General features: G+C 45.5%; 59 protein-coding genes and 2 tRNA genes (2 of these 61 cut by a window edge). 8 read left to right on the top strand and 53 right to left on the bottom strand.

What is annotated here, in order from left to right; translation table 11 throughout:
- From cysG to B2337_RS07545, 22 genes are all read right to left on the bottom strand, one after another.
- Positions 1-585, bottom strand: partial view of a siroheme synthase CysG gene (gene cysG / locus B2337_RS07650; RefSeq protein WP_292360004.1) — the 5' end (the start) only. The gene continues 813 nt to the left of window position 1, outside the view; 585 of the gene's 1,398 nt are visible here — the first part of the coding sequence; it begins with the start codon at positions 583-585; its stop codon lies off the left edge, out of view.
- Position 586: 1 nt separating this feature from the next.
- Positions 587-1,363 (bottom strand): DUF1223 domain-containing protein, encoded by a 777-nt coding sequence (locus B2337_RS07645; RefSeq protein ID WP_292413114.1) that lies wholly within the window; start codon positions 1,361-1,363, stop codon positions 587-589.
- A 26-nt stretch (positions 1,364-1,389) separates the two neighbouring features.
- Positions 1,390-2,472 carry a tRNA pseudouridine(13) synthase TruD gene (gene truD, locus B2337_RS07640; RefSeq protein WP_292360008.1) on the bottom strand — a complete coding sequence of 361 codons (1,083 nt, stop codon included), beginning with the start codon at positions 2,470-2,472 and terminating at the stop codon, positions 1,390-1,392.
- Positions 2,469-2,951 carry a 2-C-methyl-D-erythritol 2,4-cyclodiphosphate synthase gene (ispF, locus tag B2337_RS07635; RefSeq protein ID WP_292413111.1) on the bottom strand — a complete coding sequence of 161 codons (483 nt, stop codon included), beginning with the start codon at positions 2,949-2,951 and terminating at the stop codon, positions 2,469-2,471. The genes truD and ispF overlap by 4 nt, the downstream gene beginning before the upstream one ends.
- Positions 2,948-3,661 carry a 2-C-methyl-D-erythritol 4-phosphate cytidylyltransferase gene (gene ispD / locus B2337_RS07630; protein ID WP_349677071.1) on the bottom strand — a complete coding sequence of 238 codons (714 nt, stop codon included), beginning with the start codon at positions 3,659-3,661 and terminating at the stop codon, positions 2,948-2,950. The genes ispF and ispD overlap by 4 nt, the downstream gene beginning before the upstream one ends.
- On the bottom strand, positions 3,648-3,935 hold the full coding sequence (ftsB, locus tag B2337_RS07625) for a cell division protein FtsB (protein WP_292360011.1): 288 nt from the start codon (positions 3,933-3,935) through the stop codon (positions 3,648-3,650). Before ftsB ends, ispD begins: the two co-directional genes overlap by 14 nt.
- Positions 3,936-3,945: 10 nt before the next feature.
- Complete coding sequence (eno, locus tag B2337_RS07620) at positions 3,946-5,226, bottom strand: phosphopyruvate hydratase (RefSeq protein WP_292360013.1); 1,281 nt, start codon at positions 5,224-5,226, stop codon at positions 3,946-3,948.
- Positions 5,227-5,291: 65 nt separating this feature from the next.
- Positions 5,292-6,128, bottom strand: coding sequence for a 3-deoxy-8-phosphooctulonate synthase (gene kdsA, locus B2337_RS07615; protein WP_292360014.1), 837 nt, complete (start codon positions 6,126-6,128; stop codon positions 5,292-5,294).
- The gene (locus B2337_RS07610; protein WP_292360016.1) at positions 6,128-7,765 is read right to left on the bottom strand and encodes a CTP synthase; all 1,638 of its coding nucleotides are present in this window, start codon (positions 7,763-7,765) and stop codon (positions 6,128-6,130) included. The genes kdsA and B2337_RS07610 overlap by 1 nt, the downstream gene beginning before the upstream one ends.
- An 87-nt stretch (positions 7,766-7,852) precedes the next feature.
- Positions 7,853-9,196, bottom strand: a complete 1,344-nt coding sequence (tilS, locus tag B2337_RS07605) for a tRNA lysidine(34) synthetase TilS (RefSeq protein WP_292413109.1) — start codon at positions 9,194-9,196, stop codon at positions 7,853-7,855.
- A 34-nt stretch (positions 9,197-9,230) separates the two neighbouring features.
- Entirely contained in the window at positions 9,231-10,187 is a 957-nt protein-coding gene (locus B2337_RS07600; RefSeq protein WP_292360019.1) for an acetyl-CoA carboxylase carboxyltransferase subunit alpha, read from the bottom strand.
- Between the two features lie 114 nt (positions 10,188-10,301).
- Positions 10,302-11,405, bottom strand: coding sequence for a PilT/PilU family type 4a pilus ATPase (locus B2337_RS07595; protein ID WP_292360021.1), 1,104 nt, complete (start codon positions 11,403-11,405; stop codon positions 10,302-10,304).
- A 78-nt stretch (positions 11,406-11,483) separates the two neighbouring features.
- Entirely contained in the window at positions 11,484-14,969 is a 3,486-nt protein-coding gene (gene dnaE, locus B2337_RS07590; protein ID WP_292413107.1) for a DNA polymerase III subunit alpha, read from the bottom strand.
- A 75-nt stretch (positions 14,970-15,044) separates the two neighbouring features.
- Positions 15,045-16,094: a beta-N-acetylhexosaminidase gene (gene nagZ, locus B2337_RS07585; RefSeq protein ID WP_292413106.1), complete on the bottom strand. Its 1,050-nt coding sequence runs from the start codon at positions 16,092-16,094 to the stop codon at positions 15,045-15,047.
- Between the two features lie 9 nt (positions 16,095-16,103).
- Positions 16,104-16,589, bottom strand: coding sequence for a L,D-transpeptidase (locus B2337_RS07580; RefSeq protein WP_292360027.1), 486 nt, complete (start codon positions 16,587-16,589; stop codon positions 16,104-16,106).
- Between the two features lie 41 nt (positions 16,590-16,630).
- Positions 16,631-17,644, bottom strand: coding sequence for a vWA domain-containing protein (locus tag B2337_RS07575; protein ID WP_292413105.1), 1,014 nt, complete (start codon positions 17,642-17,644; stop codon positions 16,631-16,633).
- Positions 17,645-17,725: 81 nt separating this feature from the next.
- A complete protein-coding gene (locus B2337_RS07570) occupies positions 17,726-18,664 on the bottom strand; it encodes a VWA domain-containing protein (RefSeq protein ID WP_292413104.1) in 939 nt (312 codons plus the stop codon).
- Positions 18,661-19,200, bottom strand: a complete 540-nt coding sequence (locus B2337_RS07565; RefSeq protein WP_292360033.1) for an MxaK protein — start codon at positions 19,198-19,200, stop codon at positions 18,661-18,663. Before B2337_RS07565 ends, B2337_RS07570 begins: the two co-directional genes overlap by 4 nt.
- On the bottom strand, positions 19,193-20,209 hold the full coding sequence (locus B2337_RS07560) for a vWA domain-containing protein (RefSeq protein WP_292360035.1): 1,017 nt from the start codon (positions 20,207-20,209) through the stop codon (positions 19,193-19,195). The genes B2337_RS07565 and B2337_RS07560 overlap by 8 nt, the downstream gene beginning before the upstream one ends.
- A complete protein-coding gene (locus B2337_RS07555) occupies positions 20,206-20,994 on the bottom strand; it encodes a hypothetical protein (RefSeq protein WP_292413103.1) in 789 nt (262 codons plus the stop codon). Before B2337_RS07555 ends, B2337_RS07560 begins: the two co-directional genes overlap by 4 nt.
- Positions 20,995-21,053: 59 nt before the next feature.
- Positions 21,054-21,938, bottom strand: a complete 885-nt coding sequence (locus B2337_RS07550; RefSeq protein ID WP_292413101.1) for an MxaS protein — start codon at positions 21,936-21,938, stop codon at positions 21,054-21,056.
- A 12-nt stretch (positions 21,939-21,950) separates the two neighbouring features.
- The gene (locus B2337_RS07545; RefSeq protein ID WP_292360039.1) at positions 21,951-22,970 is read right to left on the bottom strand and encodes an AAA family ATPase; all 1,020 of its coding nucleotides are present in this window, start codon (positions 22,968-22,970) and stop codon (positions 21,951-21,953) included.
- Between the two features lie 452 nt (positions 22,971-23,422).
- Between B2337_RS07545 and B2337_RS07540 the strand changes: the two genes are divergently transcribed.
- Together B2337_RS07540 and B2337_RS07535 are read left to right on the top strand one after the other, a co-directional pair.
- Positions 23,423-24,802 carry a sensor histidine kinase gene (locus tag B2337_RS07540; RefSeq protein WP_292360041.1) on the top strand — a complete coding sequence of 460 codons (1,380 nt, stop codon included), beginning with the start codon at positions 23,423-23,425 and terminating at the stop codon, positions 24,800-24,802.
- Positions 24,795-25,463, top strand: coding sequence for a response regulator (locus B2337_RS07535; protein WP_292360043.1), 669 nt, complete (start codon positions 24,795-24,797; stop codon positions 25,461-25,463). Before B2337_RS07540 ends, B2337_RS07535 begins: the two co-directional genes overlap by 8 nt.
- A 14-nt stretch (positions 25,464-25,477) precedes the next feature.
- Here the strand turns inward: B2337_RS07535 and ahpF are convergent, their stop codons facing one another.
- The 10 genes from ahpF to queA all read right to left on the bottom strand — a co-directional run bounded on the left by ahpF (position 25,478) and on the right by queA (position 34,044).
- Positions 25,478-27,049 carry an alkyl hydroperoxide reductase subunit F gene (ahpF, locus tag B2337_RS07530; RefSeq protein ID WP_292413100.1) on the bottom strand — a complete coding sequence of 524 codons (1,572 nt, stop codon included), beginning with the start codon at positions 27,047-27,049 and terminating at the stop codon, positions 25,478-25,480.
- Between the two features lie 108 nt (positions 27,050-27,157).
- Positions 27,158-27,724 (bottom strand): alkyl hydroperoxide reductase subunit C, encoded by a 567-nt coding sequence (gene ahpC, locus B2337_RS07525; protein WP_292360047.1) that lies wholly within the window; start codon positions 27,722-27,724, stop codon positions 27,158-27,160.
- A gap of 176 nt (positions 27,725-27,900) precedes the next feature.
- Positions 27,901-27,972 carry a pyrroloquinoline quinone precursor peptide PqqA gene (pqqA, locus tag B2337_RS07520; RefSeq protein ID WP_081443609.1) on the bottom strand — a complete coding sequence of 24 codons (72 nt, stop codon included), beginning with the start codon at positions 27,970-27,972 and terminating at the stop codon, positions 27,901-27,903.
- Positions 27,973-28,085: 113 nt separating this feature from the next.
- The gene (gene bioA, locus B2337_RS07515; protein WP_292413098.1) at positions 28,086-29,390 is read right to left on the bottom strand and encodes an adenosylmethionine--8-amino-7-oxononanoate transaminase; all 1,305 of its coding nucleotides are present in this window, start codon (positions 29,388-29,390) and stop codon (positions 28,086-28,088) included.
- 93 nt (positions 29,391-29,483) lie between these two features.
- Positions 29,484-29,816: a HesB/IscA family protein gene (locus B2337_RS07510; protein WP_292413096.1), complete on the bottom strand. Its 333-nt coding sequence runs from the start codon at positions 29,814-29,816 to the stop codon at positions 29,484-29,486.
- Between the two features lie 4 nt (positions 29,817-29,820).
- On the bottom strand, positions 29,821-30,963 hold the full coding sequence (locus tag B2337_RS07505; RefSeq protein WP_292413095.1) for a cysteine desulfurase family protein: 1,143 nt from the start codon (positions 30,961-30,963) through the stop codon (positions 29,821-29,823).
- Between the two features lie 18 nt (positions 30,964-30,981).
- Positions 30,982-31,440 carry an Rrf2 family transcriptional regulator gene (locus B2337_RS07500; protein ID WP_292360053.1) on the bottom strand — a complete coding sequence of 153 codons (459 nt, stop codon included), beginning with the start codon at positions 31,438-31,440 and terminating at the stop codon, positions 30,982-30,984.
- A gap of 50 nt (positions 31,441-31,490) precedes the next feature.
- On the bottom strand, positions 31,491-32,285 hold the full coding sequence (gene cysE / locus B2337_RS07495; RefSeq protein WP_292360055.1) for a serine O-acetyltransferase: 795 nt from the start codon (positions 32,283-32,285) through the stop codon (positions 31,491-31,493).
- Positions 32,282-33,016 (bottom strand): RNA methyltransferase, encoded by a 735-nt coding sequence (locus tag B2337_RS07490; RefSeq protein WP_292413094.1) that lies wholly within the window; start codon positions 33,014-33,016, stop codon positions 32,282-32,284. Before B2337_RS07490 ends, cysE begins: the two co-directional genes overlap by 4 nt.
- The gene (gene queA, locus B2337_RS07485; RefSeq protein ID WP_292413093.1) at positions 33,013-34,044 is read right to left on the bottom strand and encodes a tRNA preQ1(34) S-adenosylmethionine ribosyltransferase-isomerase QueA; all 1,032 of its coding nucleotides are present in this window, start codon (positions 34,042-34,044) and stop codon (positions 33,013-33,015) included. Before queA ends, B2337_RS07490 begins: the two co-directional genes overlap by 4 nt.
- 128 nt (positions 34,045-34,172) lie before the next feature.
- On the opposite strand from queA, the gene B2337_RS07480 reads away from it, so the two are divergent.
- Positions 34,173-34,257: transfer RNA gene (locus tag B2337_RS07480), tRNA-Leu, on the top strand.
- Positions 34,258-34,369: 112 nt separating this feature from the next.
- On the opposite strand, the gene ahr is transcribed toward B2337_RS07480, so the two are convergent.
- Positions 34,370-35,368 (bottom strand): NADPH-dependent aldehyde reductase Ahr, encoded by a 999-nt coding sequence (ahr, locus tag B2337_RS07475; protein WP_292413091.1) that lies wholly within the window; start codon positions 35,366-35,368, stop codon positions 34,370-34,372.
- Between the two features lie 327 nt (positions 35,369-35,695).
- On the opposite strand from ahr, the gene B2337_RS07470 reads away from it, so the two are divergent.
- Entirely contained in the window at positions 35,696-36,037 is a 342-nt protein-coding gene (locus B2337_RS07470; protein ID WP_292413090.1) for a hypothetical protein, read from the top strand.
- A gap of 395 nt (positions 36,038-36,432) precedes the next feature.
- Here B2337_RS07470 and bfr read toward each other — a convergent pair whose 3' ends face one another.
- Positions 36,433-36,912: a bacterioferritin gene (gene bfr / locus B2337_RS07465; RefSeq protein WP_292413089.1), complete on the bottom strand. Its 480-nt coding sequence runs from the start codon at positions 36,910-36,912 to the stop codon at positions 36,433-36,435.
- Positions 36,913-37,181: 269 nt separating this feature from the next.
- A complete protein-coding gene (locus B2337_RS07460; RefSeq protein ID WP_292360065.1) occupies positions 37,182-37,400 on the bottom strand; it encodes a (2Fe-2S)-binding protein in 219 nt (72 codons plus the stop codon).
- 160 nt (positions 37,401-37,560) lie between these two features.
- Between B2337_RS07460 and B2337_RS07455 the strand changes: the two genes are divergently transcribed.
- On the top strand, positions 37,561-38,259 hold the full coding sequence (locus tag B2337_RS07455) for a response regulator transcription factor (protein WP_292413088.1): 699 nt from the start codon (positions 37,561-37,563) through the stop codon (positions 38,257-38,259).
- 64 nt (positions 38,260-38,323) lie between these two features.
- Here B2337_RS07455 and B2337_RS07450 read toward each other — a convergent pair whose 3' ends face one another.
- From B2337_RS07450 to B2337_RS07415, 8 genes are read right to left on the bottom strand one after another with little or no spacing between them, the layout of a single operon-like run.
- Positions 38,324-39,625 carry a sensor histidine kinase gene (locus B2337_RS07450; protein WP_292413086.1) on the bottom strand — a complete coding sequence of 434 codons (1,302 nt, stop codon included), beginning with the start codon at positions 39,623-39,625 and terminating at the stop codon, positions 38,324-38,326.
- A 4-nt stretch (positions 39,626-39,629) separates the two neighbouring features.
- Positions 39,630-40,664: an SAM-dependent methyltransferase gene (locus tag B2337_RS07445; RefSeq protein ID WP_292360071.1), complete on the bottom strand. Its 1,035-nt coding sequence runs from the start codon at positions 40,662-40,664 to the stop codon at positions 39,630-39,632.
- Positions 40,661-41,425, bottom strand: coding sequence for a DUF1295 domain-containing protein (locus tag B2337_RS07440; RefSeq protein ID WP_292360073.1), 765 nt, complete (start codon positions 41,423-41,425; stop codon positions 40,661-40,663). The genes B2337_RS07445 and B2337_RS07440 overlap by 4 nt, the downstream gene beginning before the upstream one ends.
- Complete coding sequence (locus tag B2337_RS07435; protein WP_292360075.1) at positions 41,412-41,954, bottom strand: DUF2878 domain-containing protein; 543 nt, start codon at positions 41,952-41,954, stop codon at positions 41,412-41,414. Before B2337_RS07435 ends, B2337_RS07440 begins: the two co-directional genes overlap by 14 nt.
- Positions 41,947-43,209 (bottom strand): SAM-dependent methyltransferase, encoded by a 1,263-nt coding sequence (locus B2337_RS07430; protein WP_292413084.1) that lies wholly within the window; start codon positions 43,207-43,209, stop codon positions 41,947-41,949. The genes B2337_RS07435 and B2337_RS07430 overlap by 8 nt, the downstream gene beginning before the upstream one ends.
- Positions 43,206-43,994 carry a DUF1365 domain-containing protein gene (locus B2337_RS07425; RefSeq protein WP_292413083.1) on the bottom strand — a complete coding sequence of 263 codons (789 nt, stop codon included), beginning with the start codon at positions 43,992-43,994 and terminating at the stop codon, positions 43,206-43,208. Before B2337_RS07425 ends, B2337_RS07430 begins: the two co-directional genes overlap by 4 nt.
- A complete protein-coding gene (locus tag B2337_RS07420) occupies positions 43,984-45,246 on the bottom strand; it encodes an NAD(P)/FAD-dependent oxidoreductase (RefSeq protein ID WP_292413082.1) in 1,263 nt (420 codons plus the stop codon). Before B2337_RS07420 ends, B2337_RS07425 begins: the two co-directional genes overlap by 11 nt.
- Positions 45,243-46,175, bottom strand: a complete 933-nt coding sequence (locus B2337_RS07415; RefSeq protein WP_292413081.1) for an acyl-CoA desaturase — start codon at positions 46,173-46,175, stop codon at positions 45,243-45,245. Before B2337_RS07415 ends, B2337_RS07420 begins: the two co-directional genes overlap by 4 nt.
- Before the next feature lie 143 nt (positions 46,176-46,318).
- Between B2337_RS07415 and B2337_RS07410 the strand changes: the two genes are divergently transcribed.
- Positions 46,319-46,891 carry a nuclear transport factor 2 family protein gene (locus B2337_RS07410; RefSeq protein WP_292360085.1) on the top strand — a complete coding sequence of 191 codons (573 nt, stop codon included), beginning with the start codon at positions 46,319-46,321 and terminating at the stop codon, positions 46,889-46,891.
- The gene (locus tag B2337_RS07405; RefSeq protein ID WP_292360087.1) at positions 46,888-47,424 is read left to right on the top strand and encodes a chalcone isomerase family protein; all 537 of its coding nucleotides are present in this window, start codon (positions 46,888-46,890) and stop codon (positions 47,422-47,424) included. Before B2337_RS07410 ends, B2337_RS07405 begins: the two co-directional genes overlap by 4 nt.
- Before the next feature lie 218 nt (positions 47,425-47,642).
- On the opposite strand, the gene B2337_RS07400 is transcribed toward B2337_RS07405, so the two are convergent.
- The 4 genes from B2337_RS07400 to ectA all read right to left on the bottom strand — a co-directional run bounded on the left by B2337_RS07400 (position 47,643) and on the right by ectA (position 51,565).
- Positions 47,643-49,085 carry an aspartate kinase gene (locus tag B2337_RS07400; RefSeq protein ID WP_292413080.1) on the bottom strand — a complete coding sequence of 481 codons (1,443 nt, stop codon included), beginning with the start codon at positions 49,083-49,085 and terminating at the stop codon, positions 47,643-47,645.
- A gap of 58 nt (positions 49,086-49,143) precedes the next feature.
- Positions 49,144-49,548, bottom strand: coding sequence for an ectoine synthase (locus B2337_RS07395; RefSeq protein ID WP_292360090.1), 405 nt, complete (start codon positions 49,546-49,548; stop codon positions 49,144-49,146).
- Positions 49,549-49,632: 84 nt separating this feature from the next.
- Positions 49,633-50,994, bottom strand: a complete 1,362-nt coding sequence (gene ectB / locus B2337_RS07390) for a diaminobutyrate--2-oxoglutarate transaminase (protein ID WP_292360092.1) — start codon at positions 50,992-50,994, stop codon at positions 49,633-49,635.
- A 55-nt stretch (positions 50,995-51,049) separates the two neighbouring features.
- Positions 51,050-51,565, bottom strand: coding sequence for a diaminobutyrate acetyltransferase (ectA, locus tag B2337_RS07385; protein ID WP_292413078.1), 516 nt, complete (start codon positions 51,563-51,565; stop codon positions 51,050-51,052).
- 281 nt (positions 51,566-51,846) lie between these two features.
- On the opposite strand from ectA, the gene B2337_RS07380 reads away from it, so the two are divergent.
- Positions 51,847-52,437 (top strand): MarR family winged helix-turn-helix transcriptional regulator, encoded by a 591-nt coding sequence (locus tag B2337_RS07380; RefSeq protein ID WP_292360096.1) that lies wholly within the window; start codon positions 51,847-51,849, stop codon positions 52,435-52,437.
- Here B2337_RS07380 and B2337_RS07375 read toward each other — a convergent pair.
- The 6 genes from B2337_RS07375 to pheT form a co-directional block, all read right to left on the bottom strand.
- Positions 52,434-54,548 carry a two-component system response regulator gene (locus B2337_RS07375; protein ID WP_292413077.1) on the bottom strand — a complete coding sequence of 705 codons (2,115 nt, stop codon included), beginning with the start codon at positions 54,546-54,548 and terminating at the stop codon, positions 52,434-52,436. The two genes, B2337_RS07380 and B2337_RS07375, sit on opposite strands and share 4 nt — an antisense overlap.
- Positions 54,549-54,704: 156 nt before the next feature.
- A complete protein-coding gene (locus B2337_RS07370) occupies positions 54,705-55,751 on the bottom strand; it encodes an NADP(H)-dependent aldo-keto reductase (RefSeq protein WP_292413075.1) in 1,047 nt (348 codons plus the stop codon).
- Positions 55,752-55,889: 138 nt separating this feature from the next.
- Positions 55,890-55,966, bottom strand: a tRNA-Pro gene (locus B2337_RS07365).
- Positions 55,967-55,997: 31 nt separating this feature from the next.
- Positions 55,998-56,360: a MerR family transcriptional regulator gene (locus B2337_RS07360; protein ID WP_292360102.1), complete on the bottom strand. Its 363-nt coding sequence runs from the start codon at positions 56,358-56,360 to the stop codon at positions 55,998-56,000.
- Positions 56,344-56,640, bottom strand: coding sequence for an integration host factor subunit alpha (gene ihfA, locus B2337_RS07355; RefSeq protein ID WP_014706670.1), 297 nt, complete (start codon positions 56,638-56,640; stop codon positions 56,344-56,346). Before ihfA ends, B2337_RS07360 begins: the two co-directional genes overlap by 17 nt.
- Positions 56,641-56,672: 32 nt before the next feature.
- A protein-coding gene (gene pheT, locus B2337_RS07350; protein ID WP_292413073.1) for a phenylalanine--tRNA ligase subunit beta crosses the window boundary here: on the bottom strand, positions 56,673-57,671 show its 3' end. It continues 1,377 nt past the right edge of the window; 999 of the gene's 2,376 nt are visible here — the last part of the coding sequence; its start codon lies off the right edge, out of view; the stop codon is at positions 56,673-56,675.

Raw genomic sequence — 57,671 nt, 5'->3', positions numbered from 1 at the left:
TACGTGATCGGCGACCGGCCCCTGTAAAACGGCCTCCCAGAAACGACGACGCTGCTTTAACTGAGTAAACTTCGCTTTGACCCTTTCGCGATACTCGCCAACCAGCAGGCCCAGCTTGCTGTAAGCAGGTGGGATAAGTGTTTCCAGCCTGGCGCGAAGTTGTCTGGCCAGAATAGGTGATTGGCCACCACTGGAGATGGCGACTACGATGGGTGAACGATCCAAAACTGACGGCAGAATAAAATCACACATCTCAGGTTGATCGGCCACATTGGCCAGAATTTTTTTTGCCTTGGCCGCCTGATACACTTCAAGATTCACACTCTCGTCATCTGTTGCGGCAATAACAAGTGTCTGATCATCAAGGTAATTTGGCGAAAATTTGTCATTAATCCAGTTTATCTTGCCCCGATAGTCTGCATCTTCCAATAACTGACGCGACATCTCGGCAATTTCAGGGGCAATAATGGTGACCATTGACTGAGCTTTTAATAATAAGCCGGCTTTGCGGGCGGCAATTTCGCCACCACCAACTACCAGACACTGACGATTTTTTAAATCAATAAATATAGGTAAATAGTCCATCTTACTTCTGTTGTGTTAAAGGTAATTCAACGGCTTGCAAGATATAACCGTCGGATAAATTTTGAATAAGTGCCACGAGTTTCAGTTTATCCTGCTGCCAGTCTGGAATAAGTTTCAGCTGATGTTCGATAAATGTTTCACCGGAAGGATCCAGATCAAACGGACCAAGCCATTCCCTAACCAGATTTTGATGGTTGAATGTTCGCCCGGCATTATCTCCGCCCTGCACATCACTGAGCACATCATCTTCAGTGATCGCGATATATAATTTACTGTGTTGACGATTTTCTTCACCAGTTACCTGACTACGACTATCAATCATGAGTGCATCATCTATCAGATAGGCTCTCAGGCGAATCTGCGCCTGAGCATCAAACTCATTGAGAAAGCTAACCGCCTCATTGAAATTCTCTCGCCAGTTTGGCAAAGACTCACCGCTTAAAACAAACTCTGGCGTATAAATGGTCTGATATCGATTCAGTAAAGCCAGTTGTTTCTGTCGTTCGGAAAATTCCGGCTTGGCAAAAACATCTACCCAACCTTTTTTGTCATTCAGGTAATCAATATGAAAGCCTAAAACAATATAATTAAGCTCAGTTTGCTGCTGATATAACCAGCGTTCCGCGGGAGGACAGAGACCACAACCTTCCGAGGTAAATAATTCCAATACTGCGGTATGTTTAGCGTTACTCGAAGCCTGCCAGCGATCTACTGCCTGAGCACTTAATGGCAGAAAGACCAGAGCCAGCCAAAAAAGCCTATGCATGGAGAGATTCATATCAGCCTCCTTCAGTTCACTGAATCCTATTCACTAAGACTCGGTAATACTGTGGAAATTTTCTGCGACATATCCTGAATTTCAGCCAGTTCACGCAGAACAGCCGTAGCATAACTGCCCGGTCCCAACTCAAACTCTAACAGCAAACTGGTTTCATTGATAAATTGCCATTTCAATTGTTGCGGAAATAGTCGCAGTGCCCGACGTTCCTGATTTAATCCCAGCTTTTCCAATTGTCGCTGCCAATCCTGCCAATCTGTCAAAACGGTTTGTTCGAGCATAAGAGTCTCTGCCTTGCTGATGGCTTCGCCTTTTCCCCACAAAGGACCGGTCGGATGAATGTCCATGTCTTTGATCCGCTGTTGAAGCACAGCATCTTTGATTTCTGCGACAAAATAACTGGCCCGTGTGCCGGCCAGCAACATCACATCGCCTGCAAGCATTTCATCCCAGTTGCCTTGTCGGATTCGTTCAGCCAGCACCAGATTAAACAACCAGGAACGTGCCGCTGAAATAATAATACTGCGTTGATTACGTTTTTTCGGCTCTGTTCCCTCGATGAACCATTGCTCAGCTTTTTTCAGATTGTTGCCAAAATGGCCAAAGCGTTGTTCAGCAAAATAATTTGGTACGCCCTGCTCAGCGATTGTTTGCAGATTTTGTTCCCAGACAGTCTGTTCGCCCGTAATGTTGGTTAACCGCAGTCGAAAACGATTTCCGGCAAGTGCACCTCGCTTGAGTTTTTTGCTATGGCGAACCGCTTTAAGAATTTTGATTTGCTCATTTTCAAATGCTAACCAGTCAGGTTCCGGCAATCCCTGTAAATTGACACTGAACCATTGAGAGGTCACGGCATGACGGTCTTTGAGTCCGGCGTAACCAACAGCAACCGGCGAGACACCTGCGAAACGGGCAATTTCCTGTGCCAGCCAATCGGTATTGGTATCGGTTTTCTGGACATACAACCAGACATGCGATCCTTCACCTTCGGGTGAAAACGGCAAATGCTCTTCTACTTCAAAATAAATGGCTTTTTCGCGCAATTTTCCCGTGCAACCAGCTGCACTGGCTGATTGCCGCGGCAAGGATAAATAATCAAAATGTTTCAAACCGATTCAGCCTTTTTAATCAGCGCAACAGCATGGGCAGCAATACCTTCTTTGCGACCAGCAAACCCGAGTTTTTCGGTAGTAGTGGCTTTTATATTAATTGCTGAGGATTCAATATGCAGATCCGCGGCCAGCAGCTCACGCATCTGTGGAATATAAGGCGCCAGCTTCGGTGCCTGTGCTACCACTGTGGCGTCCACATTGCCAACCTGCCAGCCGGCATTGGTCAAATCATCATATACTCGCCGTAATAACACCCGACTATCGATCCCGGCATATGTCATATCATTATCTGGAAAATGATGACCGATATCCCACCATCCGGCAGCTCCCAGCAAAGCATCACATACCGCGTGAATAAGTACATCACCATCAGAATGTGCTTCCAGACCATGAGAGTGCGGAATAGTTACGCCACCGATAATCAGTACACAGTTTTCGGTAAAACGATGTACATCATAGCCATGACCAATTCTCATGGGGCTTCTCCATTTTCTTGTTGCTGTAAAAACAATGCGGCTAATGCCAGATCCTGCGGCAAGGTAATTTTGATATTGTCAGCATGACCTGCAACCATTTTCGGGTTATACCCCATAAATTCCATGGCGCTGGCTTCATCTGTAATCCTGATACTGGCCTGTTTAGATTGACTTAAGGCTTCAGACAAAACATTTAAACGAAACATCTGTGGGGTGGCAGCTCGCCATAATCCGCTTCGATCCACTGTCGCCTGGATAGTGTTATTTTCATCGACACGTTTGACAGTTTCCGTTAACGCTACGCCCAGGATACCACCCACCGGGTCATTGCCTAGCTGTTGTAACATCTCATCAATATCGCTATGCCGTATGCAGGGACGCGCCGCATCATGCACTAATACCCAGGGATCATTTTCAGTCAGTGTCTGTAAAAACTGTAAGGCATTGCTGACCGAGTCAGCCCGCTCCACGCCCCCTATGGTCGTATGGATCTGCCAGTGTGGTGGTAAATTCAAAGAAGGCCAATATGGGTCGTTAGCGGATAAAGCGATAACAATCCCTTCAATTCGTGGATGGTTAGCCAGCCGACTCAACGTATGAAATATAACGGGTTGATCATTGAGCAATAAATACTGCTTAGGTCGATCAGACTGCATTCTGCTGCCAATACCCGCTGCCGGGACGACTGCCCAGACTTTATTGCTCATCATCTGGAATATCGATTATATGAAAAAAAGTCTCTTCGGGTTTGACCATACCCAGTTCACTACGAGCACGCTCTTCGAGTGCATCCAGTCCACTTTTCAAATCAGCAACCTCGGCCGCCAGAACCTGATTACGTTCTTCCAGTTTAGAATTATCAATCCGTTGTTTTTCTACTGTGTGATGCAAACGTAACAGGGCTGGCAAACCGTCATGACTTAACCACAATCGATATTGCAGCATTACAAATATGAAGGTCAGTACAATCAGTACTGTTTTCATGCAACGAATATCATCTAGATGGAAATGCCTGCAAACCAGGGTAAATCGCGGTTGCCCCCAGCTCAGCTTCTATACGCAAAAGTTGATTATATTTAGCCACACGATCAGAACGCGACATCGAACCCGTTTTAATCTGACCACATTGCGTGGCAACCGCCAAATCCGCAATGAAGGTATCTTCAGTTTCACCACTTCGATGTGAAGCAATTGACTTGTAGCCAGCTTCAGCTGCCAAATTCATTGCATTAAGCGTTTCACTCAACGTACCAATCTGGTTCAGCTTAATCAAAATGGCATTGGCAACATTGGCCTCAATACCTTGCTGCAGAATGGCGCTGTTGGTGACAAACAAGTCATCCCCTACCAACTGAATACGGTCACCCACACGTTCAGTTAGTAATTTCCAACCTTGCCAATCGTTTTCATCCATTCCGTCTTCAATGCTGATGATGGGATACTTATTGCACCAGTTTTCCAGCAAATCAGTTAATTCAGCGGCGGTGAGACTACGCTGTTCGGATTCGAGGCGATATAAACCGTCTTTATAAAACTCGGAACTGGCAACATCAAGTGCAATCATGACATCACGACCCGGTTCATAACCGGCCTTTTTAATAGCTTCCATAATCAGTTCCATAGCGGCTTCATTGGAAGCCAGATCCGGTGCGAATCCACCTTCATCACCTACCGCAGTATTCAGGCCTTGCGACAATAAAACTGCTTTTAACTGATGAAAGATTTCAGCACCGGCACGTACCGCTTCCTTAAAGCTTTTGCTACCGACCGGAACTATCATGAATTCCTGGAAATCCACACTGTTATCAGCATGAGAACCACCGTTGATAATATTCATCATCGGCACAGGCAAAGTCACCGCTTTATCGCCACCCAGGTAGCGGTATAAAGGCAGTCCTTTTTCTTCGGAGGCAGCAACAGCGTTCGCCATAGACACAGCTAAAAGAGCATTGGCTCCAAGACGTTTTTTGTTCTCTGTACCATCACAGGCGATCAACTTATCGTCCAGTGCCTTTTGATCAAAACAATCCAAACCAACAACGGCAGCACGCAATTCACTATTGATTGCCTCAACAGCCTTAGTCACACCTTTGCCCAGGTAGCGCAGTGCATCACCATCACGTAACTCAATCGCTTCACGAGCCCCTGTGGAAGCACCAGAAGGCACAGCGGCTCTTCCCATTGCACCACTTTCAAGTATGACATCCGCTTCCACTGTCGGATTGCCACGAGAGTCAATGATCTCACGACCACGAACATCGATAATTTTACTCATTGTTGTCTCCACCTAAAATAAGCTGAAAATGCCAGACACTATTCAACCTCGAATAGTGTTACCTGTTACAGGTAGGCGTCTTCGATAAAATCCTGCTGTTTCACTGTTTTGTCGATAGCAATCAATGTTTCCAGTAAGGCCTGCATTTTGGCTAATGGCCAGGAGTTCGGGCCATCACTTAATGCTTTTTCCGGATCAGGATGGGTTTCCATAAACACGCCGGCAATACCGGCCGCAACCGCAGAGCGTGCCAGTACTGGAACGAATTGTCTTTGACCACCACTTTTGCCACCTTGTCCACCGGGTTGCTGCACAGAATGTGTGGCATCAAATACGACAGGACACCCCATATGACGCATTGTTGGTAAACCACGCATATCTGAAATTAACGTGTTGTAGCCGAATGACGTGCCACGTTCACATAACATGATCTGCTGATTACCGGTGGATTTGGCTTTATCCGCAACATGCTGCATATCCCATGGTGCCAGGAACTGGCCTTTTTTAATATTGACCGGCAACCCCTGGCTTGCCACATTGATTATAAAGTTTGTCTGGCGACACAAAAAAGCCGGCGTTTGTAATACATCGACCACACTGGCGACTTCAGCCAGCGGTGTGTCTTCATGAACGTCTGTCAAAATAGGCAGACCGAATTCTTTTTTGACCTTTTCCAGAATCGCCATACCCGCTTCAAGGCCGGGACCACGATAGGTTGTAGTGGACGTGCGATTGGCTTTATCAAAAGAGGATTTGTAGATAAACGGGATCCCCAGTTTGTCGGTCATTTCTTTTAACTGCCCAGCCACATCCATGGTCATTTGTTCGCTTTCGATAACACAGGTTCCGGCAATCAAAAATAACGGCTGTTTGCCACCCACTTCATGACCACATAATTGCATTACTGCTGTCCTCGTTTTTTATGATTCGCCACTGCAGCGTTAATAAAACCTTCAAACAGGCGATGGCCATGTCTTGGCGTGGAAGTAAATTCAGGATGAAACTGGCAGGCAACAAACCAGGGATGACCGGGAATTTCGATCATTTCTGCCAATGAGTTATCTTTCGACATGCCAGAAAACACCAGACCGGCATCTTCCAGTTTCTGTTTATAATTGTTATTAAATTCATAGCGATGACGATGTCGTTCAATAATTTCATCGGCACCATAGATCTGTTGTGCCAGTGACCCCGGTTTCAACACACAAGGATACCCGCCCAAACGCATGGTGCCTCCCAGATCCGAATCGTGATCACGCTGTTCAACGCTGCCATCTTCTTTTTGCCATTCAGTAATTAATCCAATGACCGGATCAGGCGTATTGGCATCAAATTCGGTGCTGAAAGCCTTGTTTAAACCGGCTTTGTGACGAGCATATTCAATCACCGCGACCTGCATGCCCAGACAAATACCCAGATAGGGAATATTATTCTCACGGGCAAACTGTGCTGTTGAAATCATGCCTTCAACACCGCGTTTACCAAAACCACCCGGCACCAGAATCGCATCCATATTGGCAATGCTGTCTGTGCCATTTTTTTCGATCATTTCTGAGTCGACATAATGCACATTAACCTTGGTACGGGTATGGATGCCCGCATGTATCAAAGATTCTGAAAGCGACTTATAAGCTTCAGTCAGCTCCATATATTTGCCGACCATAGCGATGTTGACTTCACCCTGAGGATTAGACAGATTTTCATAAACCTGTTGCCACTGACTCAAATCGGCCGGTTTGGCATCCAACCCCAGTTGTTTCACCACAATGTCATCAAGCCCCTGCTTGTGTAACTCCATTGGAATCTTGTAAATACTGTCAACATCAATACAGGTGATAACTGATTTTTCCGGTACGTTGGTGAACAATGAAATTTTACGCCGTTCAGACTCCGGTAATGGACGATCCATGCGGCATAACAAAACATCCGGCTGGATACCAATCGTACGTAATTCTTTAACGGAATGCTGGGTCGGTTTGGTTTTGATTTCACCTGCTGAAGCAATATACGGCACCAGGGTAAGATGTATAAACAGCGCTCTGTCGCGACCTAATTCGGTGGCCATTTGACGAATGGTTTCCAGAAACGGCAGTGACTCAATATCGCCTACTGTACCGCCGATTTCAATCAATGCCACATCAGCATCGCCAGCACCTTCAAAAATGCAGCGTTTAATTTCATCAGTGATGTGCGGAATGACCTGAACCGTATTTCCCAGATACTCACCACGACGTTCTTTACGAATCACATTTTCGTAAATCTGCCCGGTAGTATGGTTATTACGGCTGGTCATATTGGCATCAATAAACCGCTCATAGTGACCCAAATCCAAATCGGTTTCAGCACCATCATCCGTTACAAATACCTCACCATGCTGCAGCGGGCTCATTGTTCCCGGATCGACATTGATGTACGGATCGAGTTTTACCATCGTGACCTTCAGACCACGGGCTTCAAGAATCGCTGCCAGTGAAGCCGCCGCGATTCCCTTACCGAGAGACGACACAACACCACCAGTGACAAATATAAATTTAGTCATATTATGGAGAGTTTTTGCAATAGCGGCGCAGCCAGAATAGCCACACTCAAAAATATCGACATAAAGTATCAGAATTGCCTGATGGCCTCAATCAAAATCTCCCTGAGAAATACGTTCAATCGTTGGCACCCAGCCAGTTTGGTCCGATTGTGGCTTTACTGTTTTGGCGCAGACATAGCCAACAATTGCGACCAACTGTTGATCTGCAAATAACAATGGGATTGTGTCACGCTGCCAAACCGGGATTTGCCACTCCTGGAACAATTTTTTCAATGATTGGTGATGTGTCTTTCCTGGCAACTGAATTTTTTCGCCCCCCTGACGAAACCGTATCGATAAGCCAGCCTTAAACAGCTCGTCAGATATCCCCTGACCTTTGTGAGCTTCCCAGACTAAACGGCGTTCCATATCTAATATTTGTGGCTGTTGATCGTAAATCAAATCGGGTGATGTCACGCTTACCGATTCCGGTTCAGAACTTAAATACAGTTTGTTTTGATAGCGTCTGGCAATATAATGATGCCATCTCACTTGCGGTTGACTATCCGCCGCCGCCAGACAAACTTCATCCAGAATACGTTGCAGATTTTTACGTGATGGCAATGCCATGTTTAACGTTGTCATAAAAAAACGCAGTACATTGCGCTGCCGTGCGGCATTCAGCAGCAGTAATTCACTAATCTCTAAGCTGCCTTGCGTGGGATTTGCATCGATGGCAAGCAGGTCCTCTTCAGCCAACGCATCCAGCAGCGTTTGGCTTTCTTGCAGATTTTGTGCTGAGCGCGCCAGATTCTGATTTATCGCGGGCCAGCGCTGCTGTAACAAGGGCCAGATCTGATGCCGTAAAAAGTTACGCTGGATATCCGTATTCTGATTGCTTGGATCGTCGATCCACTGGAGCTGATGTAACTTGGCATAGTCCAGTAAATCCTCTCGGGAAATTGCCAGAAAAGGCCTGACGATCTGCATTTTCTGCCATCGTGAGATCACTTTCATCGCTCCTAATCCACGAGTTCCTGCACCGCGGAGCAGCTGCAGCATCAGGGTTTCGGCCTGATCCTGTAAATGCTGGCCGGTTAACAACAGATCATCTTTGCCAATCAGATTATTTATCGCCTGATATCGTGCGCTACGCGCAGCCGACTCCATTCCTGATTGATTGATATCTTTTACTGTTACTTTCAACAAATGAAATGGCAGTTGTAATGACTCAGTGATTTTCTGGCAATGTTCAGCCCAATTGGCCGATTGTGCCTGAAGTTGATGGTCGACATGTACGACCTGAATTTTTTGTGGAAATTGATCTCGATGTGTTGCCAGAAAGTGCAGCAACACGTGAGAGTCCATGCCGCCACTGTAGGCAATCCATAAAGTGGACGATCCGCAATATTCGCGGATCGTCTTTACAACTAAATCAGTGTCAAAAGACACTTTGGGGGGCGGAGACAATGATGTTCAACAGGCACTAGCCTTCAAAGGCACCATAATCCAGCAAACGTTGTTGACGACGTTTCACCAGTTCATCAACCGGCATCGCCTGGAGTTGTTTAATTTTGGTATTGATTGCTGTTTTCATGTTTGCCATCAGTGCTTCAGGATCACGATGTGCGCCGCCTAAGGGTTCTTTAACGATTTCATCAATCAAACCCAGAGATTTCAACCGATCCGAGGTCACCCCGAGCGTCGCGGCTGCATCCGAAGCCTTTTCAGCGCTCTTCCAAAGGATTGAAGCGCACCCTTCGGGGGAGATAACTGAATAAATACTGTATTGCAGCATCATTAAATGATCGGCGACGCCAATTGCCAATGCACCGCCGGAGCCACCTTCACCAATAACAGTACTGATAATCGGCGTTTTTAATTTAGCCATTTCAAATAAATTACGTGCGATGGCTTCACTTTGACCACGCTCTTCCGCACCGATGCCGGGATAGGCGCCCGGGGTATCGATAAAGGTTAAAACCGGCATGCCAAAACGTTCTGCCATTTTCATCACACGCAAGGCTTTCCGATATCCTTCAGGGCGCGGCATACCAAAGTTACGCGCGACTTTTTCTTTGGTATCACGGCCTTTCTGATGACCAATAACAATAACCGGTTGATCGTTAAAACGACCCATTCCGGTAATTAATGCCTGATCATCCGCGTAAGCACGATCGCCATGCAGTTCTTCAAAATCAGTGATCAGATGTTTGATGTAGTCGAATGTATAAGGACGCTGTGGATGACGAGCCATTTGGGTTACTTGCCATGGTGTCAATCCGGAAAAAATGGAACGCGTCAGCGATTCACTTTTTTCCTTAAGCTTCTGAATCTCTTCGGTGATATTGAGATCGCTGTCATTGCTCATGTAGCGAAGTTCATCAATTTTAGCTTCCAGCTCGGCAATAGGCTGCTCGTAGTCAAGGAAATTCAACTGCATTAAAAATTACCTTCGAATCAAAATAGGTCGATTATACACGCACTAGGGCTTGTTGATCTTTCATATCCACCACTGCTGGTTACTATGAAAGATCAACAAGCCCTGTATTTACGCTCAGCTGAGGATTAATTCATCTTCCGCATCGTTATCATCGTCGGTTGCACCCATACGGATTTCCAGACTGAGATCATTGCGTGAATCAGCATTGCGCAGTGCATCTTCCTGAGAAATTTTGCCTTCACGATACAGTGTTAATAACGCCTGGTCGAAGGTAATGGTGCCGGGCTCACTGCTCTCTTTCATGGCGTCTTTAATCGCGCCTATCTGGCCTTTGTTAATCAATTCTGCGATATACGGTGAGCTGAGCATCACTTCAACTGCTGGGACCAGATTGCCATCTTTAATGGAAGGCAATAAGCGCTGCGAAATAATGGCACGCAGATTCAATGATAAATCCATCAGGATTTGCCGATGCATCATTTCCGGGAAAAAGTTAATGATCCGATCCAACGCCTGATTCGCATTATTGGCATGCAATGTCGCCAAACACAGGTGACCGGTTTCAGAGTAATTAATCGCATGTTTCATGGTGTCCATATCACGGATCTCACCAATCAAAATCACATCCGGCGCTTCACGCAATGCATTTTTTAATGCATTTTCATAAGATAAGGTATCAATACCGACTTCACGTTGCTGCACAATTGATCGCTGATGGGAATGCACAAATTCCAAAGGATCTTCAATGGTCAGAATATGCGATCCTGAATTGCGGTTACGATGACCAATCATCGCTGCCAACGTAGTGGATTTACCACTGCCCGTGGCCCCAACGACCAGGATGAGTCCACGCTTTTCCATCACCACATTCCCGAGAACGGTCGGCAAACTCATTTCTTCAAAATTGGGGATATGCGTACGGATGTAACGAATAACCATTGAAACTTCGCCACGCTGCCGGAAAATATTAACCCGGAATCGACCGACCCCATGGACTGGAACAGCAAAATTCATTTCCAGATTTTTTTCAAATTCGGCGATTTGTTGCTCATCCATCAGCGAGTAGGCCAAATCTTTGACTTCGCCTGTCTGCATTTTCTTACTGCCTACCGGACGTATCACCCCCTGAATTTTGACTTGTGGTTCAGTGGCAGTACAAAAAAACAAATCCGAGGCTTCTTTATCCGCCATCAGTTTCAGGTAAGGCATCATTTCCACGTCAGCAATCCTTAAAAAACGTCTAATTTTCAGTAATCCTACACGATTGCATCAAGCCAACAAAGCAGACTTACCCCGTTAATAGCGCACTGTCACAGTTTCACTGACGGGCAGGTCTGCAAGCTCTTTTAACAGGGTATCGGATGGTGTAATTTGCCAGTCATGCCCCAATCGGATCATCACTTCCGCATTCTGATTGTGATATTTGAGTTCAACCGGTACGACGCCACCACAAAACGGTGTCATCACGGTTTGCATCTGACTGATCCATTGCGTGTCTTCGCCGTTATGTTTCACAGTGAGTTGCAGGACCTTACCGAATAATTCACGGGCTTTCTGCAAGTCATAAACAGACTCGGCGGTACCGGCGAGCCCACCACTAAAATTATCCTGGCCGATCTTGCCCTGAATCACCACCAATTTATCCGGTTGTATAACGCTCTGATACTGCTCATACACATCGCCAAATACCCGTACTTCCAGACGGGCGGTCTGATCATCCAAAGTAATGAACGCCATGCGACTGCCATTTTTGGATTTCATGGTACGAATTGCCACAATCAAACCAGCAGTCAGTAAAGGAATTTCATTACGCTGATAACCTTTGGATTCCGGTGCATCCAGTTCACTGATCTTTTTTGGAATAAATTGAGCCAGTTCATCGGCATAGCGATCAATCGGATGTCCGCTTAGATATAATCCCAACGTTTCTTTTTCAGCGCGTAATAACTGTTCTTCCTGCCACTCTGGCACGATTTCCAGCAAATCTGTCTGCGGTTGATCGGCATGAGACGGCTCGGCCAGACCAAATAAATCATTCTGGCCACTGGCCGCATCACGGCGGTGCTGCTCTGCAATCTGCATTGCCCGACTGAGACTGGCTTCCAGACTGGCGCGATGGCCACCTAATGAGTCGAATGCACCGGCTTTGACTAAAGATTCCATCACCCGACGGTTGATTTTTTTCAGTTCGACCCGGCGGCAGAAATCAAATAATGAGGTAAAAGCTTCCCCTTGTTCACGCTCTGACACAATCCCCGCCAGGGCTGATTCACCCACGCCTTTAATAGCGCCCATGCCATAACGGATAGTGGTTTCATTCTCCACCGTAAATTGAATTTTGCTGAAATTAACGTCCGGTGGTAGCACCGTAAGATTCATATCACGACATTCATCAATCAGGCCAACAACTTTATCGGTGTTATCCATATCCGCTGATAAAACTGCCGCCATAAATGCTGCCGGATAATGCGCTTTCAGCCAGGCTGTCTGATAGGCGACGAGCGCATAAGCAGCCGAATGCGATTTGTTAAACCCGTATTCGGCAAACTTTTCCATCAAATCGAAAATAGGTCCGGCAGTATTTTCCTCAATGCCACGATTTTTGGCACCTTCGAGGAAAATTTGCCGTTGCTTAGCCATTTCTTCAGGCTTTTTCTTACCCATAGCACGGCGCAGCATGTCAGCTTCACCCAAACTGTAGCCAGCCAATACCTGAGCGATTTGCATGACTTGTTCCTGATAAACGATAACCCCATAGGTGGGTTTTAAAACAGGTTCAAGATCCGGATGCGGGTAATCGACTTTGGCACGACCATGTTTACGATTAACAAAGTCATCAACCATGCCCGATTGCAAGGGCCCTGGGCGGAACAGTGCTACCAAAGCAATAATGTCTTCGAAATTATCCGGTTGCAGCCGTTTGATAAGCTCTTTCATACCACGCGATTCCAACTGGAATACCGCCGTGGTTTCACAACGTTTCAACAAATCGTAACTGGGCTTGTCATCCAGTGGCAAAAGCGCGATATCAATTTTGTCGGCATCCTCAGCTGGCAACATTGCTTTAACGTTTTTAACCGCCCAATCAATAACCGTCAGGGTTTTCAGACCCAGAAAGTCGAATTTAACCAGACCGACACTTTCTACGTCGTCTTTATCATATTGCGATACAAGCCCGGCTCCGTTTTGCTCACAATATAGGGGGGTGTAATCGGTCAGTTTTTTTGGTGCAATGACCACGCCACCGGCATGTTTACCGACATTTCGGGTGAGACCTTCCAGCTGCAACGCCAAATCAATCAGCGTACGAACTTCTTCTTCCTTGTCATAACGCTCTTTCAGCTGCGGCTCTTGTTCCAGCGCCTTACTCAGTGTCATTTTCAGTTCAAATGGCACCAGCTTGGCCAGTTGATCAACCATGCCATAAGGATGACCTAACACACGACCTACATCGCGCAATACCGCTTTGGCGGCCATGGTACCGAAGGTAATGATCTGCGAGACATGATCCCGGCCATAATGCCGGGACACATAATCGATAACCCGATCCCGACCATCCATACAAAAATCGACGTCAAAGTCAGGTAACGATACCCGTTCCGGATTCAGGAATCGTTCAAACAGCAAGTCGTACTGCAACGGATCAATATCAGTGATTTTTAAAGCATAGGCCACCAGAGAACCGGCACCGGAACCCCGTCCCGGTCCGACCGGAACGCCATTATTTTTAGCCCAGCGGATAAAGTCGGCAACGATTAAAAAGTAACCGGGAAAGCCCATTTCATTGATAACGTCGAGCTCAATCTGCAATCGCGACTCATATTCAGCGCGTTTTTGTTCACGTATGGTTTCATCCGGAAACAACACCGGTAATCGTTCAGCCAGACCTTCAAAGGATTCTTTGGAGAAGAATTCCGCCAATGTCATGCCATCGGGCACAGGAAAGTCTGGCAGGTAATGTTCGCCCAGTGTTAACGGGACATTACAACGTTTAGCGATTTCAACTGTGTTGGTGATGGCTTCCGGAATATCGGAAAACAAGCGCACCATTTCTTCCGGACTTCGCAGGTATTGCTGTTCGGAGTACATCCTCGGTCGACGAGGGTCATCCAGTAACCGGCCTTCGTTAATGCACACTTTGGCTTCATGGGCTTCAAACTGATCGGGTGTTAAAAAACGCACATCGTTGGTGGCGACCACTGGCAAGTCGAGTTGACTGGCAAGCTGTAATGCCTGCTGAATATAACGCTCTTCATCTTCACGGCCAGTACGGATCAGTTCCAGATAAAAACGATTGGGAAACAACTTCATCCAATGTCTGGCAAGTTGTTCAGCTTCTGTCTGGCGACCACCGAGCAGATCACGGCCTAACACACCTTCACGCCCACCACTGAGACAAATCAACCCATCGGTTTGCCCATCCAGCCATTCGGGTTCCAGCATGGGTACACCCAGATGTTGTCCTTCGGTATAGGCTCTGGAAATCAATCGTGACAGATTGTGATAGCCCTCCATCGTGCTGCACAACAACACCATACGCAGGCTTTTTTTACTGTCGTTACTATCGCGCAGCCGGATATCGGCACCCAAAATCGGTTTGACCCCGGCTTGCATGGCAGCACTGTAAAGTTTGACGGCGGCAAACAGGTTATGTTGATCAGTAATAGCAATTGCCGGCATGCCAGACGCAGCAGCGGCTTTGACCAGCGGTTTGATACGGACCAGTCCGTCAACCAGCGAATAATCGGTATGTAAATGAAGGTGTACGAATTGCGAAGTCATGAGACCGTTATTTAATTCAAAGCAAAATGATAACACCACCGGTTGGTGGTAAAAGAGGAATCTCCCGAAAATTTATCAGGCAAGATCCAGTTGTCGATCGGTATCAGGCGCATAGTTGGCTACGGTATAAACCGCCTGTTTCCATTGCTCGCCGGCCATTAATGTATCCCGATCAATCGGATGTCGACCGTGTAGACGAACCAGACGCATATGTCTTAGCGGATCGGCTTCACATTTAAGATTATCCAGCACACTTTCTACCTCCGACGGATTATTGCACAGCAGCAATAAATCACAGCCAGCAGCCAGAGCCGCTTCGGCACGGGCCGTACTGTCACCCATAATTGCCGCACCCGCCATGCTCAAATCATCACTGATGACTGCGCCTTGAAAGCCCATACGTTTACGCAGAATTTCCTGAATCCAGTATGGCGAAAAACCCGCCGGCAGACTGTCACACTTTTCATAAACAATATGTGCCGGCATGATGCCAGCCAGAGTATGTGAGCAAAGTTGTCGGAACGGCAACATATCAGCCTGCCACATATCTTCCAGATGACGTTTATCAACGGGTAATCCCAGATGGGAATCGACTTCCACTGCCCCATGACCGGGAAAATGTTTGCCGACTGCCGCCATTGAAGCCTGTTTCATACCGCTGATATAGGCTGCAGCCAGTTTGGTGACCGCTTGAGGATCACGATGAAACGCCCTATCACCAATCACTTCGCTAACGCCATAATCCAGATCCAGCACTGGCGCAAAACTGAAATCAACACCGACTGCCCGTAACTCTGCCGCCATTAACCAACCCGTCACTTCTGCCTGTTTAAGCGTTTGCTGGGGATGTTGCATGTAATGCTGCCCCAGCGTACCAACAGGTGGTAGTCGACTAAAACCCTCGCGAAAACGTTGAACACGCCCGCCTTCATGATCGACGGCAATAATCAAATGTGGTTGGCGTAACGCATGTATTTCAGTGGTTAACGCAGCAATCTGCTCGGGTGACTCATAATTACGACTGAACAGGATGACACCGCCAACTAATGGATGTTGAAGAATTTCCTTCTCTTTCTCACTGATCGTCAAGCCGACCAAGTCCACCATTAACGGGCCTAATGTCATGTAATTACCTTATTCGTGAATAAAGACTTTCAGGCCTGGTTTGACCAAATCAAACAACGCCAGCAAATCCTGATTATGCATGCGGATACAACCGTGAGATTTGGCGATGCCCATTGGCTCGCTATCCGGTGTGCCATGTATATAAATATAGCGACGCATTGTATCAACATTTCCCAGCCGATTCTTGCCGGGCTCCAATCCGCTTAACCAGAGAATACGGGTTAAAATCCAGTCCTTATCCGGAAACCGTTCAGCCAGCTCCGGGCTGTAGATTTCACCTGTTGGACGTCTGCCGCGAAATACCGTATTAACAGGTTGCCCGGCTCCGATACAGGCGCGAATAATATGCCAGCCTCTTGGAGTAGCCCCTGAATTATGCTGCTCACCAGGACCATTTTCCGCTGTTGAAACAGCCGCCGCAAACAACAGCCGATCATCCTGCCAAAGCTGGCAGAGCTGTTGCTCTATTGAAATGTCCAGATAATGATTTGACATAAAGTTTCGTGAGATTCAGCCTGGGTTTGAGAACGATACCATCAGTGTTTTGAACGGTAGGCACGAGTTACGCCCAGCCAAGTGTATATCTGTGATGCACTAAGCAGCAACAAACTGACAAGAGCAACCCATAAGAAATAATCAGCTAAAGACTCTCGCGGCATTTTCACATCAAGCAATAAAGTCTGATAATGCTGCTGATCAATCGCTTTCATTGCTTCAGCAAACTCTTCCAACGAACCCGCTTCAAAAGCACGGTAAGGCACATTTAAGTCTTTAAAAAAGCTATGTAACTGTCGTTCAGGTGCGCCCTGCCACAAAATGCTTTCGCCGGGCATTTCGTCTAAAGTCATGCCGGTCACTGATCGCAGATAAATCCAATATAAGCTCAGATTGTTGTCGCGTAATAACTGACTGATCTGCTGTTCCTGTTCAGTGGATAAAATTTGTCCGCCATCAGATATCAGCAGCACAATCCGTGCTCCGCGATAGACCTCACCCTCAAACATTTCACCGGCTTTTTTTAATGCAACAGAGATATCTGTTTTTGACAAGCCACGGCCCAACCCACCGGCTTCTATGGTCGCCAGCGTAGTTTCCTTACTATAGGTGAGGGACAAAATTCCCGCAGCCTGTTCGCTGAACAGGACATAACCAAACCGATCATCCGGACGGCTGTTCACAAACTCGGTTAGATAATATCGGGCAACACTGCGCTTACTTTCTTTGAAGTTCATCTTGGTCGACAACCGGAAGCTGTGACGACGGGCAAAGGGTTGATCCATACTACGACTGCGATCCAGTAAAACAATCACCTCTGCCCCTTGTCCACTGCGCTGTACAGTGTGTTCAGGAATATGCGGTCCTGCCAAAGCCATGATTAATGCAGCCAGTGTTGCTGAAGCTAAGACATGTAATGTCAAACCAATGACAGCAGAAACACTATCCCGCGGTAATAAGGCCTGCCAGACAATTTGTTTTTCCGTATTGCGACTCAGCCATGGCAAAACTGCCAAAGGCAGCAGATAAAGCAGATATGGATAAGACCAACTCATGCTTTACAGCTGGCTAACCAAATCAGAGGGAATTCATATCGATAAAATCCATTTCATCGTTATATCAAGTCCAGCCGCAGCTTAATCATGCTGTTTACTGAACAGGCTATAGGGCAAAAAGACCAAAAGCAGCAGAACCAGAGCAATCGATGCCAGCCAGACAAACAGATCATATTTAACCGGCTGCTGACGCATTTCAGAAATTTTCTGCATCTCTTTAATCAGATTCTGTGGTGATTTTGGTGAAGAGATAAACTCAAAACCAATACGTTTAGCAACCGTCTCCATATGGGATTTCTTTTGTGAAGATAAATGCTCAGTGCGCGGCCGATTTTCATTCAATTCGGCGGCATCACCTCGACTTGAAGCATAAACATCACGATGCATGACTTCGTTGATCTCCCAGTATCCATCTATCTCACCAGACTCATTGGTTTTTGGAATCGGCATCAAATCACTGCCACCGATACCAATAATTATTCCCGGGACTTCACCGGGGGTATCGGTAAACTTAGGAAACAGCGTTTCATGTACCGGGGGAGCCTCATGACCATCTGTCAGAAACACCACTGTCGGTTGAGGAGTAATTTCCTTGGCCTGACGAATAGCGGTATAAAGTGCTTTAGACACTTCACTGGATCTGGCCCAGGCCATAGTCGGCTGGAATTGCGACAGCATTTGCATCAGATCATGGTAATTGGCACACACTTCGACCGGCGTCATTAAAATCAGACTACGTGCCTCGGAAAAAATCGCCAGACCTGCATGTGAGCCACACGGCATACTGAGGATCGCCTGGCGGGTGTACTCCTTGGCCCAATCCAGTCGATTAATGTTTTCGTTAGCAAAACTGACATCTTGAACATTCATACTGTCGGTGATATCAATGACAAACAGGCTGTCCATTACGTCCACTTCACGATCAACCGGCGGCAACCACAAGGCTGCCATTATCATTAACAGCCCGAACAACATCACCAATGCGGTTAAAAATATGCGTTTGGGATAACTCAAACTCATGGCAGGTCAACCTTGAATGCCTTGGTTTCAATACTCCGTTCGCTGTAAATTTCTTGCTTTTTGAAATCGCCATCCATATCAGGATCTTCTGGCACTAAACGTAATGCCACTTCAAGATTGAAACGCGCATCCCAGAATTCCGGTTGTTGCCTTAATGCACTGCGATAATCCTGTTTGGCCAACTCAACGAGAGGGATCATCCGAGGATCACTAACCTGCATAGTCATGGCTTCACGCAAATTGATATTTCCACGATTGAAGTAAGCTGCAGGCAACCACTGAGCTTGCTGACTGCCCAGCACCAGGGTGTATTGTTCCAAAGCAGCGTCCGTTTCTTCCTGACTCACCAGGTATGCACCCTGAGCAAAATGTGCCCGGGGATGATCAGGTATGGATTCAAAATCCTGAGGCGCGGCAACAAAGGCTTCAATTTTGGCTTGGCGCCATATTTGCCAACCGGTAAAAGCCATCAACAGTAAACTGATAGTCAATGTTGCCAGTAATGCCAGTCGAAATAATTTCAATGTGTTACTCATGTGCTTTTCGAACTCCCCAGTAACTGTATAGATGTGAACTCGCCAACGGCAGCATGGCAAGCAATGCTAACCATAAAAACCAATCGGCTTTCGGCTCGTGAGGCACCAACTCTTCAACAATAAGTGTTTGATATTGCTGCTCATCAATTTCATCCATCGCATCAGAAAACTCTTCCAATGAACCAGCCTCAAACGCACGGTAAGGCACGCCGATAGTTTTGAAAAACTCGTGGACTTTGCGTTCAGGTATATCGGTATACAAAATATTGTCATTCTCTGAGGGTTCCAGCGTCATTTCCTGTCTGGACTTGAGATAAATCCAATAAATACTCAGATTCATTTCTTTGTATCGCTTAGTAATCTGTTCCATTGCCTCATCTGTCATCAATTGACCACCATCAGATACCAGTAATACGATACGAGCACCACGGTAAGGCTGATCTTCAAACATGATGGCTGAATTCATTAATGCATCGGCCAGATTAGTATCGGAAAGTCCTTTACCTAAAGAATTCGCTTCAATAGTCGACAGAATGGCTTCCTTACTATAAGTGAGTGGCAACAGATTAATTGAATTGGTACTGAAAAATACAAAGCCAAAACGGTCATCCGGACGTTTTTTTACAAATTCGGTCAGATAAGTTTTAGCAACACGACGTTTGGAGTTATCCCCGGCAACCGAGTAATTTGCCGCCTGTGTGGTGACCGCAAAGGCATCATCCATACTGCGACTGCGGTCCAGCAACAGAACAATCTCTGCCCCTTCACCAAATCGTTCCACAGTGCGTTCCGGTATGGCCGGACTGGCGACAGCAAGTAATAAAGCAGCAATGACAACAGAAGACAGAACTTTCAGGCTCAGACTAATAGTTCGGGATAACGGATCGTGTGGCACCAGTGCTGTCCAGGCCACTGTCTTATCCAGATTATTGTTAAACCACGGCAACAATGCCACTGGCAACAACAACAAAACCAGGGGGAAAGCCCATTCAAGGCCAAGCAGCATCATGCCATCTTCTCCCTCGCCCGGCAGGCACGAGCCAGTTTGATTAAACTGTCAAAATCTGCCGATTGCATTGGATTCCGGCTGAAATAATGGGAGGCTGACTGTTGATAGAACCGGGTGATTTCCGGCTGTAAATCCACCAGCCAGGGGCAGCTGTCCCACAGGTGTTGCAGCTGACTGTATATCACTACCGTGCCGGCACTTTCATTGAACGCGTGGTGCATGACCCGGGTAGCCGAATCGACATCTTTATGACCGAACCAGCGTAGTTTATTCATCGAAAACACAGCCTTAGCAAAGGGTAACCGTTTGCCGGGACGCAGACCTATATGCCAGATTAACCAAATTAACGTTGTTAACAGTGCAACTAACGTGGCATAAGTCAGTTTTTTATGTAATGGGCTGAAATCAGCAGCCAATAACTGATGATCACCACGCAAGGTCACTGTAGCCGCATCATCTGTAGCGTTCAAAAAAGAACCGGCAGAAAAACTCGCAGAAGGTATCGTCAGTAAATCACCCTGCGAGGTTCTCAATGTATGCGTCGGTGTTTCCAGTTGCCGGGTTTCAGCTGGCACATTGACCAGCAGATAATGTAATTGCAACTGTTCGCCTGTTGCGGCAACTTCCTGCAGATATAGCCAGGGACCATGACGTTTTTCAAGTTGCGGCAGACTATCCTGATCAAGTTCACTGGCATTGACCGGCAAATTTACGCTGGCGATAATCTGGTCACCAATTAACAAACCCCAACTGCGATCCAGTTTGATGGTGACTTCTTCAGCCATAAGCTGGCTGCTAAATATAAAACTGATAATAAGGATCAAGCGGCGCATTGTGTGCATTCCTATGATTTTTTCATTGCGGAGAAATACTGTGTCAACTGTTGTGGTGTCACTTCTCCGGAGACAAAAAGCGGCTTGACGCGATAACGCATAAAACAGGCCGTCAGTTTCTCAAAGTGATCATCCAGTTGCTGTTGCCAGCGTTTCTTGATGCCGGGACGTATCCATACGCTATGGCGTTTACCGGTTTCAGAATCGCGCGTCTCCGTCCAGCCCGCGTGCGAAGGTAAATGATCCACCTCATCATGCTGCCAGACGATAGGCACCACCGTGTAATGCGCCAGCTTGCGTAAGGTGCGATCAACCAGATCGATATCACAGCAAAAATCCGAGGCCAGAAATACGATTGCCCTTTTACTACTGATTAAATCGGCCGCATCAAACAAGCCCTCTGCACCCGGTGCTGTCGGAGGTGCAGCGTTGATAATTTTTTCTGCCGCAACCGCTGGCATACTGCGTTGCCTGGTTGGCATTACGGATACATCTTTACGCCAGATATCATCAAATCCGGCCATGGCAAAACGATCACCGAATCTGATCGAGCTATGCGCAATCATATGCGCCAATCGGGCAACCCGTTCATTACTGACACTGGAAACCGACATCGATCGGCTCAAATCCGACAGCAGCCATAAAGTGATGGACGAACGTTGTTGATAACGTCTTACCAGCCATCGTTCCTGATTTCCCAGAGCGGAATCAGCAATATTGGTACGTAAACTGGCGCGTACATCCAGACGCCGTGGATCCGGATAATCAAATAAATCAGCGAAACCGGCAAAACGATCACCGCTGCCCAGCGCTGTTCCGCTATGTGCACCGGGCACATGACCAAACACCTTATCCGGAAAGCGATAGCTAAACTCCTGAGGTTGTATAGGCTTCATCAGAATGCCTTCTTACGGTGTGGCTATATGATCGCGTAACGCCTGAATAAATTGTGGCATCAGCTGTTCACGGCGGCCGTCATAGACCGGAGACAGGAACACACGATGTGTAAGTGAAGGCAGTAAAACAAAATGGATATCATCCGGCAGCACATGATCGCGTCCTTCCAGCCAGGCACAGACTTTCGCCGCCCTTACCATTGCTGACATACCTCGCACACTGGCACCAGCAACAACAAGATCTTCAACATAGACATCCGTCAGCGTAATACCGAGTTTATGTGGTTCCCAGCTGGCATCCCAAAGACGCACTACATAGTTTTCAATTTCCGGTGAAACATACACACTATTTTGAATATCACGATCCAGTTCATTGAGATCACGATAATTTAATATTGGGGCACCAATGGAACTGAGCAATGCATCCACATCATGGAAGGCTGGATCAAAAATCAATTTACGGCGTGACTCGTCTTCCAGTGGACGGCTGATGTTGATTTCAAACAGAAAACGGTCACGGGCGGCAGCACTCAGTTCAAAGGTTTCTTCTTTTTCGACAGCATTTCGATCAGCAAACACAATCATATGCGGGAATCGGTATTCTTTACCGAATGCTTCAGCACTGCGTTCTGCCATCGCTCTCAGCAACAAAGATTGAACTTGTGGACGGGCACGGTTGATTTCGTTAAAGAAAAACACGGCGGTTTCTTCACCTTTGGCAATCAGCGGGCCAGGTTCAATGACCGGTTTACCATCCGCATTCACCCAGGCGCTGTAAAGCAGATCGTTAGGCATTAAATCAACACTGCCCTCAATACGGCCAAATGCGCCACCCAATGCTTTGGAAAAAGCACGCAGCAAAGTGGTTTTACCCACCCCGACACCACCTTCGAGTAATACATGTCCGCGAGCATGTAATGCGATGAGAATCAAACGAATGGCCTGTTGCTGACCAATCACCACATCATTGACCACTTTTTCCAGTGCCAAAGCGTGTTCACGAGCAGTATCCAATTGCTGCTTATCCGACATTCTCTCTCCCCTTTTAATAGGTATTTATATATTTAAGTTTACTCACCCAAACTGATTGCGTAAGTAAGTTTCTTTAGCTTTTTATACATGACGCCTTATCAGGTGACGACAGCAAAAGCACAAAAATCCCGTTGTTGTGTCTTTGCCTGTGAACTCACCATTGGCTAATCAAGATTATGCTTTTGATTCATGCAGGAATCTATCACCAAACAGTCTGATATGAAACCAAGCTGATGATACGAAACTGAACGTATAACTTAATGCTTGATGAGGTAAGCCGACTGCTTAACTTTCACATAGCTTTTTTATGATGTTCATTAAACCTTGAAAGCGCAATCAGCACATCAGATATTTGCCCATGGACATCGGGCAAATTTCCCGTGTGTCGAAACCAGGCTTTGCAGCGTGGATATCTGCGCCTAGACTGTGTTGATTGTAAATACGGATAAACCATGAATCTCAGACTGCAGCTTTTCTTTAGAATCATGTTGATAGGCTTTATCTGTCTGGTGTGCAGTGCTGGATATGTTCTGTACCAGACCGACCAACAGGCTAAGCTGGAGGCTGATTTAACCGCGCAGCGAATAGAAAAACAGCTCACCCAGCAATTGTTAAAAATGTTTTCCCGTTATGACTATTCAGTTGCCTTTCCCGATACGGATATTCTGCAACAACTCAACGGCGTGCCTGGTTCCTGTGTGCAGTTTTTGTCTCGTACAGAAAGCCGCCGTCGCAGCTTGTGTAATGAAGTAGTACACGATGAAACGCGTTGGCCAAATTGGTTCGGCGAAATTTATCAACAGTTGTTTAATCCCAGCTACGAAGCCAGCCGGCGTTTTTCATTTAACGCTATAACCTATGGCAGCATTCTGGTTTCGTTGAATGTTGAAATGGAAATTGCCCGGGCCTGGAGTAATCTGCGGGCAGTCTTCGGTATTTTATCTGTAAGTATTCTGGCGGTATCGTTACTGGTGTTTATGACAATTAATCAACTGTTACGTCCGGCACAATTGATTGTTCGAGGCCTGGAAAAAATGCAACAGGGCGAGCTGCAAACCCGTATTCCCAGTTTTGAAATCGGTGAATGGCGCCGTACCAGCGAAGCGATTAATGCACTGGCATCTACCCAGCAACAGATCATGAATGAAAACCGCCAACTGGCACTGAAACTGATTAATGCACAGGAAGAAGAACATCGGTTTATCAGTCGTGAGTTACATGATGAATTCGGTCAATGTCTGGCCGGTATCAATGCCCTGACCACATCCATCAGCCAGACAGCTCGAAAGGATTGTCCATCCATACTCAGCGAAACCGAGGGTATCAGCCATATTACGGCGCATATGATGTCCGCCCTACGTGGATTACTGACACGTTTACGTCCCGCTGATGTCGATGAGATTGGACTGACACGAAGTCTGGATAAGCTGATTAAAAGCTGGAACCAGCGGACAGGCGGTGAAACACGATTTACCCTGCAGATTGATGATGGAATGGATATCCTGCCTGAACCATTGCCCGTCAATTTGTACCGTATTGTGCAGGAGTCATTGACCAATATTGCCAAACATGCCCGAGCCAGTGAAGCCAGTATCCAACTGAAATATGTTGATCCACATCAGCTTATCCTGGAGGTAGAAGATAATGGCAAAGCCAAGCGGGAAACGTTAAATCAGAACATGGGAGTGGGACTACTCGGTATCGCAGAGAGAGTAACTGCGCTCGGCGGTAAAATAACCATGGATACTCACAACGACGGTGGTTTAAAACTGCTGATCGAGTTACCCGTTAATCCGCCAGCAGAATCACTAACAGAGAACTTGCATGACTGAAAAAATGATTCAAATCTTATTAGTGGATGATCACGCCATTGTGCGGGAAGGATATCGTTCATTATTGCAAAAGCAACCTAATTTAACCGTGATAGCCGATGCTCGGGATGCTGCTGAAGCCTATCAGAATTACAAAACCTTTCAGCCGGATGTGGTGATCATGGATATCTCGATGCCGGGACAAAGTGGTTTGGAAGCAATTTCACGTATTCGGCAATATGATGCTCAGGCACGGATTCTGGTGTTCAGTATGCATCAAAACCCCAGCTTTGCCTTGCAGGCCATCCGCGCAGGCGCATTGGGTTATGTCACCAAAAGCAGTGATCCAACTTTATTGATTCATGGAATTTATGAGGTTTACGAAAATAACCTCAGTCTCAGTCCTGATATTGCACAGGCGCTGGCCTTGGAAAAACTGGGTCAGGACAAAGCCAGATTAGATGATTTAACGGTGAGGGAGTTTGAGATTTTACGTTTATTGCTGGAAGCCAAGAATAATCAACAGATAGCCGATATTCTGAATATCAGTCCGAAAACGGTTTCCAATTCACATTACATTATCAAACGTAAACTTGAGGTGAACTCGGATATTGAACTCACCCGCCTCGCCATTCGCATGAAGTTATTAAACTTGCGCGATTTAATTGACGAAGCGGAGTGAATCCACATTTATCGTTAAGCTGCCTGATCCTTCTCATCAAACTCGTTTCTGATCAGATAATCAAACGCACCTAATGCGGCTCTGGCACCCTCACCCATTGCCATAATGATCTGTTTGTATGGAATGGTGGTCACATCGCCGGCCGCAAACACGCCCGGCATTGATGTTGCCCCGTGAGAATCAATTTCAATCTCACCATATTTACTTAACGTTAGGGTATCTTTCAGCCAATCGGTATTAGGCAGCAAACCGATTTGAACAAACACACCTGCCACATCAACATGATGTGATTCTTCTGTGGCCCGATCTTTATAATTCAGACCGTTCACTTTTTTGCCATCACCAGTGATATCCATGGTTTGCGCGCCGATAATGACCGTAACGTTGTTCAGACTATGCAATTTTTTCTGCAATACCGCATCAGCTTTCAATTGATCTGCATATTCCAGCAAGGTGACATGACCGACAATACCGGCCAGATCAATCGCCGCTTCCACACCGGAATTACCGCCACCGATAACCGCAACATGTTTGCCTTTAAACAACGGGCCATCACAATGCGGGCAGTAAGCCACACCATGCCCCCGATATTCACTTTCTCCGGGCACACCCAGCTCACGCCAGCGTGCACCGGTCGCGATAATAATCGATTTACTGAGCAACTTAGCGCCACTTTCCAATTCTACTTCAATCATTTTGCCTTGCTGGCGTAACTTGTTAGCACGCTGCAGTTTCATCACGTCAACTTCATATTCCTTGACATGTTCTTCAAGTGCCGCGACCAGCTTCGGGCCTTCCGTTTCTTTAATCGAAATAAAGTTCTCAATTGCCAGGGTATCCATGACCTGTCCGCCAAACCGCTCAGCCACTATGCCAGTACGAATACCTTTACGTGAAGCATAAATGGAAGCTGAAGCACCTGCCGGACCACCGCCAATAATCAACACATCATACGGTGCGCGCTGGTTGATTTTTTCAGCTTCACGCTTGATTGCACCGGTATCCAGTTTGCCAATGATTTCGGCCAGCCCCATTCTTCCCTGACCAAATACCTGACCATTCAGATAAACAGTAGGCACAGCCATAATCTGACGCGATTCTACTTCTTCAGGATATAACGCACCATCAATCATAGTGTGATGAATATTCGGATTTAACACCGCCATCAAATTTAACGCCTGTACTACTTCCGGGCAGTTCTGGCATGACAGTGAAATATATGTTTCAAACACAAACTCACCGTCGAGTTGTTTGATTTGCTCGATGACTTCAGGCTCGGTCTTCATTGGATGACCACCGGTGTGCAGCAATGCTAAAACCAGCGAGGTAAATTCATGACCCATCGGAATACCGGCAAAGCGGATGTGCTCCTGACCTTCCGGTTGTTTCACCCGGAATGATGGTTTACGCGCATCGTTGTCTGCATCGGAAAAACTGACTTTGTCAGACATCTCTGCAATTTCAACCAGCAGTTCTCGCATTTCCTGAGATTTTTTGCCGTCATCAAGTGACGCAATGATCTCTACAGGACGTTGCAGATTCTGCAGATAAGTTTTTAATTGTGCAGCAATATTTGCATCCAACATAAGGCACCTGCCTGTGTAAAATTCTATAAATATTTGGGTGTTGTCCGGACCGATCGGCCCGGACACACGTGATCCAACGGATCAAGAAATTCTAAATTCAGATTTTCTTTAGATTTTGCCAACCAAATCCAGCGATGGTGACAAGGTTTCTTCACCTGGCTGCCAAGAAGCTGGGCAAACTTCACCATCATGTGAGGCAACATACTGAGCAGCCTGGATTTTACGAACCAGTTCTTTTGCACTACGGCCGATACCCAGATCGTGAACTTCACACACTTTGATCACGCCTTCCGGATCGATAACAAATGTGCCACGCAGCGCCAGACCTTCTTCTTCAATCATGACTTCAAAGTTACGGCTGATCGCACCAGTCGCATCACCCAGCATCGGGAAGTTGATTTTCTTGATGGTTTCAGAAGCATCGTGCCAGGCTTTATGAGTGAAGTGGGTATCAGTTGATACTGAATAAACTTCAACACCCATTTCCTGCAATTTTGCGTAATGATCAGCTAAATCGCCCAGCTCTGTAGGGCAAACAAAAGTGAAATCGGCTGGATAAAAGAATACAACTGACCACTTTCCTTTCAGATCGGCATCAGTAACCGGTACGAACTCGCCTTTGTGAAATGCAGTGGTTTTAAACGGTTTAATGGTAGTATTAATCAAAGTCGACATGGTCTACTCCTTGTTGATTGTCAAAAGCGACAGGGTCATTCTAGGGCTCGAAAATACAACGGTCAAACAACTTAATTCTATTAATATAATCGGAATTAGCGATTTGAGTTGAGGCTGTATAAAAAAAGCCCCTGGAGCTTAGCTCCAGAGGCTTTTTAAGTACATTTGAACCGAAATTAACGGTTGCAGATATACATGGTTACTTCAAAACCGAAACGCATATCTGAATATTCTGGTTTAGTCCACATAATCATTTCTCCATTCTATTTTTAAGGGTATCGCAATCCGCTTTTCTGGATAGCGTGAAAAAGATATTACGCCGCAAAAAACAGAACACTATCAGACATACTCTTGATCGGTCTCAGGATTTTACTGATTCACCCAGTTTATTGACGATAACTTTTATCGCCGTAGTTAATTGGGTTAACTGTTCTGAGCTGATGATATAAGGCGGCATCACATAGATCATTGAACGAAATGGCCTTATCCAGACACCTTGCTCCACAATAAATCCCGGCAACCAGTCCATAAAACTGTCGAGAGGCTGGTTCAGTTCAACCACCCCTATTGCCCCTTTGACCCGAACTTCTTTTACTAACCAATGAGAAGCTAATTCACTGAGTTCATCAGTCAGTTGGGATTCAATATTCAACACCAGTTTTTGCCAATCTGATTCAAGCAAAACATCAATACTTTCACTGGCGACCCGGCAGGCCAGCGGATTTCCCATAAAGGTCGGACCATGCATCAACACACCCTGCCCGTCGGCTGAAATACCCTGTGCCACTTTAGTCTGACATAAGGTGGCTGCCAGAGTCATATAACCGCCAGTTAACGCCTTACCAAGGCATATAATATCCGGCACCACACCGGCAGCTTCGTAAGCAAACAAATGTCCCGTGCGACCAAAGCCTGTGGCGATTTCATCAAAAATCAGCAACACATTGTGCTGGTCACATAACGATCTGAGTTCACGCAGATATTGCGAACAATAGAAACGCATGCCACCAGCACCCTGAACCAATGGCTCAACAATCACCGCAGCTAATTGTTCATGGTTGGCTTCGATTAAATCACGCATTTCGGCAATATCACTGTCCTGCCAATCGGCGTCATTACGACAGGTTGGCGCCGATGCAAACAGGTGCTGAGGTAACACATTGGCAAATTGGGAATGCATACCATTGACCGGATCGCAAACCGCCATCGCACCAAAGGTGTCGCCGTGATAGCCACTTCTCAATGACAGCAATTTTTGTTTATCCACTTTACCTTGAGCAAACCAGTATTGAATCGCCATTTTAATGGCAACCTCAACAGACACCGACCCGGAATCCGCCAGAAACACATACTGCAACGCATCATCGGTAATATCGATTAAGCGTCGTGCCAGACTGACAGCGGGATCATGGGTTAATCCGCCAAACATCACATGCGACATTTTATCGAGTTGATCTTTAGCAGCCGCATTTAATCGTGGATGACCATAACCGTGAATGGCGGACCACCAGGAAGACATGCCATCAATAATTTGCCGGCCATCCGCCAGCGTTAAATAAACGCCTTTTGCTGAAACCACCTCGTGCAATAATGGTGGGTTTTGCACACTGCTGTATGGGTGCCAGAGGTGTTTCGCGTCAAATTCGAGATTATTAAGTTCAGTCATGGAGGAGATTCAATCACAGCTTAAGCGCCGGGTAAAACAAAACTGCCCGTTAAAACTTAACGGGCAGTTTGAGGTACGAATTTAGTGAACAGTTTATTTGGTCACGCTAAAGCTCTCACCACAACCGCATTCAGAAGTGACATTCGGATTTCTGAATTTAAAGCTTTGGTTCAGGCCTTCCTTAACGAAATCCAGAATCATGCCTTCCAGTAAAGGCAAGCTGTCTTTATCGACAACTACTTTGACATCGTCCTGCTCGATTATCATATCGTTAGCCGCAATCGCATCGGCATAATCAAGCGCGTAGCTGTAACCCGAGCAACCACTTTTAACCACACCGATACGCAAGCCGATTCCACTATCACGTTTGGCGACCATATCACGTACGCGTTTTACTGCTGATTGTGTCAATGTAATTGTTGTCATTTCATTACCTGTTCATCAAATGGTTAAAACGACTGGCTTCTTTCTCAATTACGACAGCCAGCTGTTCGATTTGTTCTTTAGTATTTTCCAGTGCAACACTGACTCGGACAGCCCCCAGGGCCGTCATATCATCTACTCCCATTGCCTTAAGCACATGACTTGGTATCTGCCGGCCGGTACCGCAGGCCGAACCACTGGAAACCGAAAAACCTTTTCGATCCAGTGACATCAGCAAAGTGTCTGAATCGAAGCCTTGCAACGAAAAAAACACTGTATTGGGCAAACGTTCTGTCGATTGGGCAAAAATGGTAACGCCCGGGATCACTCTTAATCGTATTTCCAGTAAATCTCTTAATTCACGGCAATGCTGTTGATAATGGGTTAATTGCTGTTTGGCTTTTTCAGCCGCTGCTCCAAAGCCCACGATTGCAGCAACATTTTCGGTACCACTGCGTTTTTCATGCTCCTGACCGCCGCCTAACACATATGCAGGCCAGTCGAGTTTTTTATCGACAATCAAGGCGCCGATACCTTTTGGACCGCCGAATTTATGCGCCGACAAACTCATCATCTGAATACCGGCAGCCTGAAAATCAATATCCAGTTTGCCAGCCGCCTGGACAGCATCGCAGTGAAACACGATATCGCGGGCTTTGGTCATCTCGGTTAACTGTGCAATATTCTGCACCACACCCGTTTCATTATTAGCCCACATAACGGAGACCAAGCGGGTATCACCGGTTAACAGGGTTTCGAATATCTCGATATTGATCAATCCATCAGCATTCACCGGAAGGAACAACACTTCAAAGCCCTGTTGCTGCAAGCGTTTTGCCGGCTCTAAAACAGCGGGATGTTCAGTGCTGCCGATTAAAACGCGCCCGCTATCGAACAGCTGGGAAACACCACTAATGGCCTGGTTATTGGATTCAGTGCCGCCGCTGGTAAAAATGATTTGATCAATTTCCACATTTACCAAATCAGCAACTTGCTGACGAGCATGGTCAATCGCCGCATGGGTATACCGACCAAACCGATGGCTGCTTGAGGGATTACCCTGTTGCTGTTTAAGGTACGGCAGCATGGTATCCAGTACACCTTCAGCCAGGCCGGTTCCAGCATTGTGGTCTAGATAAGCAAAAGACATGAGACTCAGTCTGTTATTTCAGAGTGCATCAAACTTGATGACTTTTTCACCGCTATTTCGGCTGTTCAGGCTACGCTCGTAATCACTTACGACATGATGCAATGTAATGCCAGCAAGATAAACACGGATCTGATCACTCAGGCTCTGCCACAGTTCATGGCTGAGACATTGCTCTTCGGCATGACAGTTATGTTTTCCCTGACATTGCGTACTATCCACTTTTTCATCAACCGCTGAAATCACATCCAATACTGTAATTTCTGTCGCCGCACGACTCAATTTATAGCCACCGCCCGGTCCACGTGAACTGCTCACCAAGCCTTGCTTGCGTAATCTGGCAAACAATTGTTCCAAATAAGAAAGTGAGATGCCCTGCCGCTCGGAAATATCTGCTAGCGTGATCGCGCCAACACCGTAATTAAGACTTAAATCGAGCATCGCTGTCACAGCATAGCGACCCTTAGTCGTTAAGCGCATATTGATTTCCTATCACAAACTATTTGGATAGTTTTTCATGTCCGACTATTTTAGTCAACTTTAGCAGAATCAGACTCTTTATCCAGTTCGCAGCCATCTAATTCCGGCATGGAAACCTCTGGTATTTCACCGCCAAGACGGTGAATTGTCTGGCACATGGCATCCATGCGTTTTTCCATTAAATGAATGTGCTCAATCAAACCATGAATCGCTGAGGCAACAGGATCAGGCGTTTGTGTGGAAGTGCCGTAAGCATCAAATCCAACAGACTGTGCCAGCTTTTCCTGGGCTTTCTTATCCGGATTTTTCTGGCTTCGCACCACTCGGCCGGGAATACCAACAACAGTTTCGTTGGCCGCAACATCCTTGACCACAACCGCATTTGAACCAATCCGGGCACCTTCATGGACAGTAATCGGACCAAGCACCTTTGCGCCGGCACCCACCACCACATTATTGGTCAGGGTTGGATGACGTTTACCGCCTTTCCATGAAGTACCGCCCAGCGTGACCCCGTGATAAAGAGTGCAATCATCACCAATTTCAGCGGTTTCACCAATCACCACACCCATACCATGATCGATAAAAAACCGTCGGCCAATTTTAGCCCCCGGATGAATTTCAATCCCGGTCAGCCAGCGACCAATAGTCGACATAAACCGAGCCAGCCACATCCAGCCCTTTTTCCATAACCAGTGGCTGAAGCGATGCAGGGTTAATGCGTGTACACCAGGATAGGTAGTAACGATTTCAAATACATTGCGCGCGGCGGGATCTCTGTCAAATACACAGTAGATATCTTCCTTAAAACGCTGCCAGCGGGTCACATGTAATTGATCGTTCATTTTGAACTCCTCGCTTTGGTCTCTGCTGCACGCAAAATGCCATGCAAAATCTGAACTTCGTTTCGGTCAAGATCTGCCCGGTTAAATAATCGGCGAATCCGCCGCATTAAATAGCGTGGATTACTCGGATCTAAAAAGCCTATTGTGGTCAGGCTTCGCTCAAAATGGTCATATAAATGCACCAGATCTTCAGCATTAATCGCTTCCCGTTCCTCACCAATGCGACCACGTTCAATCGTCGGGTTGAAGCTCATGCGTAATTCATAAGCCATCACCTGGACAGCGGCCGCCAGATTCAATGAGCTATATTCCGGATTCGCCGGAATATTCACCAGTGTATGGCATAGATCCAGTTCATCATTTGATAAACCCGAATGCTCGCGACCAAATACAATAGCAATATGGGTGTCATCATCATATTTTTCAAGCGAGGTAACCGCTTCCCGCGGATTCATTAATGGTACGGCCAGATGTCTTAGCCGGGCGCTCATGCCAAACACATGCTGGCAGCCAGTTATAGCTGACTCCAGGCTGTCGTGAACGACGGCTCTGGCAAGCACGTCATCCGCTCCGGATGCCCGCGTAGTGGCTTCAGCACTGGGATAGATTTTCGGTGAGACCAGATGCAGATTGGTTAAGCCCATGGTCTTCATTGCCCGGGCCGAGGCACCAATATTGCCTGGATGTGTGGTGCCTACTAATACAAAGCGAATCTGATCTAAAAGCTTCATGCAGTTTTCCTGGTGATAAACATCGCGTCACCGTAACTGAAAAAACGGTAACGTTGCTCAATGGCGTGATGGTAGGCTGACATTATATGCTCGCGTCCGGCAAAGGCTGAGACCAGCATCAATAAAGTCGATTCGGAAAGATGGAAATTGGTGACCATCGCATCGACCGAACGAAATTCATAGCCCGGATAAATAAAGATATCGGTTTCACCGGAATAGGCGGCAATTTCACCACCTCGTGACGCACTCTCCAATGCTCTGACACTGGTGGTACCCACGGCAATCACTCGTCCGCCTTTTTCCCGGGTTTGACGAACCTTTTCACAAACAGTTTCACTGACTTCAATACGTTCAGAGTGCATTTGATGGCTACGAATATCCTCAACCCGCACGGGCTGAAATGTTCCTGCACCAACATGCAAAGTGACTTCGGTCATATCGATACCGTTGTCCCGTATACGCTGCATCAGTTCATTATCAAAATGCAGTCCGGCAGTCGGGGCAGCTACTGCACCAACTTGCTTGGCATAAACGGTCTGATAACGATCCAGGTCACTTTTATCAACTTCACGTTCTATATAAGGTGGAAGCGGTAATCGGCCGTATTGCTCAAGTGCTTCGATGACATCGCATTCGATATCAAACTGAAGCTCAAACAAAGCCTCATGACGGCCTAAAACTTGTGCACGAAGCTCAGATTCCAGAATTAATATCCGCCCTGCTCCGGGTGATTTGCTGCTGCGGATATGCGCCAGAACCCGTTTATCATCCAACACCCTTTCAACCAATACTTCAATCCTGCCGCCGGTTTCCTTTTCGCCCAGCAAACGGGCGGGAATTACTTTGGTGTTATTGAATACCAGTAAATCATTGGGTTTAAGTAAATCCAGAATGTCACTGAACTGGCGATCGGCCAGTTCTCCATGGTTACCATCTAGTGACAGCAAGCGGCTGGCAGTTCGATGTTTGGACGGATACTGGGCGATTAACTCCGGCGGGAGTTCGAATTGAAAGTCGGTACGATGCATGGCGAGATCATAGCAGAGCTACTACATATTTCGTTAGGTAAAATCTCTTTCGAGATTTAAAAATATCATCAATTACCTAAATCGGACTTTCATATTCAGACAGCTCTCGTTATAATGCTCGGCTTGTTGCCGGGGTGGCGGAACTGGTAGACGCGCCGGATTCAAAATCCGGTTTCTTCGGAAGTGCGAGTTCGATTCTCGCCCTCGGTACCAACATTAACCTAGTATTATCAATAGGTTACCCAGAATATTAAAGCCCCATCAGTTATGCTGATGGGGCTTTTTATTTGCAATCAGTAAAGTTAAATTTCACTTATTTTGCTGATTAGCGCTCTAACACAATGCGATAACGCACATCGCCTTTACGCAGTTTTTCAATTGCTTCGTTTATCTGCTCAAATGGATACATTTCAACCACTGGTTTCACCTGATGACGCTGTGCAAATTCCAGCATTTTGTTGCAGGTTTGTATGCTACCGGTGTCAGAGCCAGAGATACTTCTTTGCGCTTCTGTCAGGTTAAACACTTTGATATCCAATGGCTCCATCGTGGCGCCGACAAAGTGCAGCCGCCCTCTGGGTTTTAATTTACTCAGGTACAGGTTCCAATCCAGTTTGAAGTTAACTGTAGAGAGAATCATATCGAATTTTCTGGGCAGTTCTGCCATGACGTTTTCATCACGCGAGTCCACGCTGTAATGAGCGCCCATATCCAGAGCTTCCTGTAATTTGGACGAGCTGGTAAATGCCGTGACTTCACAGCCCCAGGCTTGCAGAAATTGCAATGCAATATGGCCTAATCCACCAATACCAATCACGCCAACTTTATCGGTTGGCTTGATGGCAAATTGAACCAAGGGATTAAAGACGGTCAGCCCACCACACAGCAAAGGCCCGACTGATTTGAGATCAATGTCTTCAGGCAGTGGGATCACACTATTGGCATTGGCCCTAACCTTATCGGCAAAGCCGCCATGATGCCCAACGATGGTGGGTGTGAGATCCGGACATATATTTTCATCACCGTTATGACATTGTTCACAGCTTTCACAATAATCTGCATACCAGCCTAAACCAACGGTTTGGCCGACTTCCAGATTGGTCACAGCCGTACCTAGCTGACTTACTGTTCCGACCACTTCATGTCCGGCCACAACAGGATATGAGGACATTCCCCAATCATTATCAATAATGCTGATATCGCTATGACAAATGCCACAATAACGCATCTCAATCTCGACTTCATGATCGCCAAGCGGACCAGGATCATATTGATAAGGGGTGAGTTTAGCCCCCGCTTCCAGTGCCGCATATGCATTAATCATCAACTGTCCTTTTAATCAGCAAAGCAATTTATAAAGAGGCATTATATTGACTAATTCATTGAATAATTATCGTGAAATGGCAATAGTTAGAGCAGTAAGTAACACGCTAACGCTAAGTGCTTTTTACCAACAGTATTGTGCAAAGCTTTCTCTGGAGATTTTTATATCTCAAACCAGACATTTTCGGCAGGCAGTTTTGGATGATATAGTAATTAAAAATGACAACCACGCCATTTGCGCTGCATTATTATTTGTAGAACTTCTCAGCTATTTCATGTCACATTTCTTTTATCTCCCAAACCGGGAGAACGTTTTCAGGGAGATTTTATGCACTGGAAATTAATGATTTCGTCTTGTTTATTTATCCTCACCGCCTGCGAACAGAATAATGCGAAGTTAACCTTTGCTGAGCTTGAGGCAGCGGGCTTTGAAAAATATCAGCAACAGTTTTTTCAATTGGTTGGCGCAACCAATGCCTGGTCAGGTAGCTGGGCCAATGAGGAGGTCGAGGTATATACCGTTGATGATCCCGATCTTGAAAACTCAGCTTTTTATAAATCGATAAGAACAAACAGACCGGATTCAACGTGGAATGCTAAATGTGTTCATAAAAATGTCATTATGCTCAGTAAAGGTGAAAAAGCCTGTGAACAACTTGCGAAGCTTTAATTATCGAAGCTGACAAGGCGTATGAATACATCTGTTGATTTTTCAAGAGAGGTGAAAAATGAGCGAAGAATTTGCCCAACAACTGATTGATATTTTACTTTTATCAGATAATTTCCAGATGGAGCTGGAACCTCTTAATTATTAAAGTTGCTGAATTTGATACTGACTCAGATGCCGATAGAAAATGTTTGGCAGAAGCTTTCGATATGCTGCTACGTGAGCAACTTATCTGGATAGAAAATGACCCACTGTACGAGAATCGAGAAGGTCATATTCATTTTAATAACATGCAAATTGGATTAACCAAAACCGGCTCCAATGCGTCAATTAATTAGCCTGTCATTAAAAAGCCCCACCAGCAATTGCTGATGGGGCTTTTTTTCAATAAAGCATTATTACTCGGCTTCTTTAACGATTTGTGCCTGATGGTAATTTTCAATACCCATTTTATCAATCAGACTCAGCTGGGTTTCCAGCCAGTCGACGTGTTCTTCTTCTGATTCAAGAATATTCCTGAATAAGTCACGGGTAACATAGTCAGCAATCTGCTCGCAATACTGAATACCCTCTTTCAGATCCGGAATCGCATCCAACTCTAAAGAGAGATCCGCTTCCAACATTTCACGGGTATTTTCTCCGATACGTAATGCACCAAGATCCTGCAGGTTTGGTAACCCTTCCAAAAACAGAACCCTTTCAGTCAGTGCATCCGCATGTTTCATTTCATCAATGGATTCATGATACTCATGCTCATAGAGATTTTTCAGGCCCCAATCCTTATACATTTTGGCATGCAGAAAATATTGGTTAATAGCAACCAGCTCATTGCCCAATACTTTATTTAGCAACTCAATAACTTTTTTATCGCCTTTCATCGGATTATCCCTCTCTCATTGCTCGATAGTGTTGATTATCGTTAATAAGCCATAAAAGTCAAAGATAAGTTATTGATATTAAAGACAAATGATAACAATTATCATCTGCATTGCATTCCTCGCCCGGATCTAAATCAGTAATCAAGATTAAAGCTAAACAAATTAATAACTTGTTGAACAGAGAAAAACCATGAAATTTTTATGGTTTTGAGAAAGGAATCAGATTAATAAATGCGGGAAGTTTATGCTGTTGCGATATCTGCGCAACTTTAATGAGAGGCGTTTACAGTCTGAGCAACCAGATAGCCATTCTGATCATCGAGCTGTGGCGCGTGTTGCTGTAAAACACGGTTCACTTTGAACTGGCATTTACCGCAGCATGCTGCTGCTCCGGTAGTTTCACGGATAGCTTCAAGCGTGTCTGCGCCTGCATCAATAGAGGCTTTAACTTTCTCTACATTCACGTTGTTGCATACACAAACTATCATGAAATAAACCCGGTTAATTAACGTTGATGTTAATGATAATGATTGTTATTTAATTAGTCAAACAGCTTTTGTTAAATTTTGGGAGAAATTCCCAAAAATGTTACTTGCGATGAATTTATATACATCGTAACGTAGCTATATCAGGCCTTAAGAGAATAGTATGAAAGCAGTATCAGCAACGGTTTTAATTGTGGAAGATCACCGTGATTTAGCAGCTAATGTGGGCGATTATCTAGAACTTGGTGGCTTTACTGTTGATTTTGCAACTGATGGCATCACCGCGCTGCAGTTATGCGAAGAACATCATTATGATGCCATTGTGCTGGATATCATGCTTCCCGGCATCGACGGCTTTGAAGTCTGCCGCAGGTTACGTCATGAAATGCATTTACATACACCAATCATTATGCTCACGGCTCGTGACACGATTAATGACAAAGTCAATGGCTTTGATCTGGGTGCAGATGACTATTTAATCAAACCATTTGAAATGCGCGAATTGGAAGCGCGGCTGATTGCGATGATAAGACGTCAGCGTGGTGAACTGGAGGGGGGCAAGTTAACGGTTGCCGACCTGACCTATGATTTGGATACCATGCGTGTCATGCGTGGTGATCAGGTTATCAAGCTGTCACCTATCACTTTGCATATATTGCGAATTCTGATGCGCGAATCCCCCAAGATTGTCAGTCGTGAACGGCTTGAAGCTGAAGTTTGGGGAGATGATACGCCTGACAGTGATACGTTACGCAGCCATTTGTACAACCTGCGAAAAAGCCTGGATAAACCCTTTCAGAATCAGTTGATGCATACCTTACCGGGCGTAGGCTATAAGCTCTGCAGAGAAGAAGATCTGTAAGCCCCATCGACCATGCAGAATCTTCAGCAACAGTAGCGAGCAGTAATCGATCCAAAATGCCTAATCAACGACTACGAAACTGGGCTTTGGGAAAGTGCACACTGACCTCGGTGCCTTCGCCCATTTTACTGGATAAACGTAAATTCCATTCGTAACGATTGCAAAGCCGTTTCACAATAGTCATACCAATACCATACCCTGTTGTCTGCTGCTTATCATCCGCACGGAAAAACGGTTTAAACACTTTCTGCATTTGATCCCTATCCATACCAATTCCACTATCTGCCACCGAAAAACCATCTGAACGAATAGATACAGTGATATTGCCACGTTGTGTATAGTTAAAGGCATTGCGTAATAAGTTGCCGATCAGGATAGGCAACACACGTTCAGCTGCCTGAACAACTAAAATACCGGATTCCTCTACATTCACAGTGATGGGTTTATCCTGGTGAATCATACGAAGGTTATCAAGTTCTGCAGCAATCAAATCATTGACCGTCACTTCCCGTAAAGGCAAAGCCTCCACTTGTTCCCTCGCCAATAACAGCAGTGTTTCAATCAGCGATTCCATATCCGTCAAGGTGCGGTACATTCGGTTCATTTCCGTTACCGCCTGATCGCCATATTTTCGTTCAACTAGCTCCAATGCCCCGCGAATAACCGCAATCGGAGTTCTTAATTCATGGCTGACATCACGGGTGAAATTCCGCTCCCGCTCAACAAAGTTTTCCAACCGGTTGGTAAACTCGTCCAATGCCCATACCAGACTGGAGACCTCATCATCAGGAATATTCCGTAGTTCATCCAGGTCCAGCTGTGGGAAGTTACCTTCACGAAAATCCACATCATTGACCGCACGGGACAGTTTCATAATAGGTGAAACCGCTTTATGTGACTGGCGATAGGCTATCCACGCCAACAAATAAAGCACCACCAGCACTAAAGCCAAAGGTAATAACCCAAACACCAGCGCCAAACGTGAAACCTTAACTTCATCAAAGATCAGATACAGACGACGATTAGCTTTATCTTCAACATACACAATTGGCTGCTGTCCGCCGAGCTCAGTTCGCTGTAGGCCCGGTCCAAGCTCCTGTAATGACGGCGGTAAATGCGAATAATCATTGCCCTCAGCCATATAGGCTTTCAGATTCATAGTATTGGGTAAAGGAAAGTCAGAATCCTCAGATCGCATATCCCAGAAATGTTGCGCCTCGCCCTCCAGTGCGGCGCGAACCAATACATCCTGCAGTGTAGCTTTTGCGGCATAAATACCCGCAATAGCGACCAGACTGATTAACGCTACCTGAATCAGAAAGACTTTAACCAGCTTGGCTTGCAGATTGGTATTGGATTTAGCCATTGCCTCAGTTTACCCGTTTGGAAAATAAATAGTGCGTAACCAGCCATTCAGTCCCATCGCGATAGCCAAACAACTCGGCACAGGCCATAAAAAACAACCGCCAGCGTTGGAGCCAGATAGCACCTTCGCCCTTGCCATAGGTCTGATCAAACAAATCTTTAATCTGGCGGGCATTCTTATCTGTGTTTTCCAGCCAGGCTTCGGCTGTTTTCTGATAATGCTGGCCGTTGACCAGCCATTGCTTTTCAATTTGCAACGCATCCTGAAAATGTAACAAGGTATCTGCCGAAGGCATTAAGCCACCCGTAAAGAAATAACGCCCCATCCAGTTATCATCGCCTTCCGTTTCAAATGGATAAACCACACTGCGATGGCAGAAAATATGTACAAACAATTTGCCCTCAGCATTCAGCCACCGACTGACTTTATCCAGCAATTGCTGGTAATTACGCATATGCTCAAACATCTCAATTGACACGATACGGTCGTATTGTGTGTCCAGTTCCAGTTCATTCACATCACAGGTAATAATATGGATATTGGTTAAACCACGGGCTAATGCCTGTCTTTCGATATATTCACGTTGCGAATTTGAATTTGACACTCCAGTAATACGTGAATAAGGGAAACGCTCAGCAAGATATAGGGTCAGCGAGCCCCAGCCACAACCAAGCTCAAGAATATCCTGACCGTTTTTAAAATCTCCGCGTTCGACATAAACATCCAGCATGGCTTTTTCAGCCTGATCCAGTGACACAGTGTAATCATCCCACCAGCAACCACTGTACTTAAGGTGTTTGCCCAATGACAGCTGATAAAACTCGGCCGGAACTTCATAATGCTGTTCATTCGCAGCTTGAGTTTCAATGGCAATAGGACTGTTGCGCAACATTTCAATGCATTGATTTTTAATTTCACTGGCGGCTTCAGGATCATAGGCATTTTCATCATGAAGTCTTTGTCTTAGCAGCTTGCGGATGCCGAGTCGTATTAACGCATCAGGCACCAGGCCTTTTTCGGCTATAGAAATAAGACTCATGTTTTTTTCCTCCAGGGAATAAATGCACTGGTAGTTTGTTGATAACGGCGATATTTATCGCCACGACTGCGAATTGCCTGTTGTTCGGTATATGGGATGCCGGTAATGAAATACAGAAATAACAGCATGATAAGCGGTGCCAACCATAACCAACCGCCATATTCCAACCCCATTCCCATTAATGGATAAGCAAACCAGTGCAACCATTCGAAAAAGTAATTCGGATGTCTGGAATAATTCCACAGGCCTTTCTCACACACCTCGCCTTTATTTTTGGGATCCGCTTTGAAAGCGGCTAATTGCTTATCCGCCGTGGTGACGCCGATAATGGCGATTATCGCTATCGCCAGGCCAGCATATTGAGCCAGTCCCAAATTTTCAATCTGTCCCTGACTGATTAACCAGACCGGAATGGCAAAACCCCAGGCCAGTAATGCCTGGAACTGGAAAAAGAAAAAATGGTAAAAATTGGTTTTATCGGCCCAGTAGTCTCGCAAGTATTTATAGCGGCCATCTTCATCCTCACCTAATACCCGTTGAGCAAGATGCAGTCCCAAACGTAGGTACCATAAAAACATAATACTGGCCGCCAGCAGACTTAATGGCAGATAACCATCACTGGTAATCAAATGAAACAATGCTAAAAAGCTCAGTGAAAATGCCCATAAAACATCAACAATACCGGCATTTTTACTGCGAAGTTGCCACAACCAGCCGCCCAGCATGATCAGTGAAACGATAAAAAAACTAAACCACAGCATGTTGCGTCCCTGATTCTTGATTTCGCCAAAAGAGAGTAAGTGTCAGTAATAATGGAATAACCAGTCCCCAGCTGATGCCAAGCACAATAATCAATATTTCCGGCTGCAACCATTGCAAGGCACCCAATCGACTGCCCGCATAATAGGAAACCGGACTGGCAACGGCAGATAATATCCCCGCCAGCAAACGATGTTTTAACAACCAGGACATTGAATGATTAAGGGTTAAGGCAAAATTAATCCACAAACACCAGATCCACCACGGAGCAATCGGTTCTATAGTTTGCGCCTGATAGGCCATCAAGCCCCAGGCAGACCAGCTGGAATCTAAAATGACACCAATTAAAATGGCGGCTAATACCAGTTTGTAATCCGTTAGTTTCCAGGGATAAAAGCGGAAATGAACAAATAAAAATGCTGCAGTAAATAATAGCGCCGGCGAATTCAAACCGGCTGCACCACTTAATACACAGGCGAACCAACCGATTTGAAACAGTAAAAAGTTGATGATAGTCAGTCGTTCAGGCATACGCTGGACACCACTGGGCTCGACGATTGTCAGCTTTGCTGAATAACAAATGCACATCACTGATACTGCGTTCAGCAAAACCGCCTTCGCAGTAACACAGATAAAATTCCCACATGCGAATAAACGATTCGGGATACCCCATGGCCCTTACCTTATCCAAAGCGCCATTAAAACGTTCACGCCAGGCTGCAAGAGTAATAGCATAACTGGGACCGATATCTTCCAGACTGGTAAGTTTGAGTTTGGCTTTGGCAGCCGAATTACTCAGCACTGTGACACTGGGGATAAAACTGCCGGGGAAAATGTAGCGCTTGATAAAATCCACTGATTTTACGGCCTGTGCATAGCGATGATCTTCCAGCGTAATAGCCTGGATAATCGCCAGGCCATCCGTCGTTAATAAAGCAGCACAGCGCTGAAAATAATCATCAATATAGTGATGCCCAACCGCTTCGACCATTTCAATGGAAATAAGCTTATCGAACTGACCTTGCAGATCACGATAATCCTCAAGCAAAACCGTTATTCGATCGGTTAATCCGGCTTTTTCAACGCGTTGAACAGCATAGTCATATTGCTGTCTGGATATCGTCGTCGTGGTGACTCTGCAGCCATAATGCTGTGCAGCAAATACCGCACAACCGCCCCAACCCGTGCCAATTTCCAATAAATGATCCGTGGCTTGCAAATCCAGCTTGTCACACAATCTCGCCAGCTTTTGCTGTTGTGCGGTTTCCAATGACTCGTTGCCGGTGTAATAAATCCCGGATGAATACATCATCCAGTCTTTATCCAGAAACAATTCAAATAAATCATTCCCCAGATCATAATGTGCAGCAATATTCTTGCGACTGCCACGCCGGCTGTTACGGTTTAGCCAGTGAAAGCCTTTTAATAACGCACCGGTAATTCTGGCAAAGCCCTGTTCGAGTTCATCAGTCAACGACTGGTTACGCACCAGAATCCGCACCAGAGCCGTTAAATCACTACACTGCCAGTCACCCTGCATATAGGACTCTGCTGCTCCGACGCTACCACCTTGCACTATGGACTCAAAAAAACGTCGGTCATAGACAGTCAGACATACAGACAAGTCCGCTTGAGGCTCACCCAGCTCATAGACTTCCCCTGCAGTATGAAGGTGGATGCAGCCTTTCTGGATCCGGCTGAGCTGACGAATAACCCCTTTTTCATAGAGTTTCGACAGACGGCTAATCTTGCTATTTTGCGTTTCAATGATGGCCGTTTTACTCATTTATCATCTCCATGATGGATAACAGGTTGAGTCACAGTCTCAGCTTGCTGATCAGGATGACTGAAAGTAGGCGTATGTTTTCCCCATAACCGCAATGCCTGCCAGTAGATTCTCAATACGACCCTGAGTGTCTGCATCGGATAACGAATCGGTAACCAGCGCATGCTTCTGGCGGTCATTGGCTGAAAATCAGCCTGTAAGGTTGCATCAAACTGACGCTCGCCTTCACGCAGTAACACCATATTGATATTAATGGCACCCTTATCCAGCTTAAATCGCCAGTGATATTGAATATCCATCGGCATAAAAGGTGAAATATGGAATTGCTTATCAAAATCAAACCGCCATGGCTGACTCTGCTGTTGATCGACTTTTAATACGTAGGCATGACGTTCGTTCCACGGCGTATTATTAATTTCCGCAACAATAAATTGGAGCTGTTGCTGATCAAAACAGAAATAAAAGGTCACTGGATTAAAGATAAACCCCAGATAGCGAGGGTGAGTAAGTATCTTCACACTTCCAGCGAAATTCTCGCCGCTACGTTCATAGATCAAATCGACCACTGCCTGCTTTAAATCGGTCTGTTCGGATTGCAGGTAGTCATTACGATAAAAACTAATCAGATTGAAACGTTCCAGTGACCAGAAGCGTGAGCGTTTGAAGTGTGTCTGCAATTCATCCAAGTCCAGCATCAACATCGCTAGTGGATATTGAAAACCATGTTTATTGGGTAAATGGCGTTGATGATTAACCCAGCCACGATAAATGCCATCAGGCAACATTGGCCACTCCCTGCTTAGATTCTTTGAGGGCATCAATAACCCGTAACGCACTGCTCACACCATCTTCATGAAAGCCCCATCCCCAATAGGCACCGCAATAAAATGTATGCTGCGTGTCGGCGATTTCCTGCCAGCGACGTTGGGCGTTGAGTGTTGACAGGTTATATATTGGATGGGCATAACGACGATGTACCAATACATTTTTCGGGTTAATTAGATGCCCTGAATTTAACGAGACAATCAGCTCTGCCGGTGCAACCAGACTCTGCAAGGTATTCATGTGATAACTGACCGTACACTGTTGCTGCAACTCTGGTCCTACCCGCACATTCCAGCTGGCCCATGCCTGGGAATTTTTGGGCAACAGGCTGATATCGGTATGCAAATGCATTTCGTTTTCCTGAAAACCTATGCCACCCAGAACAGCCACTTCGGTCTCACTGGGTTGATCCAGTATACGTAATGCCTGGTCGGCATGAGCGGCGATGATCACTTTATCAAAATGACGTTTTTCACCATCTACAGTCAATGTCACACCATGCAAATTACGCTCGATACGATGAATTGGCGTGCCAGTTATAAATTCAGCATTGCTCTGCTTTACCAGCGCATCAACATAGGACTTGGAACCACCCGTTACAACGCGCCACTGAGGCCGGTCGGTTAACGACAACATATGATGGTTATGCATAAAACGAATAAAATATTGCGCCGGAAAATCCACCACTGACATACTGGGGCCGGACCATAAGGCACATGCCATCGGAATGAGATGATCGTTAATGAATATATCGCTGTAGTTGTTGATAGCCAGATACTGCCCCAGAGTCAGACCATCATCATCTTCGTTCAAAAGAAGTGGTGCTTCACGATAAAACCGCACCAAATCCCATAACATTCGGTAAAAGCGGAAATTCAACAGATTACGTCGCTGACAGAATAATTTATTCAGATCACCAGCGTTATACTCCAGACCAGATTGGACATTACTGACACTAAAACTCATTTCTGTCGGCTGGCTTTCGACCCCTAATTCACTTAATAACCGGGTAAAATTCGGATAGTTCTGTTCGTTGAAAACAATAAAACCGGTATCCACATTAAATGATTTGCCGGCAAGCTCCAAACAATGTGTGTCCGTGTGCCCCCCCAGATAATTACTCGCTTCAAATACCGTGACATGATGCTGTTTTGCCAGATAATATGCAGAGGTCAAGCCAGATATACCCGCGCCAATTATCGCAATTTTCATACACTTTCCTCAGGGAGGATTTTCTTACTTTCACGCTTGTGGAGTGGCACTGTGCGTACGTCCCAGATAAGTCCCGATTTTTGCATTAATTTCAAAATGTAATAACTGATATCCACTTCCCACCAATAAAATCCCTGTCTTGCTGATGCTGGATAATGATGATGATTATTGTGCCACCCCTCTCCCAGAGTCAGTAATGCCAGAAATAGGTTATTACGACTCTCATCAGCCGTTTGATAGCGCTTTTTGCCCAGACAGTGCGCCATGGAGTTGATCAGTAAAGTGGCATGTAACAGAACAACCGTTGAAATAAAGTATCCCCACACCAGCATTTGCCAGCCACTGGTTCCGGAACCGGGGAAATACTTCTCCAACAGCACACCGAGAATAAATAATGCTAACGCCAATAACACCGGAACAGCCAGATCATAACGATCCAACCAACGTAGTTCTGAAAAACGCTGCCAATCCGGGACCAGCGTGTAATCGGCCTGATAGTGCTTGCCGGAGAGAAACCAGCCCATGTGACTCCAGAAAAAACCCTGCTTGGGTGAATGCGGGTCGGCAGGTTGATCTGCATGCCGATGATGCTGCCGATGATGAGCTGCCCACCATAAAGGCCCCCGCTGGGTGGCGCTTGCGCCGATCAAAGCAAACAGAAACTGTACCGGTCGAGTGGTTTTAAAGGATTTATGCGCAAAATACCGATGGTAAAACGCCGTGATGGCAAACATTCTTATCAAATACAATGCCACAGCCATGAGAACGGCCACAGCAGATATGCCAACAAAAAAGACAGCTAAACAGGCCAGATGTAAAACCAGAAATGGAATAACCCTCAACCAGTCAATACCATCCTCAGCGCTCTCGACAGACTCTGCTGAATAGGCGGCTTCACCATTGTCAAACCATTGTCGAATTGATTTCATGAAGTGTCTCTTTTTCGATGGTGCCAAGCTTAATCAGCAAAGCGTGAATTGCGTGTGAAGAATAGCTGCACATACTCTTCACCCCGTTTTCACAAGTGATACGTTTTGATGAACTACGAAAATAGTGAAACGGAAATATCACCATGCTCAAACAAGCTATTCAATCAAGATTATCGTGGTTATTGCCGTTTTTTATTCTGTTATCAGCCTGTAGCGGGAACACCATGCAAAGTGCCTACTTAGATGATTATAGAAAAGCTATCTCTGTTGAGGGTTCAAAACCAATAAATGAAGCTGAAGCCGTAAAAGGTTTCATTGCAGTATTTAATCAGGTTCAACACGGTGATGTAGCAACCATTATCAACGAAACCTACGCCGAAACCCTTTATTTTAACGACACCTTTCGCACCATCACCGATAGAAACGAGCTGATTGATTACATGCAGCAGACAGGTCACCAAGTGGATCATCTTGAAGTGCAGATTGAAGATATCGCACTTAGCAAACAGGATATTTATGTGCGTTGGGTGATGCGAATGCAGTTTTCGGTAATGGGAAAAAAAGTCGATAGCGAATCTATTGGTATCAGCCAGTTACGCTTTGATGAAGATGGCAAAATCATTCTGCATCAGGATTTCTGGGATGGTGTGGATGGCTTTTATCAATACCTGCCAATCATTGGTTATTCACTGAGAAAAATCCGGAATCAATTATGAAAAAACATGTTTTATGGGGCTTGTTGGTGCCATTACAGCTGGCCAGTGCCAATAGCTTTGAATCGAAGATTCAACTGGATAATACTACCCTGCAACAATGTTCTGCGGTACCGATAAAAGTCATGTTGTTTAATCTTGGCGATGTCGCGTTATATCGTGAACAGTGTCGCGAAGATAGTGAACTCACCAGCCAGATGGTTCAACTTTCGTTTATTTATAAGCGCGCTTTTGATGCCGAGGATTTTCAAAAATCCTCGGTGGAATTGCTCAAACGTAATGTAAACCAAACAACCTTTGAATCAATTGAATCAGCATTGGTGGAGTTTAATAGCGGGTATCAGCAAGCCGAACCAGGAGATCGATTCGATATACGCTATTCTTCAGCAGAAGGTTTAATATTATTCAAAAATGGCCAGCAGCTGAGCCAGAGCGACGATGCAAAACTAGGGGAAGTCTATTTTGATATCTGGTTTGGACAGGATCCCTTTAGTAAAGGCATGAAAAAGGATTTGCTGGCAGGACTAAAACAATAAACCCGCCTTTCGGCGGGTTTGATTAAATCAGACAGACGTTTCACCGGGCTGTAATAGCTTTTATCCTGAGAAGGTTCTGCAAATGTTACAAAGCCGGCTCTTCTGATACATCATCTTCTGTTGATAACTGCCCTGTGGGCGATTTCAGTTAAGGCGCTACCTGCAGCAGTTCCGGTTCTGTGGAGCCGGTATTGAGCAAACACCCATGCATAACGTGTTTATGACGCAAGGCAAATCGCCCTTCCGTGGTCATGAACTTCAACTAAGTAACTGTGCAGATTTTTGATAGCGTCCGCATAGTCGTCTTCATCAATGATAAATTGCATATCCACCTGACGCATTGACTGATGCATTGCCAGCACGCTGATATTTTTCTCAGCCAATGCGCTGACGGTACGTGCCAGAATACCAGGGATTTTCATATCACTGCCAATGGCAGAAACAATCGCTACTTTCTGCTGATTGATTTCAGCTTCAGGGAACTGTTCCTGTAAAGCCTCTCGGATCCGGCGGATATTCTTCAGACTGGCTGAAAGATAATGCGTGATGGTATTGGCATTAATATCTTTGGAAATGATATGTGCTTTATTTCTGCGGATCTGTGCCAGGATTTCACGGTCATAAACATCAATATTACCAGCCATATCCTGATCAAACAGCTCAAAGGCATAGACATGTTTGCAACCGGCGATAATTTCCACGCAGGGCTTGCTGCTGATGTAGTCACCGGTAATTAAGGTACCAGCGTGTTCCGGTTCAAAGGTATTGCGCACCCTCAATGGAATATTATTCTGCCGCAACCCTTTTGCTGCTTTAGGGTGAATGGCTTCCATACCAAGATTGGCCAGCTGATCTGCGACATCATAATTAGTTCGGCCAATCGGTACCGCATTATCTTCGCCGACCAGTCGTGGATCAGCACTGCTCAGATGAAACTCTTTATGAATAATCGCTTCGTTGGCATTGGTTAATACGGCAATACGACTGAACGTCATTTCGCTGTAACCACGATCAAAGGTAGACATCAAACCATCATCGCTGTGGGCATAACCGGTGACAATGGGTAACTCTTTACTGAGGTCAATTTTGGCAAACGCCTTATCAATACGCTCATCCAGCTTCATGTGTTTGTCAGTCTGCCAGCCGGTCAAATCCACATAACGGGCGTTGATCTTGTCTTTTTTCAATAAGGTGGCTGTATTCCAGGCACTGTGCGCTTCGCCGATACTGGCCAGCATTTCACGTACCGTAGCCAAATGCATATCCAGCGCAAAATGACCATGCTGGCAAAGACGTTGTAAATCGGCCAAAACACGTTCTGCATCTTCAAGCCGTTCGCCAATAAACTCATTAGCCTGCTTCAATGTTTTTTTATCTTTAAACAATTGCTGGTTGATGGAAAAAATCTCCTGCTTGAGCTTTTCCATCGCTTCTTGCCAACTGTCATCATTCAGACTATTGGCAAATTCAGCATACACGCCTGCTGTCCCGTTTTTCTTATGCTCAAGTAGCAGATTGGTGATACCACCGTATGCTGAAACAACAAATACACGATTGTAAATTGACTCGTTATGAACCGGTTTCAGAATAATATTGTCGCGCACCGCGACATAGTCGCTCATTGAGGTGCCGCCTATTTTTTCTACCGTATGAAATTGCATATCTACTCTCTGTTAATTCGTTGTACTCCGGACCAAACCGGAAAGGCTGCATTGCCTGTTATTCAGTTACTGCTTCAGCGTCTAGTTCATAGGCACCTTCAGCGTTGTGAACTTCTTTACCATTCAAAGGTGGGTTGAATACGCAGGCAAGGTGAAGTTCTTTAAATGCACGCAGGATATGGCGATCATGTTTATCCAGGTTGTATAAGGTTCCCGGTGTGATTTTGTAGACTTTGCCGTCATCCAGTGTTTCCACTTCACCTTCGCCACTGATGCAATACACTGATTCCAGATGATTCTGATAATGCATACGGAAATCGGCACCGGCATAAATTGTAGTGATATGGAATGAGTACCCCATATTGTCATCTTTCAATAACATACGGGTGCTTTCCCAATTACCATCCGGCGAAACGATACGACGAGAGGTTTGTTGTGCTTCTTGTAGTTGTCTGACAATCATGGCTTGTCCTCTGTTAATTACTTGTAAAGTCCGGTGACCGAAAGATCAGTCACCGAATTAGAAAGATAAGTAGATCCCGGTTGATTAACTTGCTGCTTTGTTATCGGCCGCTTCAAACGTATCGGATTTACTGGCTTCGTCACTCACTGAGTAATCACCTTCAAAAAAGTCTTTTTCTTCCGGAATACTATCTGCCTTATCACACACTTCCTTAATGGCTTTCTCCAGAATATCGATACCTTTTTTCAGGTTTTCATCGGTAATTGTCAGTGGACAGAGAAATTTCACCACATGATCATCGGCACCACTGGTTTCGATAATCAAACCGTTCTGGAAACATTTACGGGTGATTTGACCCGCTAATTCGCCGCTGACGCAGTTGATGCCACGGAACATGCCCCGACCATGTGAGTTGAAGTTACCTTCGCCATATCTGGTCACAATAGCATCAACACGATCAGCAATATATTGACCTTTACGTTGTACTTCTTTGGCAAATTTATCGTCTTTCCAGAAATAGTCCAGCGCGGCTTTAGCAGTGACAAATGCGTGATTATTACCACGGAATGTACCGTTATGCTCACCCGGAGACCATTGATCAACTTCCGGTTTCATCAGTACTACAGCGAATGGCAGTCCATAACCACTCAATGATTTCGATAAGGTGACAATGTCCGGGTAAATACCCGCTTCTTCAAAACTGAAGAACGTACCAGTACGCCCACAGCCAGCCTGAATATCATCAACAATCAGCAATACCTCATGGCGCTTGCAGATTTCTGAAAGACTTTGTAACCATGTCATTGAAGCAGCGTTAATTCCACCCTCACCCTGTACAGTTTCAACAATTACCGCAGCGGGCTTATCAACACCACTGCTGGAATCCGATAACATCTTGTCGAGCAGGTTGGTGGTATCTACATCATCACCAAGATAGCCATCATAAGGAATACGGGTTGAACCGTGTAAAGCGATACCTGCACCACCACGATGGGTTGAATTACCCGTCACCGATAATGCCCCAAGGGTTTGACCATGCCAGCCATTAGTGAAAGAGATAATATTTTCACGACCGGTTTTTTTACGGGCAATTTTTAATGCCGCTTCAACGGCATTGGTTCCGGTTGGACCGGTAAACATGACGATGTAATCAAGGTCACGGGGTTTTAGAATATTCTCGTTAAAACTTTCTAAAAACTCACCCTTGGCACGAGTGTGTAAATCCAGGCCTTGAGTAATACCATCACGTTGAATGTATTCGATCAGTTTCTCTTTAAATAACGGATGATTGTGACCATAATTCAGCGAACCGGCACCGGCCAGAAAGTCTATATATTCATTGCCGTCATCATCGTAAATCAACTCGCCTTGTGCCTTGTCAAATAAACGAGGGAACGCGCGGGCATATGAACGCACTTCTGATTCGATCTCTTCAAAAATTTTCATTCGCTTTTCTCTCCTGTGGAAATTTTGGTCATTGCTGACCTGAATTCATTATGGGTTAGGCAATTGGCTTGAATGGGCCAACTTTGACTAACATTTCAGTATCGTGTTGATTGGCAAAATGCTGATGACGATCAAACATAACACTACTGCTTATTTCGGTATCCAGCTTACGAGCCAGACTCTCAAATAACGCCCATGATGCTTTGTTATCCGGGGTTATTGTTGTTTCAATTCTTTTTATATCGCGGTTTTGTTCTCGCGAAAGAATCGCTTTTAACATTCTTCCGGCAAGCCCCTGACCTCGGGCTTTTTCGCCAACGGCTACCTGCCACACAAACAGTGTTTCAGGGCGTTTAGGAATGCGATAACCGGAAATAAAACCGACTAATTCATTGTCAAGAACAGCCGCAACGGCTGTTTCTGCAAAATGACTGCTTTGCAGTAAGTTGCAATACATTGAGTTGGTATCTAAAGGGGGGCACGCTGAAATGAGTTTATGCACAGCTGCACCCAACTCTGCCGTTGGTTGCATCAACTCTATAGGTAAGGGTGCGGGTTTGGTTTGGGTCATATTTATAATCAACTCTAATGTTTATTACACTAAGCACTAAATGTGCTTATAAAAAATAGAAATTGCCATTACATTTTTCATTAATCAATATAATCATACATTTATGACTTGCAGATGACAGAATCTAAATATATAGTACACTAAACAAATTAAAAGTCCAGACCACACAATGTCGCACAATTTAGTTTGATAACGTTAAAATGGGATGTAGTTTAAACCGGATTGTGTTTGAAAAGAGGTCTGCCCCAAGTTGAACCATTTGTAAAAAAACGTGGGAGAATATGCTGAATTCAATCCAAATTAATACCGAGACTATCGACGCGCTTGGACTAGACAAAGAGCAAAGGGAACACCTGTTGAATCACATTGAAGAAGTGCTTATTGCGTTACGCCGTGTTATCCGCGCTACCGATCTACATTCTAAATATCTGGCCAAAACCACCGGGCTGACGGCACCACAGATTCTCTTGTTACAAACCCTGCGAGATAAAGGGCAAGTCACCATCGGCGAACTGGCTCAGGAAATGAGTTTAAGCCAGGCTACGGTAACTACCATTCTGGACCGCCTGGAAAAACGTGGTCTGGTGTATCGTCAACGCTCACAAACAGATAAACGTAAAGTACATGCCTATCTGACCGAATCTGCTACCGAGACACTTAAAAGTGCACCAATTCCATTGCAGGATCGTTTTACCCGGGAATTCAGTAAACTGGATGAATGGGAACAGGCTATGATCATGTCTGCCTTAAAGCGTGTAGCACAAATGATGGATGCTCAGCATATTGATGCATCACCCGTTCTGGACATTGGTATGTTGGATCGTTATGGGGATGAGCAAGATGTCGTCAAAATACCGACCAGGCGTCGCTAAAGATTTTGCAGGCCCTGACCATTTTCTAATAAGCGTTCTATTTCACCCGCAGGAAGTGGTTTACTGTAATAATAACCTTGTAACTCTTTGCACCCCATTGTAGTAAGCATATCTACCTGCGCAATGCTTTCAACCCCTTCTGCAATGGTTCTCAAACCTAGATTATCTGCAAGCTGGACAATAGTTCGGGCAATCGCCGCATCTTTGGGATTGTCAACGATTTCATCAACAAAGCTTTTATCAATTTTCAAGGTATTAATCGGAAAGTTTTTCAGGTAGCTCAATGAAGAATAACCGGTTCCGAAATCATCAATGGCCAGCCCTACCCCCATTGCTTTTAATGCGTTTAATAATGGGATTGTCTCCATCACATCTTTAAGCATCGCCGTTTCAGTTATTTCCAATTCAAGAGAGGCTGCTGGCAACCCTGAATTATTGAGACTTTGTCCAACCTGCTCCAGAAGTAACTGCTGATTAAACTGCATAGCAGACAAATTCACCGAAACACGCCATTGAACATCAAATTGTTGCTGCCATCCCCGGGTTTGCAAACAGGCCTGATTTAACACCCACTCACCAATAGCAATAATCAAACCGGTCTTTTCAGCCACGTCTATAAATACTAACGGACCCAACAGACCTTTTATTGGATGCAACCAACGCAGCAAGGCTTCAAACCCTATGATCTGCTTCGTTTGCACATCAATCTGCGGTTGGTAAAACAGCAGAAACTCATTACGTTCCAATGCTTGGCGCAGATCCTGTTCCATCTGTAAACGCTCATACAGATAATCATTCATTTCTGCTGAGAAAAACTGGTAATTGTTACGTCCTAATTCCTTGGCATGATTCATTGCCACATCAGCATGCTGCATCAACGCCTGAACGTTGTCCCCATCTTCAGGGAAAAGAGCAATACCGATGCTCACCGTACTGAAAACATTATGCTCTTTGATATCAAATGATTTTTCAAATTTGGCCACTATCCGCTGGGCGATATTTGCCAGCACATCCACATTATCAATATTGGTCAGCATGACGGTAAATTCATCACCCGCGAACCGGGCCACACGATCATCCTTATCTTTGCTCACTGCAATCAAATCCGCATCTCGCAGACAGTCCTTAATTCTCGACGCAGCCTCACATAACAATGCATCACCGACCTGATGCCCATAGGTATCATTGATATGCTTGAAGTGATCCAGATCGATAAACATCAGTGTTAAGGACTGTTGTTTATGTCGGGCACGAGCAATAGCTGTTTCCAGCTGCTCAATAAACAGTCGTCTATTCGGCAAATCTGTAAGGGTATCGTAATACGTGTAATAAGCGAGCTCCTGTTCAGATCGCTTGAGTGAAGTTATGTCCTGCAACGTGCCAATAATCTTCCACCCATCATAATCTTCGGTAATTTCTGTTCGTTCATGGAGATAAAACAATTGACCGCTTCCTGACTGAATACGATATTCAATATCATAAGGATGCTTTTGATGAATGGCCCGACGAAGCGCCTGTTTGAATAATGGTCTGTCTTCAGGAAAAATGTGATGAAGAATCTGTTTAAATGAAAGGACTTTTGAGGATTTCTCTATACCAAAGATCCTGTAAAGATCAGCACTACATTCAATCTGATTCTGTTTGAAATCCCATTCCCAATAGCTTAGATGTGCAATTGCCTGAGCTTTATCCAGTTTTGAACGGCTCAGACTAAGTTCGCGTAAGGTATTATTGGCTTTTAGAATATATCGAACACGGTGTGCAAATAACGGCCATTTGAATGGTTTTGTAATGAAATCCGTCGCCCCCGATGCAAACGCCTCTTCAATATCATCAACTTTGTCATGCACAGTAACCATCACGATTGCTGCTTGTTGACCTTTAGGAAGTAAACGGAGCTGACGACAACAGGTAAACCCATCCATGCCAGGCATGGAAACATCCAGTAAAGTGATATCAGGCAAAAACTCGGCAAATAATTTTATCGCCTGCTGCCCATTTTCAGCTTCGATAATGGATAAGTTCGGATCCTGAAGTGATTGTTTCATCAATAAACGCGTGACCGGATCGTCATCGACGATAAGCACGGTATATAGGGATTGACTATCCATGTTGCCAGATACCTGAATTTCTAAGCATAGAAATACTGATATAAGAATGACGAAATAGAATCAGCGGCAGTTTATATCAGCAATGTAACCAAGACCATAAACTACCATAGCCTCAAACGCTTTAACCTGCGCTAGCGCACATTTCTCTAATGTTAGTTATGGAGCGGGATTTGGAATCGTTTTATGAATCTCTTCGATTGCTGTAACAACCTCATTCGACAGCATTAATGTTTCGCTGGCGATATTGGTCTTTAATTGCTGCATAGTGGTAGCCCCAATGATAGTTGCAGCTGTAAATGGTCGGCTATTCACATAAGCCAATGCCATCTGCGCAGGATCTAACTGATGTTGCTTCGCCAAATCGACATAAGCCTGAGTCGCTTTGACAGCCTGTGGATTACTGTACCGTGCATAATGTGGCCATAAACTCATTCGGGCAGTGTCGGGAGCATTATTCTGGAGATACTTCCCTGTCAACACGCCAAATCCTAAAGGTGAATAAGCCAATAGTGGAACATTCTCTCGATAACTGATTTCGGCACAGCCAATCTCGTAGGTACGGTTTAGCAAACTGTAGGGATTTTGTATTGAGGCAATCACTGGAAGATTCATCGATTGTGCCACTGAAAGAAACTGCATCAATCCCCATGGGGTTTCGTTAGATAAACCGATATAGCGAATTTTTCCGGATTTTATCTGCTTTTCCAATGCCTGCAGGGTTTCAACCACTGGCGTCATTGCTTCTTCAGCAGCATCGTGTTGATAACCTAATTTGCCGAAATAATTGGTCTGCCTTTCAGGCCAATGCAGTTGATATAAATCCAGATATTCGGTTTGCAAGCGTTGCAAACTATTGTCTAACGCTTCGCTGATATTTTTATCATCAAATCGTGATTTACCCTGACGTATGTGCCCAACCCAATCAGCACCCGGACCGGCAATCTTACTGGCAATGACCAAATCCTCACGACGACCATGCTGTTTTAACCAGTTGCCAACAATCGTTTCAGTAGCACCATAGGTTTCTGCTTTGGGTGGAATGGCATAAAGCTCTGCCGTATCAATGAAGTTAATACCCTGCGATACCGCGTAATCAAGCTGTTCAAATGCTTCCTGTTGGCTGTTCTGTTCACCATAAGTCATTGTGCCAAGACAAATCTGGCTGACTTTTAGATTACTATTGCCAAGGGTATTGAATTGCATAGTCGATCCTGTGATTTTCAGACGGTAGAAACAAAACAACGCCCATTAAGAGCGTTGTGATGATATCAGGGCTTGTTGATCTTTCATATCCACCACTGCTGGCGGAGATGAAAGATCAACAAGCCCTAAAGTTGCTAGTGGTCGGGACAGAAGGATTTGAACCTTCGACCCCTTGCACCCCATGCAAGTGCGCTACCAGGCTGCGCCATGCCCCGACAAGCAACAAAACAGTGGAATTATAACGTATTAAGCCAGAATCGTACGAATTTGTTCCAGTTCTTTCAGCATTTCATCAATCAGTTGTTTGCGGTTTTCGTTGCTGTGAGTTGCTTCGGATTTATGCTCGGTTTCCAATTGCTGGCGAGCACCACCAATAGTAAAACCCTGTTCATAAAGCAAGCCACGAATTTCGCGAATCAATACCACATCATGGCGTTGATAATACCGGCGATTTCCGCGACGTTTTACCGGTTTTAGTTGCGTAAATTCTTGTTCCCAGTAACGTAGTACATGCGGTTTAACCCCGCATAATTCACTCACTTCACCAATGGTAAAGTAGCGTTTACCAGGAATGGCCGGTAGTTCGTTGTTATTACTCGCCTCTAGCATAACTGTCCACCCTTGCTTTCAGTTTTTGGCCAGGACGGAAAGTAACGACACGACGGGCGGTGATTGGAATCTCTTCACCCGTTTTCGGGTTACGGCCAGGCCGTTCATTTTTGTCGCGTAATTCGAAATTACCAAATCCGGAAAGTTTTACCTGATCACCTTCTTCAAGTGCTCCACGGATTTCTTCAAAGAACATTTCAACCAGTTCTTTTGCTTCACGTTTATTAAATCCCAACTCTTCGTAAAGTTGTTCCGTCATATCGGCTTTTGTGAGTGCCATTCTTTACCCCTATTCTTATTATTGAACCGACGTTAGGTTCTGACCATCGCACCCAAATCGCTTTGCAGCTTTTGAGTGATTTGTAATATTAAAGCATCGACTTCATCGTCGGTCATGGTTCGCTCACCATGCTGAAGATGGAAGGCAACCGCAATACTCTTCTTGCCAAGCTCGACACCATCTCCAGAATAAACGTCAAACAATTGAATTGACTTAAGAATATCAGACTCAATGCCTTTCAGGCAATGCTCTATTTCAAAGGCAACAACTGAGTTGTCGACGACTAATGCAAGATCCCTGCGAATAGCAGGATAACGTGACAAAGCGGTAAATTTTGGAATGGCGGATTGTAAGCAAACCGCCAATTCCAATTCAAAAACATAGGCTTTACCACCAAAGCCTAATGGTTTATTCAGTTTTGGATGTATAGCGCCGATCCAACCTACAGCTTGTCCGTTCTGATAGATACGCGCAGATTGTCCCGGGTGCAATGCTGGATGAGCTTCAGCTCGAAATTCAACTTGACCGTCACCTATAGCCAAAAGCGCTTCAACATCCGCTTTCACATCAAAAAAATCAACTTTACGGCTTTTATCGGCCCACTGTTCAGGATTTACATCGCCGTAAATCAGACCACCAATACATTGATATTGATCGATGTCTGCCAGTTCTCCGCGAAATACACTGCCTACTTCAAACAAGCGGATACGATCGTGCTGGCGATTCAGGTTATACACCATCGCTTGCACCAGACCTGGCCAGAGAGAATGTCTCATTACCGATAAATCCGCAGAAATCGGGTTGGCCAATTTAATGGGGTCAGCTTCGCTGTCAGCAAAATGCTTTTGTAATGTCGGATCAACAAAACTATAAGTAATAGCTTCAAAATAACCACGATCTACCAATAAATTCTGTAAACGCTCTGTCGCCAGTTGTTTTTCGGAAATTGCGCTGGGTAACACACTAATTGCAGGACGAGTTTGCGGCAACCGATCATAGCCATACAGTCGTCCCAATTCTTCAATCAAATC

This window comes from Methylophaga sp. UBA3192 (assembly GCA_002363955.1).
Taxonomy (GTDB): Bacteria; Pseudomonadota; Gammaproteobacteria; order Nitrosococcales; family Methylophagaceae; genus Methylophaga.
The sequence above is the reverse complement of the archived record's forward strand: the minus strand, read 5'-3'. Positions and strand labels throughout refer to the sequence as shown.

Excerpts from the sequence above, each read along its gene's own strand:
- B2337_RS07505 (WP_292413095.1), bottom strand. The coding sequence starts at position 30,963 with ATGTCTTTTGCTTATCTAGACCACAATGCTGGAACCGGCCTGGCTGAA.
- B2337_RS07425 (WP_292413083.1), bottom strand. The coding sequence starts at position 43,994 with ATGTTGCCTGATGGCATTTATCGTGGCTGGGTTAATCATCAACGCCAT.
- cysE (WP_292360055.1), bottom strand. The coding sequence starts at position 32,285 with ATGAACGATCAATTACATGTGACCCGCTGGCAGCGTTTTAAGGAAGAT.
- B2337_RS07490 (WP_292413094.1), bottom strand. The coding sequence starts at position 33,016 with ATGAAGCTTTTAGATCAGATTCGCTTTGTATTAGTAGGCACCACACAT.
- B2337_RS07410 (WP_292360085.1), top strand. The coding sequence starts at position 46,319 with ATGCTCAAACAAGCTATTCAATCAAGATTATCGTGGTTATTGCCGTTT.
- ectB (WP_292360092.1), bottom strand. The coding sequence starts at position 50,994 with ATGAAAATTTTTGAAGAGATCGAATCAGAAGTGCGTTCATATGCCCGC.
- B2337_RS07510 (WP_292413096.1), bottom strand. The coding sequence starts at position 29,816 with ATGACAACAATTACATTGACACAATCAGCAGTAAAACGCGTACGTGAT.
- B2337_RS07470 (WP_292413090.1), top strand. The coding sequence starts at position 35,696 with ATGCACTGGAAATTAATGATTTCGTCTTGTTTATTTATCCTCACCGCC.
- B2337_RS07405 (WP_292360087.1), top strand. The coding sequence starts at position 46,888 with ATGAAAAAACATGTTTTATGGGGCTTGTTGGTGCCATTACAGCTGGCC.
- B2337_RS07610 (WP_292360016.1), bottom strand. The coding sequence starts at position 7,765 with ATGACTAAATTTATATTTGTCACTGGTGGTGTTGTGTCGTCTCTCGGT.
- B2337_RS07435 (WP_292360075.1), bottom strand. The coding sequence starts at position 41,954 with ATGCCTGAACGACTGACTATCATCAACTTTTTACTGTTTCAAATCGGT.
- B2337_RS07415 (WP_292413081.1), bottom strand. The coding sequence starts at position 46,175 with ATGAAATCAATTCGACAATGGTTTGACAATGGTGAAGCCGCCTATTCA.
- bioA (WP_292413098.1), bottom strand. The coding sequence starts at position 29,390 with ATGACTGAACTTAATAATCTCGAATTTGACGCGAAACACCTCTGGCAC.
- B2337_RS07600 (WP_292360019.1), bottom strand. The coding sequence starts at position 10,187 with ATGCAGTTGAATTTCCTTGACTACGAGCAGCCTATTGCCGAGCTGGAA.
- B2337_RS07370 (WP_292413075.1), bottom strand. The coding sequence starts at position 55,751 with ATGCAATTCAATACCCTTGGCAATAGTAATCTAAAAGTCAGCCAGATT.
- B2337_RS07455 (WP_292413088.1), top strand. The coding sequence starts at position 37,561 with ATGAAAGCAGTATCAGCAACGGTTTTAATTGTGGAAGATCACCGTGAT.
- kdsA (WP_292360014.1), bottom strand. The coding sequence starts at position 6,128 with ATGCAATTATGTGGTCATGAAGTGGGTGGCAAACAGCCGTTATTTTTG.
- B2337_RS07460 (WP_292360065.1), bottom strand. The coding sequence starts at position 37,400 with ATGATAGTTTGTGTATGCAACAACGTGAATGTAGAGAAAGTTAAAGCC.
- ahpF (WP_292413100.1), bottom strand. The coding sequence starts at position 27,049 with ATGTTGGATGCAAATATTGCTGCACAATTAAAAACTTATCTGCAGAAT.
- ispF (WP_292413111.1), bottom strand. The coding sequence starts at position 2,951 with ATGAGAATTGGTCATGGCTATGATGTACATCGTTTTACCGAAAACTGT.
- B2337_RS07500 (WP_292360053.1), bottom strand. The coding sequence starts at position 31,440 with ATGCGCTTAACGACTAAGGGTCGCTATGCTGTGACAGCGATGCTCGAT.
- B2337_RS07540 (WP_292360041.1), top strand. The coding sequence starts at position 23,423 with ATGAATCTCAGACTGCAGCTTTTCTTTAGAATCATGTTGATAGGCTTT.
- eno (WP_292360013.1), bottom strand. The coding sequence starts at position 5,226 with ATGAGTAAAATTATCGATGTTCGTGGTCGTGAGATCATTGACTCTCGT.
- B2337_RS07560 (WP_292360035.1), bottom strand. The coding sequence starts at position 20,209 with ATGATGCTGCTTGGCCTTGAATGGGCTTTCCCCCTGGTTTTGTTGTTG.
- B2337_RS07535 (WP_292360043.1), top strand. The coding sequence starts at position 24,795 with ATGACTGAAAAAATGATTCAAATCTTATTAGTGGATGATCACGCCATT.
- B2337_RS07545 (WP_292360039.1), bottom strand. The coding sequence starts at position 22,970 with ATGTCGGATAAGCAGCAATTGGATACTGCTCGTGAACACGCTTTGGCA.
- B2337_RS07450 (WP_292413086.1), bottom strand. The coding sequence starts at position 39,625 with ATGGCTAAATCCAATACCAATCTGCAAGCCAAGCTGGTTAAAGTCTTT.
- B2337_RS07375 (WP_292413077.1), bottom strand. The coding sequence starts at position 54,548 with ATGGATAGTCAATCCCTATATACCGTGCTTATCGTCGATGACGATCCG.
- B2337_RS07430 (WP_292413084.1), bottom strand. The coding sequence starts at position 43,209 with ATGAGTAAAACGGCCATCATTGAAACGCAAAATAGCAAGATTAGCCGT.
- ihfA (WP_014706670.1), bottom strand. The coding sequence starts at position 56,640 with ATGGCACTCACAAAAGCCGATATGACGGAACAACTTTACGAAGAGTTG.
- B2337_RS07360 (WP_292360102.1), bottom strand. The coding sequence starts at position 56,360 with ATGCTAGAGGCGAGTAATAACAACGAACTACCGGCCATTCCTGGTAAA.
- B2337_RS07570 (WP_292413104.1), bottom strand. The coding sequence starts at position 18,664 with ATGAGTTTGAGTTATCCCAAACGCATATTTTTAACCGCATTGGTGATG.
- ftsB (WP_292360011.1), bottom strand. The coding sequence starts at position 3,935 with ATGAAAACAGTACTGATTGTACTGACCTTCATATTTGTAATGCTGCAA.
- bfr (WP_292413089.1), bottom strand. The coding sequence starts at position 36,912 with ATGAAAGGCGATAAAAAAGTTATTGAGTTGCTAAATAAAGTATTGGGC.
- B2337_RS07555 (WP_292413103.1), bottom strand. The coding sequence starts at position 20,994 with ATGGCTGAAGAAGTCACCATCAAACTGGATCGCAGTTGGGGTTTGTTA.
- dnaE (WP_292413107.1), bottom strand. The coding sequence starts at position 14,969 with ATGACTTCGCAATTCGTACACCTTCATTTACATACCGATTATTCGCTG.
- ahpC (WP_292360047.1), bottom strand. The coding sequence starts at position 27,724 with ATGTCGACTTTGATTAATACTACCATTAAACCGTTTAAAACCACTGCA.
- B2337_RS07645 (WP_292413114.1), bottom strand. The coding sequence starts at position 1,363 with ATGAATCTCTCCATGCATAGGCTTTTTTGGCTGGCTCTGGTCTTTCTG.
- queA (WP_292413093.1), bottom strand. The coding sequence starts at position 34,044 with ATGCATCGTACCGACTTTCAATTCGAACTCCCGCCGGAGTTAATCGCC.
- B2337_RS07400 (WP_292413080.1), bottom strand. The coding sequence starts at position 49,085 with ATGCAATTTCATACGGTAGAAAAAATAGGCGGCACCTCAATGAGCGAC.
- B2337_RS07420 (WP_292413082.1), bottom strand. The coding sequence starts at position 45,246 with ATGAAAATTGCGATAATTGGCGCGGGTATATCTGGCTTGACCTCTGCA.
- B2337_RS07580 (WP_292360027.1), bottom strand. The coding sequence starts at position 16,589 with ATGTCAAATCATTATCTGGACATTTCAATAGAGCAACAGCTCTGCCAG.
- ectA (WP_292413078.1), bottom strand. The coding sequence starts at position 51,565 with ATGACCCAAACCAAACCCGCACCCTTACCTATAGAGTTGATGCAACCA.
- B2337_RS07440 (WP_292360073.1), bottom strand. The coding sequence starts at position 41,425 with ATGCTGTGGTTTAGTTTTTTTATCGTTTCACTGATCATGCTGGGCGGC.
- ahr (WP_292413091.1), bottom strand. The coding sequence starts at position 35,368 with ATGATTAATGCATATGCGGCACTGGAAGCGGGGGCTAAACTCACCCCT.
- B2337_RS07445 (WP_292360071.1), bottom strand. The coding sequence starts at position 40,664 with ATGAGTCTTATTTCTATAGCCGAAAAAGGCCTGGTGCCTGATGCGTTA.
- B2337_RS07550 (WP_292413101.1), bottom strand. The coding sequence starts at position 21,938 with ATGAAGCCTATACAACCTCAGGAGTTTAGCTATCGCTTTCCGGATAAG.
- B2337_RS07395 (WP_292360090.1), bottom strand. The coding sequence starts at position 49,548 with ATGATTGTCAGACAACTACAAGAAGCACAACAAACCTCTCGTCGTATC.
- B2337_RS07565 (WP_292360033.1), bottom strand. The coding sequence starts at position 19,200 with ATGAGTAACACATTGAAATTATTTCGACTGGCATTACTGGCAACATTG.
- nagZ (WP_292413106.1), bottom strand. The coding sequence starts at position 16,094 with ATGACATTAGGCCCGTTAATGGTGGACTTGGTCGGCTTGACGATCAGT.
- B2337_RS07575 (WP_292413105.1), bottom strand. The coding sequence starts at position 17,644 with ATGAGTTGGTCTTATCCATATCTGCTTTATCTGCTGCCTTTGGCAGTT.
- B2337_RS07380 (WP_292360096.1), top strand. The coding sequence starts at position 51,847 with ATGCTGAATTCAATCCAAATTAATACCGAGACTATCGACGCGCTTGGA.
- ispD (WP_349677071.1), bottom strand. The coding sequence starts at position 3,661 with ATGATGAGCAATAAAGTCTGGGCAGTCGTCCCGGCAGCGGGTATTGGC.